Origin of the sequence: Pseudomonas sp. V98_8, from assembly GCF_029967975.1 — a bacterium.
GTDB lineage: Bacteria > Pseudomonadota > Gammaproteobacteria > Pseudomonadales > Pseudomonadaceae > Aquipseudomonas > Aquipseudomonas umsongensis.
In genome coordinates, this window is record NZ_JASCAE010000055.1 from 1 (window position 1) to 57,671 (window position 57,671).

The following is a 57,671-nucleotide window of genomic DNA, read 5'->3' on the forward strand; positions in this document are numbered from 1 at the left end:
GCGATCTTTTGATCTTGATCTTTTGGCGATCTCAAGTCTGCCGAAGATCAAAAGATCGCAGCCTGCGGCAGCTCCTACAGGGGAATTGCCGTGGTTTTATTGAAGGGACTTGATGTAGCTGATGATTTTCTGCCGCTTGGCCGGGTCGTCCTGCGAATAGACCATGGCACTGCCCGGCGCGACGCTCTGGGCATCGGTCAGCCAGGCGTCGAGCATCGGCTCGTCCCAGACCTTGCCGGCCATGGCTTTGGTGAAGCCGTCGCTGTAGGTGAAGTTGGTTTCGCTGGCCGCCTTGCGACCCAGCAGCCCGAACAGATTCGGGCCCTGCCCCGGCGGGCCGCCCTTGTCGAAGGTGTGGCAGACCGCGCAGTGGTTGGTCGCCAGTTTCTGCGCCAACGCCAGGTCATCGGCCAAAGCGCTGCCGGTCAAAGCAAAACTGGCCGCCATCGCCAACAGCGCCGGGGCTCGCAGGAAAAATTTCAAGTGCGTCATATCGTTGATCTCATGCAGTCACGGGGCTTGATTCAGCTTCGGCTCGGTTCCTTGTGCGCCTGGTTAGCGGCGCGATAGGCAAAGGCGATGATTGGGCCAAGCGTCGAACCACCGGCCCAGTAGGCACGCCCGGAGGCCGACGCCACGCAGTTGCCGACCCCGTACAAGCCCGGGATCGGTGCATTGGCGTTGTTCAATACCTGGCCGACCGAGTTGGTTTTCGGACCGCCCTTGGTGTCGAGGTTGCCGCCCGTGATCAACGCCGCGTAGTACGGCCCTTTCGCGGCCAGCGGGTACATCGTCAGGTTGCCGGTGCGGTCGGGTTTGACCGGCCCGGTGAACACGCCCTGGATCACCAGCTCGCCGCGATGGAAGTCCAGGTCCTTGCCCGTCTTGGCCAACTCGTTGAAGCGCTTGAGGGTGGCTTTCAAGTTGAGCGTGAAATCGGCGCTGAGCTTCATCCCGCCGATATCGGCGGCGTGTTTATCCAGGCGTTCGGCGATGTTCTTCGCCAGCTCTTCCAGGGTTTCTCCCTTGATGACATGGCGGTCGTTGCCGCCCTTGGGCACGATCGGTGAGCCGTATTCGTCGCTGCTGCAGTAGTCCTGGGCGCGCTGGTCCCAGATCGAGAACATCACCAGATTGGGGTATTCGGCTTTGTCGCCGTCCCACTGGAAGAAGGTCGGGACCAGTTCGTTGTAGACGGTCTTTTCGTTGACGACGCGCTTGCCGTACTTGTTCACCATCAGCATCGAATCGCCGTTCATGGTGAAAATGCCGGACATCGAACCGTCCTTGGCCAGGGCCTTTTCCAGCAGGATCGGGCACGACCAGGCGTAGTTCATGTTGCGCAATTGCACCCCCAGATCACTGGCGATGCGGATGAAATCGCCTTCGTTGGTAAGCGCCGCACAACCACCGTAGACCGGAGCGTTGAGGAAGTTGCGGCGCAATTCCGGATCGTGGGTAAAACCGCCCGTGGCGAAGATCACCGCTTTGCGCGCCTTGACCCGTTGCCGTGTGCCCTCTTCGGTTTCGACTTCGACACCGATCGCTTCGCCCGCGTCGTTGAGGATCACTTTCACCACCCGCTCGCCGGTACGAATCTGCACGCCGTCACGCTTGGCGGCGGCGGTCAACGTACGAATCGCCACGCGACCGCCGTCGGACATGCTGGGCCGGGCTTCCTTGGGCACCAGTACCCGGCCTTTCTTGGCTTTGTCTTCGGGCAATTCCGCCCAATAGTCCGGCACGTCCGGGCAATGGCGGTAAGGCAGCGCGTCGCGTTCGGCCAACAGTTCAGCGGCGGGCGAGGCGCTCTCGTAGATCGCTTCGCACATCTCGTATTCCCAGTCCGACAGGCCGAGCTTGGGCAACGAGGCGTCGTAGGATTGCGGGCGCGTCAGCCGGGCGACATAGCGCATGTAGTCGGCTTTTTCATCGACGATGCCAGCGTCACGCATCGGCTTGTTGTTCGGCACCCAGTACCAGAACGCCGCCTTGGCCGCGGTGCCGCCGGGGCTGCCGGCTTTTTCCAGGATGACCACGTCGTTGCCCAGCCAGCGGGAGAACAGCGCGGTCGGCAAACCACTGCCGCCACCGCCGACCACGACAATGTCGTGCTCTCGATCAAAGGGCAGCTCGTCGCTGGCCATCGCCCGTGCGGCCACACCCGACAAGGCGGCGACAGCCGTGCCGGCGGCACCGGCCTTGATGAAGTTGCGGCGTGACAGTGCAAGTTTCTGGTTTTCTTCGTTCACTTTTTATTCTCCGGAATGAGTAGCGGCGACACAGGCAGGCGTCGGTGATTCACCAGTAATGCCAGAGCTGCACAAACAGGCCATCGGTGACGGTGGTGTTGCGCCCTTCCACGCCTTTGGAATAGTGGATGGACACCTGATCCCACATTTTCTGGGCGAAGACCTTTTGCACGCCGGGCTTGAGCTGGAACAGCACGCCGGCGCCGAGCGCGGTTTCGTTGGATTCAGAGAATTCGATGTAATTGTTGTTGCGATCATCGGAGCCGAAGGTTTTCTGGTAATCGGCACTGAGGAAGGGCGTGACCTGGTAGGTCGGGCGATCGACGATGTTGTAGCCCAGGCGCAGGTTGGCGTGGCCGGTATCGCCCGGTTCGGTGTGGTGCGGGCCATCGCCGCGAAGGATCGCGCCGACCAGCAAGTCGATGTTCACCTTGCCCAGCCATTCGTTGTAGAACAGAGAAGGCCACAAGGCGTAGGTGTCGCTGCTGACCGAATCCGCGCCGGTCGGCAGTTGCACATAGGCTTGTGCACCGATGGTGCGCAGCGGCGTCGGGTTGTACCAGACCAAGCCACCAACCAACGGATCGCCCAGCCCGCTGACCCGCGTGCCGTTACCGCGCACCGCAATCTCCGGGAGGGTGATACTGGCGATGAAGCCGGTGTTGGGCAGGCCGTCCATCTTCCAGTAGTGCAACAACGACGTCAGGCCAACGTAGGTCTCGGTGTTGCTGCCGGTTACCTTGTTGCCGTGATCGTCAAAACGCTTGCGGTCGTCGTTGTACTCAAACTCCTGCCCTACCGAGTTGTAGGGCTCGGTGAAGTCCGAACTGAACTGAAAGCTTTGGGGACGGTTGCTGGCATAAGGAATGCCCGATGCCTGCGCCATCGCGGGAAACAAAATGCCAGCCCCCAGAACGGGAGCGAACAGGGTCGCAGCACAACCCCATGCACGAATACTCATACCTGCCTTCCTTATTTTTATTAGGCGCCAAACCCCCGAAGGGGCGTAAGGCCGAAAGCAAGGCAGGACGTCTTGATGAGCACTGGCTGGAGCTCCACCGGATCGTTGGCAAATCCCGGTGTTCGGCGAGATGGAGGCTACAAGCCGGCCACTGCACCAACAATTCCATTCTCGGCGACATCAGTGTTTGCGTATTCAGAACAATGGCAGGGGATTTGAACACGCGATCATCAAAACTGTGGGAGCGAGCCTGCTCGCGAAAGCGTCGGGTCAGTCAACTCTATGTTGAAGCTAATGGCCGCTTCGCGAGCAGGCTCGCTCCCAAAGGGGTCAAGCATTCACAGTTTCGGATCGATGCAGTGGATAGAGCTGTTCATCGAACTGCGACAGCTTGGGGAACACCAAGGGTTGATCATCGCTCAGCTGTTGCAGGCGCTGATCGTAATCCAGCAAAAACGCCTGCCGCGCCTCATCACTGACGTACGGCACATGCCACGCCACAAACGGTTCCAGCACATCAAACCCGACATACGCCAGCGTCCCGCGCAAAATCGGTCGAAGCATGTCCTGCAACGGACCATGGATAGCCTCTTCACCGAACATATGTTCACGCCCACCCAAGGTCACAGTGACCAATGCTTTTTTACCGGCCAAGCCGCCCTGATCGTAGAAGCGCTTGCCGCCATAACAGATACCGGACACCAGCACCCGGTCGATCCAGCCCTTGAGCATGGCCGGGGTGGAGAACCAGAAGATCGGGAAATTGAGGATCAGCAGGTCGGCCCACAGCAGTTTGTCCAGCTCGGATTGAATGTCCGCTGCCAGCGACTGGCTCTTCACGCCGAGGCGTTGTTCCAGCGCGTACACCAGGTACTCGGGATTTTCCCGCTTTGAGAAGTCATCGGCGCTGGCCACCGGGTTCCAGTTCATCTTGTACAGGTCGCTGACCTGCACTTCATGGCCCTGGGCTTCAAGGGTCGCGACGGCCTGGTCGCGCAGGGCGGCGGTGAAGGATTGTGGCTCGGGGTGAGCATGGACGATCAGTACTTTCATGGTGATTCCTTAGACTTTTTCCAGCGTAGGGTTTGAATTCGGCGTAGCGCGACTGGCCAGCAAGCGGTCGAGCCAGTCGGGGTCCATCTGGGGTTCGGAGGAAAACAGCAGCCCGGTATAGTCTTGATGCGGTGGGGTGAAAATAGCACTGCGCGAGCCATGATCCACCACCCTGCCCCGTTGCATCACCAGCACTTCGTCGGCAATCGCGCGCACGGTGGCGACGTCATGGGTAATGAACAGGTAGGCGACGCCGAGCTGTTGCTGAATGCGGTTGAGCAACTTGAGCACGCCTTCGGCCACCAGTTGGTCGAGGGCCGAGGTGACTTCGTCGCAGATGATCAGTTGCGGGTCGGCGGCCAGGGCTCGGGCGATGCAGATCCGCTGTTTCTGTCCGCCGGACAATTCCCGGGGCTGACGCTCCATGAACGTTGCCGGGTCCAGTTCGATCATCTCCAGCAGCTCGGCCACCCGCGCGCGCATGGCTTTGCCCTTGAGGCCCAGATAGAACGTCAGTGGCCGGCCGATGATGTCGACAATGCGCTGGCGCGGGTTCAGTGCCGTGTCCGGGATCTGGTAAATCATCTGCACGCGCCGCAGTTGTTCCTTGCTGCGCTGGCGAAAATCCGCGGGCAGCGGTTCGCCGTCATACAGTACTTGACCATGGGTCGGTGGCAGCAAGCCGGTGATCAGCCGCGCCGTGGAGCTTTTGCCGCTGCCGGATTCACCGATGACCGCCAGGGTCTGGCCACGGTACAGCTTCAAGGAAACGTCATGCAGCACCGGTTGCCGCCCGTAGCTGGCGCAGCTGTTGCGCAGTTCCAGCAGCGGTTTTTCCTGTTGCGGGCAGGGTTTGGGTTCGGTGCGGAAACTGCGCACCGCCCATAGCGACTTGGTGTAGTCCTCCTGCGGGTCACCGAGCATCTTGCAGGTCTCGGCCTCTTCCACCAGCTTGCCGTGGCGCAGCACCATGATGCGGTCGGCCATCTGCGCCACCACCGCGAGGTCGTGGCTGATGTAGATCGCCGCGCTGCCGTAGGTCTTCACCGCATCGCGAATCGCCGCCAGCACTTCGATCTGGGTGGTGACGTCCAGGGCGGTGGTCGGTTCGTCAAAGACGATCAAGTCCGGGTGGCAGGCCATCGCCATGGCGGTCATGACCCGTTGCAGCTGGCCACCGGAGACCTGGTGCGGGTAACGCTGGCCGATTTGTTCGGGGTTGGGCAAGCGCAGCACGCGATACAAGTCCACCGCTTCGCGCATCGCCTGTTCACGGCTGATGCCACCATTCTTCACCGCCGTTTCCACGTGCTGGTCGATCAAACGATGGGCCGGGTTGAACGAGGCTGCCGCACTCTGCGCGACGTAGGCGATGCGCAGGCCGCGCAATTTGCGCAAGGCTTCGGGTTTGGCCTTGAGCAGGTCGATGCCGTCGAAATGCACCGTGCCGCCGATGATCTTGCAGCCGTCGCGGGTATAGCCCATGGCAGACAAGCCGAGGGTCGATTTGCCCGCCCCGGATTCACCGATCAGCCCCAGCACCTCACCGCGTTGCAAGGTCAGGTCGATGCCCTTGATCAGCGGATGCCAGGCGTCCTCGTAGTGACCTTCGATGTGCAGGTTGCGGATTTCCAGCAAAGGTTTGGATGTCGTCATGTTCAGCATTCCTTGAGGCCGCTGGACTTGTGCAGCATCCAGTCGACGACGAAGTTGACGCTGACCGTGATCAAGGCCACGGCCAGGGCGGGCAGTAAAGGACTGATGTCGCCAAAGGTGATCAGCACCGCGTTGTCGCGCACCATGCTGCCCCAGTCGGCCGTCGGCGGCTGGATACCCAGGCCGAGGAACGACAGCGCACTGATGAACAGGAACACGAAGCAGAACCGCAGGCCGAATTCGGCAATCAGCGGCGCTGCGGCGTTGGGCAGTACCTCGCGGGTCACCAGCCAGCACAGGCCTTCACCGCGCAGGCGCGCGGCCTCGACGAAGTCCTGCACCACCACGTTCATCGCTACGGCGCGGGACAGGCGAAACACCCGGGTTGCATCCAGCAGCGCGATTACCAGCACCAGTGAGGTGGCCGTGGTGCCGACCACACTGAGAATCAGCAAGGCAAAGATCAATTGCGGAATGGCCATCAGGATGTCAACGACCCGCGACAGGCCCTGATCGACCCAACCACCCTTGATCGCCGCGATCAGGCCGCAGGTGCCACCGAGCAGGAACGCCAGCACCGTGGTCAGGAACGCGATGCCCAGTGTGTTGCGCGCACCAAAGACCAGGCGGCTGAACATGTCGCGCCCCAGGTTATCGGTGCCCAACAGGAACTGCCCGCCCCACGGCGCGAAGCCCTCGCCCACCACCTGGGTTTCGCCAAACGGCGCCAGCACCGGGGCAAACAGCGCCACCAGGATATACACGACGATCACCAGTAATCCGAACTTCGCACTCAGCGGCGCCCGGAGCAATTGTTTAAGCAGGCTCATGGTCTACCCCTTTGGATGCATCAGGCGTGGGTTGCTGGCAATCGACAGCACGTCGGCACTGGTATTGAGCAAGATGTAGGTGGCGGCAAAGATCAGGCTGCAAGCCTGGACCACCGGGATATCGCGCTTGGCCACCGAGTCCACCAGCAACTGGCCAAGGCCCGGATAGACAAACACCACCTCGACCACCACCACGCCAACCACCAGGTACGCCAGGTTCAGCGCCACCACGTTGACAATCGGCGCCAGGGCGTTGGGCAAGGCATGCCGGAAAATGATGCGCGACTGGCTGATGCCCTTGAGACGGGCCATTTCGATGTAGGGGCTGGCCAGCAGGTTGATCAAGGAGGCGCGGGTCATGCGCATCATCTGCGCGATCACCACCAGGCTCAGGGTCGCCACCGGCAGCACCGAGCGTTCCAGTACCTCACCCAGGCTGGCGTTTGGCGAGAGGTTGGAAATGCTCGGGAACCAATTGAGTTTCACCGCAAACACCAGGATCAGGATGTAGGCGACGAAGAACTCGGGGAACGACACCGCGCTTAGGGCCGAGGTGTTGAGCAGGCGGTCGAACCAGCTGTTGCGGTACAACGCCGCGAGCATGCCCAGCAACAACGCCAAAGGCACCGACACCAGCGCGGCCAACAGTGCCAGGCTGAAGGTGTTGCCCAGGCGACTGCCGACCAGTTCGGCTATAGGCCGCTGGTTGGCCAGCGATACGCCGAGATCACCGTGCAGCAATTGCCAGATCCACTGCCCGAAACGGGTCAGGGGTGGCAGGTCCAGGCCCAGTTGCGCGCGATAAGCCGCCACGGTTTCCGGGGTGGCGGACTGGCCGAGCATGGCCTGGGCGATATCGCCCGGGAGCAGGCCGACGGCGAGGAAGATGATGACTGACACCGCGAATAGCGATAACAGCCCTAATGCCAAACGCTGAAGTAGCAACTTAAAAATACTATTCACCGTGCGATTCCTTACGAAGACCACCATTTCCCCCTGTAGGAGCGAGCATGCTCGCGATGGACGTCAACGATGACGCGGGCAGTCTGAGTGCCCGCAGTGTCTGGACGTTTTTCGCGAGCATGCTCGCTCCTACAAGGGTTCTTCATTGGTTTGGCGAGCGCTTACGCCTGCCACCATCGCTCGATCACGCGCAAGCCGTCGAGCTCTCCGTATGGCGCGGTCTGCCCACCGTGGGCCACGCGGTTGGAACGCGCCGCCACGGAGCTGGCGAACAGCGGCACGATCGCCCCGCCGTCGTCCCGGCACAGCGCCTGCATTTCGTTGTACATCTCCCGGCGTAGCGGCTCGTTCATCTCGCCCCGGGCAGCGTTGAGCAACTGGTTGAAACGCGGGTTGTCCCAATGGGTTTCGTTCCACGCCGCGCCCTTGGCGTAGCCGATGCTGAACATGCGGTCGGCCGTCAGGCTGCTGTACCAGAACGAGGTGGTGAAGGGTTGCTTCATCCAGACGTTGGAGAAGAAACCGTCGGCGGGCTCGCGCACCACGTCGATGTCGATCCCGGCCGCACGGGCTTGCTCCTTGAACAGCACCGAGGCATCGACGGCGCCGGTGTACGCCGCGTCGGAGGCCTGCAGGCGCACCTTGAGCGAATCCAGACCGGCCTTTTTCAGGTGGAAACGCGACTTGTCCGGGTCATAGGTGCGCTGTTCCAGCGCGGTGTTGATGAAGCGGCTACCGGGCTGGATCGGGTGATCGTTGCCCACCAGGCCATAACCGTACAGTACTGAAGCCAGCAGGGTTTCGCGGTTGATTGCGTGCTTCATCGCCAGGCGCACGTCGTTGTTCTGGAACACCTGGCTGTCGGTGAGCATCGGGAAGGTGTAGTGCTGGGCGCCCTTGGTTTCCTCGATGACCAGGTTCGGGTTGCGCTTGAGCAACGCTACGGTCTTGAGGTCGACCTTGTTGATCACGTCCACTTGCCCGGTGACCAGCGCGTTGACCCGCGCTGCGCCGTCGGCGATGGCGATCAACTCGGCACTGGCGAAGTGCGCACGCCCGGCTTTCCAGTAATCGGGGTTGCGTTCCAGGGTCATGCGTACGCCCGGTTCGAAGTCCTTGAGGCGATAGCCACCGGTGCCGGCGCCAGCCTGCCAGTCCGCCACGCCGTCCTTGCTCGGCAGGATCGCCAGGTGATAATCGGCGACCACATAAGAGAAATCGGCGTTGCCCGAGTGCAGTTCGAACACCACGCTGTCGCTGCCATTGGCGCTGACCTTGGCCACATCGCCCAGCACGGTCTTGGCCGCCGAGGTAGATTTTTCGCCCAGGTGATGCTGGATCGACGCGACCACGTCATCGGCGGTCAGGCTCTTGCCGTTGTGGAAGGTCACGCCCTGGCGCAGCTTGAAGGTCCAGACGCGGGCATCAGGGGTTGAGGTCCAGCTCTCGGCCAGTTCCGGAATCGCGGTGCCGTCAACGGCGATTTCAGTCAGGGTGTTATAGACCGCCGAGAAACCGACGAAGGTAAAGGTATCCGCCCAGGAGCCCGGGTCTTTCGAGTCGGTGGTACTGCCGCCGGCAAGTCCCAGGCGCAATACACCGCCCGGCTTCGGCGTGGCTTCTGCAGCGAAGGCGCCTGACGGCAAGCCCATGGAGAACGCCCCAGCCACCGCCACGGCGGCGGCACTGTACTTCAGGAAGTCCCTGCGCGGGAAACTCAATTCATTGTTCGCTTGAGTAATCTTGTTTTTGTTATCGCTCATTGCATTGCCCCTGATAAAAGCTAATGAAATACCCGTGCAAAACCACGCAAGACACCGGGCCTGGGCCCGGTGCATACAGTCTTTGAGTCGTTGACGGTCACACCTGGATCGCCTTCACTTCGACGAATTCGCCCAGCCCCTCTTCCCCCCATTCACGCCCGTTACCGGATTGTTTGTAGCCGCCGAACGGCGCCTGATAGTTGAACGCCGCGCCATTGAGGAAGCATTGCCCGGCTCGCAGCTGCCGGCCCAGTTGCAAGGCACGCTCGGCACTGCCGGCCCAGACCCCGCTGGACAGGCCAAACGGCGAGTCGTTGGCGATCTGGATCGCCTGCACCTCATCCTCATAAGGGATCAGGCACAGCACCGGGCCGAAGATTTCTTCCTGGGCGATGCGCATGCGGTTGTTAACGTCGGCGAACAGCGTCGGGCTGACGTAGTAGCCACGCTCCAAGTCCGGCGCCGCGTCGCCGCCGCACAACAAGCGAGCGCCCTCTTCCTGGCCGATCCTGATGTAATCGAGCACGGTGCGACGTTGCCCGTCGGAGCACATCGGCCCAAGGAAGCTCTGCGGATCCTGCGGATCGCCCATCTTCAGGCTCAGGGTTTCCTCCAGGGCAATCTCCAGCGCCTGGGCATACCGACTGGCTGGCAACAGCATGCGGGTCAACGCGGTGCAGGTCTGCCCCGAATTGATCATCACGTCCTGAACGCCGTAGCGCACCGCCGCCTCCAGATCGGCGTCCTCGGCAATCAGCAACGCCGACTTGCCGCCCAACTCCAGGCACACGCGCTTGACCGAAGGCGCGGCGGCCTGTGAGACGCGAACGCCGGCGCCGGTGGAACCGGTGAACGACACCATGTCCACGTCCGGGTGTTTGGCCAAGGCTTCGCCGACCTTGGAGCCCGGTCCGCTGACCAGGTTGAACACCCCGGCCGGCAGGCCGATGTCCTCGATCATCTGTGCCAGCAAAAACGCGTGCAACGGGGTTTCCTGGCTTGGCTTGACCACCACCGTGCAACCCGCCGCGAGCGCCGGGGCGAGTTTGCCGATCAGCTGGTGCAGCGGGTAATTCCAGGGGTTGATGAACGCACAGACGCCCACCGCCTCGCGGTACACCCGCGAGTTGCCGACTTCGCGCACTTCGTCCATCAGGCCTGCGAGTTCCACGTATTGCTCAAGGCCAATGATCGGCCCATCCACCTGCACCGAACGGCACCATTGCACCGGCATCCCCAGTTCAGTGGTGATCACCGAGGCCATTTCATCGGCGCGGTTCTTCAGTTGTTCCGCCAACGCACGGATGTAACCGGCACGCACGCTCGACGGAGTGCGCGACCATGGACCAAAGGCCTTGCGCGCGGCGGCCACGGCGTTGTCGACATCGCGTTCATCGCCCAAGGGCACGCTGCCCGCCACTTCTTCGGTGGCCGGGTTGATCACTTGCGCGGTGCCCTGGCCCGACGGGACTTGCCAGCGTCCATCGATAAACAGCGCCTTGTGATTAAGCATGTAGCTGAGCCTCCATCAGTTCCTGGGCACAACGGGCGATACGCTGGCAGGCATCGCGCAAGGGTTCAGGGCCAACCACCAGGCCGAGGCGAATATGCCCGGCCGCGCTCGGGCCGAACGCTTCACCGGCGAGTACTGACACCCCGTGGCGATCGAGCAGGCGATCAGCGAACGCCTGGGCGCTGAGCCCGGTTTCACGGATATCGAGCATCACGAACATCCCGCCATCGGGCTTCAAGGCGCGCACGCCCGGGCAATCGACCAGGTGCTCGCACACCAGGTCACGACGCTCGCGATAGGCTTCGCGCATGGCATCCAGTTCCGGCAGCTCACTTTCCAATGCCACGACCGCCGCATCCTGAACGAAATCCGGCGAACCGTAGAGCATGCACAGCGCAAGGTTTTCCAGGTGCGCGGCCAGGGACGGCGGCGCCACCACCCAACCCACTCGCCACCCGGTCATGGCATGGGATTTCGACAGGCTGTTGAGGGTCGCGGTGCGCTCAGCCATGCCTGGCAAGCTCGCTGGGCTGACGTGTTCGCCTTCGAACAGCAGCTCGCTGTAGACCTCATCGGAAATCAGCCACAGGTCGTGGGCGATGCACAATTCGGCCAACGCTTGCCAGGTGCTGCGCGGCAGGCTTGCACCGGACGGGTTGTGCGGACTGTTCAGCGCCAGGGCACGGGTACGCGGGGTGATGCGCGCGGCGACGTCTTCGGGCAGCACGCGAAAGCCGTTCTCCGAGCGCACCGGCACCGGCACGACCTTGGCGCCGCAAGCGCCGAACACCGCTTCGTAGGTGACGTACATCGGCTCGGCGACGATCACTTCATCGCCCGGATTGAGCACGCACTGGGCCACGCTGAACAGCGCGCACTGGGCGCCGGCCAGCACGGTGACTTCGTCCGCGGTCACCCGCTGCCCGCTGCGTTGGTGGTGGCGCCTGGCGATGGCCTCCCTCAAGGCGCGCTTGCCGCGTACCTCGGCGTAGTGGGTGTTACCGGCCAACAGACTGTCGATGGCGCCCTGCACGATGGGTTGCGGCGTGTCGAAATCCGGGTCGCCCACGGACAACAGCAGGATGTCCTTGCCCTGCTCCAGCATGGCCAGTGCACGGTAATGAATATCCCAGGCGGCAGCGCCGTCACCGGCGATACGTTGAGTCAGATCGGAAAAGCGCATGGCTTCATCCCCTTGAAATACAGATCAGTGTGCGCAGGCATGCTTGAGTTCGATCAGGGTCACGCCGTTGCGCTTGAAGCCGTGGCGCAAGTCCGTTTGCAACTCGGCCAGGCTTTGCGGTTGGTTCACCGTGCAACCGAACGCGCGCCCAAGGGCGGCGAAGTCGGGGTTGCGCGGCAGCACGCCGATGGGCTCGATATCCAGGCCAAGCATGTCGTCACGGATCTGCCCCAGCGCATCGTTGTTCCACAGCAACACCACTAGCGGGCTGTCCAGTTCCTCGACAGCGGTCGCCAGTTCCTGCGCGGTGTAGAGGAACCCACCGTCGCCGACCAGTACCAGGCCCGGACGTTGCGGCGCACCGAACTTGGCGCCGATCCCGGCCGGCAGGCCGTAACCCAGGGTGCCGTAGCCAGTCGGGTGTAACCAGCTGCGGGTTGCGGCACTGTCGAACGCGTAATTGCCGGTGTAGGCCAGTTGAGTCATGTCGGTACTGATGAAGGCGTTTTGCGGCAGTTCTGCGGCAATGCGCTCAAGAATCGACTGATGAATCGATTGCAATGGACCATGGCTGGCCTTGATCGCTTCACGCAGTGCACTGACCGAGGCAATCGCAGCGCTGGCATCACGTACCTCGGACGGCAGTCGCCCGAGCAGGCCGCAGAGGGTTTGTTGCGCATCGCCATGCAAGGCCACGGCGCACGGGTAGAAGTCGTTGAACTTGCGCGGGTCGATGTCCACTCGCAGCAGCTCAGCGTTGAGCGGCAGGCGCTCACGCCAGAAGTCGGTGTCGGCCATTTCGGTGCCGACCGCCAGCACCACGTCGGCCTCGGCGATCAGGTTCCAGCCCGGCTCCACACACAGAGAAGAACCGGCGTTGAGCGGCGCATCCGGTGGTAACAAGCCCTTGCCCGCGACACTGGTGAACAGCGGCGCAGCCAGTCGGGTGCTGATTTCCTGCAGCTGCGAGACGGCATCAAGTGAACCGCCACCGGCAATGATCATGGGTCGTTTCGCACCGTTGAGCTTGGCCACGGCTTGATCGAGTGCAGTGGCGGATGCCGGACCGCGCCCCGGACGGCGCACCACGTCATTGCTCCAGTCACGGGCGATCGGCGCCGACAACACGTCCAGCGGCACCGAAATGTGCACCGGGCGCGGACGCTCGCTGTCGAACACCGCATAGGCGCGGGCGATCAACTGCGGCAAGTCTTCGGCAGTCAGCGCAACCGCCGAGAATGCAGTGATCGGTGCCGTCATTGCGCGCTGATCCTGGCACTCGTGCAGGATGCCCCAGCCCTTGCCCAGGCTGGCCGTGTGGTTGACGCTCGATATCACCAGCATCGGAATCGAATCGGCGTAGGCCTGGCCGATGCCGGTGGCGGCGTTGGTCACACCGGGACCAGTGATCACGAAGCACACGCCGGGTTTGCCGCTGACCCGGGCGTAGCCGTCGGCCATGAAACTGGCGCCTTGTTCGTGGCGCGTCAGCACGTGGCGAATGCCGCTGCCGGGCAGCCCGCGATACAGCTCGAGGGTGTGTACACCGGGAATGCCGAACACGGTATCGACGCCGTAATTGGCCAGCAGGCGCACCAGCGCCTGGCCTCCGGTCAAGGTTTTGTCTTGCATGTTCAGGTCCTCACGCATGGGCGATGCGAATCAACGCATCGACCGCGGTCGTGCCATCGGCACCGACCAACAATGGGTTCACATCGAGTTCCAGCAGTTGCGCGGCGTTTTCGCAGGCGTAGTCGGCCACGGCGCGGATCGCCGCTACCAGCGCGTCGAGATCCGCCGCCTGGCGACCGCGGAAACCTTGCAGCAACGGGGCGCTGCGCAGGCTCAGCAAGGCCTGACGGATCGCCCCGTCGGTGGTCGGCAGCAACAGGCTGCGGCTGTCCTTGAGCAACTCCACCAGAATCCCGCCGGCACCAATCACCAGCGCCAGGCCAAAATCGTTTTCGCGCTTGATGCCGACGATCAACTCGGCCAATGGCGGCTTGGCCATGGGTTCCAGCAGCAGTTGATCGAAGGCCACCTGCGGCGCGTACGCGTTGATGCTGGCGCGCATCCTGTCCAACGCGGCGCGCAAAGCGATGTCGTCCTTGAGATTCAGTGCCACTGCACCGGCTTCGGTCTTGTGCGGCAGTTGTGCGCTGACGGCTTTGACCACCAACGGATAGCCCAGCGCTGCGGCGTCCTTCAGCGCATTGTCCGGTGTGCTCAACACGCCGTCGGGCGTCGGCAGGCCAAATGCACGCAAGGCCTGCTTGGAATCCCATTCGTTGAGCAATTGCCCTTGGCCTGCCAGCGCTTGAGGGCACAGCGGCACCAGTGCCGACTCGCCCAGCGTCAACAATGCCTGGCGCTTGCGTGGGTAACCGGCGATGCGCCCCCACGCCGCCAAACCGTCTTCGACGCCCTGCAAGGCCGCCACACCCTGGGCATGCAAACGCTCACGGGCGTGAGGCGGCAACAGTTCCGGGAAAGCCGAGGTGACGAAACCGGCCTTGCCGTGACGTTGCAGCGCCTTGCAGTAGAGGTCGAGCAGCAGGTCGCACTCCTTGCGCTCGCCGGTAAATTGCGCCGGGTAGTCGAGCACCAGCATTGCCGCGTCGGCTGGCGTGCGCAGGGCGCTGTCGAGCATGCGGTCCAGGGCTTCGCTGTCGCCCCAGATGGCGGTGGTGAAATCCAGCGGATTGACCAGGTTGGCGTAGCTGGGCAGCACCTGCGCCAGTTCGCCGACTTGCCCGGCATCGAGCTTGGGCAAGGTCAAGTCGTTGCGTTCGGCGTAGTCGGCGATCAGGCCGGCATCGCCACCCGAGCAGGCTAGCGCGATCAAACTGTTGCCTGTCGGCAGGTTTCCACACGCCGCCGCTTTCAGGGTTTCGACGAAGCTCACCGGGCCGCTGACGCGGATGACGCCGAGGCGTTCGAACAACGCGTCGTACAGCGCATCGGAACCGGACAGCGAACTGGTGTGACTGAGGGCCAGTTCGGCACCGATCTGCGACACGCCGGTTTTCAAGGCGATGATTGGAATGCCCTTCTCCAGCGCCTTGTGCGCCGCGCGGGCAAAACCCGGGACGTTCTTCAGGCCTTCCAGATGCAGGCCGATAGCTGTGACGCGCGGCTCGTCGAGCAGCACGTCCATCAGTTCGGCCACCCCCAGTTGCGCCTGGTTGCCGACCGAGGCCATGTAGGCCACCGGCAGCGAGCGGTCGCTCATGGACAGGTTGTAGGCGAAATTGCCGCTTTGGGTCAGCACCGCCACGCCCTTCTCCACCGCTTTGCCACCATGGGCCACCGGCCACAGCGCGCTGCTGTGCAGATAGTCGAGCAGGCCGTAGCAGTTGGGACCGAGCAAGGCCATGTCGCCGGCGGCCTCGAGCAGCTGCTGTTGCAGGGCCTGGCCTTCGGCGCCGGTTTCGGCGAAACCCGAGGCGTAGCAGATCGCGCCGCCGGTGCCGATGGCGGCCAGTTCAGCAACGCAAGTCAGGGTCAGCTCGCGGTTGGTGGCGATGAACACTGCGTCCGGTCCGCACGGCAGGTCGGTAATGTTGCGCACGCAAGGCACGCCTTCGAGGCTGTCGTGTTGCGGGTTGACCAGCCACATTTGCCCTGGGTAGCCGCCCTCGGCGCAGCGCTTGAGGGCGCGGGCCATGCTGCGCCCGCCGACAAAGGCCACATGCCGTGGCGCGAGCATGCGCTTGAGGTTGTCACGAATAGTCTGGGACATGGCAATTCTCCGGGCGATCAGCGCAGCAGCGGCCGCAGCAGTTCGCGGGAAATGATGTGCCGCTGGATTTCCGAGGTGCCTTCCCAGATTCGTTCGATCCGCGCATTACGCCAGATACGTTCCACCGGACCTTCGTCCATCAGGCCCATGCCGCCAAATATCTGCACCGCCTCGTCGGCCGCGCGACCGAGCACTTCACTGGCGAACAGCTTGGCCATGCCAGCTTCGCCGTCGGTCATGGTGCCCTGGTCCATTTTCCAGGCGGTGTGCAGGGTCAGCAGTTCGGCGGCGCGGATTTGCGTGGCCATGTCCGCCAGCTTGAACGACACGCCTTGGTAGGTGCCGATCGGCTGCCCGAATTGCTTGCGGTCCGCCGCCCATTGCAGCGAGACGTCGAGTGCCCTTTGCGCCTGGCCGACGCAGTTGGCGGCGACCATCACCCGGCCGGCGGTCAGCCAGGCGTTGGCCACATCCCAGCCCTTGCCGACTTCACCCAGCACCTTGGAGGCCGGTACACGACAGTCGTCGAAGAACATTTCGAAGGTGTGGTAACCGCGGTTGCTCACGCACTTGGGCCCCCGGCGGATGGTCATGCCCGGGGTGTTGCGATCGACCAGGAACGAGGTCACGGCATTGCGCTTCTTGCCGTTATGCTCGTAGGTGTCGGTGACGGCAAAGACGATGGCGAAATCGGCGTGGCGGGCGTGACTGATAAAGTGCTTGCTGCCGTTGAGGACAAAGTCGTCGCCCTCACGCACGGCGCGGGTCTTGATCGCGTTGGCGTCGGAGCCGGCACCCGGTTCGGTCAGGGCGAAGCAGTCGATTTTCTCGCCCTGGATGCACGGCAACAGGTAGTCGTTGATCTGCTCGCCGGTGCAGGCCATGAGGATCTTCGACGGCCGCGCGACAAACACGTGCAGCGCCCAGGAGACCTTGGACAGCTCTCGTTCGATCAGTGCCTGGGACAGGTAATCGAGGCCACCACCGCCTACTTCCTCGGGCATGTTGAAGGCATAGAAACCGGCGGCGATCGCCTTGCCGCGGATCTGCGCGGCCAATTGCGGGGAAACTTCGTCGGCGCGGTCGACCTCGGTTTCATAGGGCAGCAGTTCCTTCTCGACGAAGCTGCGTACCGAGTCCACCAACATTTCTTGTTCTTGGGTCAGTTGGAAATTCATGGGTGCTACCTGTTGTTCGAGTGCTGTTAAAGGTTTACCGAGCGTCAGCGACCGATAAAACGCGCCGGGCGTTTTTCCGTGGCGGCGCGCAACGCTTCGTTGCCGTCTTCGCTGCGACCGCACAACAGGCCGGCAGCCAGTTCCGCTTGCAGTTGCTCGGCCAGGCTGCGATCGGCGCCTTCGCGCATGAGCTTTTTGGTCTGGGCGAAGGCAAAGGTTGGCCCGGCGGCCAGGCGTGCGGCGAGCTCGCCGGCGACGACGGGCAGTTGATCGTCGGCGCAGACTTCGCTGACCAGGCCGGCGTCCAGGGCCCGATCGGCACCCCACAGCTCATCGAGGAACAGCAGGCGCTTGGCTTGCTCGGTGCCGATCAGCCGTGGCAGGTGCCAACTGGCGCCGGCGTCCGGCGAGTAGGCCATGCTGGTGTAGCCAGCCTTGAACCGGGCCGACTGCCCGGCGATGCGCAGGTCGCAGCACAGGGTCAAGTCCATCCCTGCCCCGACGGCGGTGCCGTTGATGGCGGCGATGGTCGGTTTTTCCAGGCTGTGCAAACGGGTCATCAGGGCGTGGGCGGTTTCGGTCCAGCCGTAGGTTTCCAGTGCGCCACGTGCCTCGGCTTCGGCCCATTCAGCCAGGTCGGCGCCGGCGCAGAAACTGCGACCGCTGCCCGTCAATACCACCACGCGCACCGCAGGATCAGCGTTGAAGGCGTCGAGCAAGGCGTGCAGGTTTTTTAGCGTCGGAATGTCCAGCGCATTGCGCTGGGCGGTGCGATTGAGGGTGATCCAGGCAACGCCGGCTTCGACCTGACTGAGCAGAGAATCGTGGGTAGTCATGCGAATCCTCGAATTATTGTGATTGGTCTGAGGTGATGCGACTTGGGGCCATACTAAACGAGTGTTCAGTAAGGCGGCAATTACTCGTGAGATTGGCTGTAACAAACCGAGAACCGCGTAAGCATCTGTTTTATCTGGATTATTTATCTAGATTCAGCACTGCGCATTTGGCGCTGTTACAACTTCGAACAACTACCGACAGGCGGCTGTAGGAGCGAGCATGCTCCGGGCGGCGTTCCGACGATGGTCGTCAACGATTACGCGGGAAGCCTGGCGCCCCGCGGCGTTCTCGGGTTCATCGCGAGCATGCTCGCTCCTACAGAGAGGCCCGAAACAACTGTGGGAGCGGGCTTGCTCGCGAAGGCGGCACCCCATTCAACATTTCTGTTGACTGATGCACCGCTTTCGCGAGCAGGCTCGCTCCCACAGGAGGGGTGTTGAGACAGGGGTTTATGCGCTCGGCAGGCTTGGCGCCAACACCTCTTCACGCTTGCGATGGAACAGGAAATACGCGCCATAACACAGCGCAATAAATCCAAAGCCCCAATACAGTGATGGTCGCTGGGTTTCATCCAGTGCCAGGAACACGAACAGCGAGCAGCACAGCGTGATGCACATCAGCGGCAACACCGGGAACCACGGCGCGCGGTACTTGAGGTCGCTGAGCTTGCCGCCGTCGCGCAGGTAGGCCTTGCGGAACTTGTACTGCGCCAGGGCGATGACAATCCAGGTCACGGTGCCGGACATCCCGCTCACCGCCATCAACACCATGAACAAGGTATCGGCGGCAATAAAGCTGGTCATCAGCGACACCAGGGCGAAACACAAGGTGATGCTCAACGCACGCAATGGCACGCCACGCTTGCTCAACGGCGCCAGGCTTTTTGGCGCCATGCCGGTTTTCGACATGGCCCACAGGATGCGCGTCGAGGCATACAGGCCGGAGTTGCCCACCGACAGGATCGCCGTGAGGATCACGAAGTTCATCAGGTCGGCGGCGTAGGGAATGCCGACCATGTCGAACACTTGCACGAACGGACTTTCCATCAGCCCAGCCTGCTGCCACGGCACGATGGCCGACAGTACGACGATTGCCAGGACGTAGAAGATCAGCACGCGAAACACCACGTTGCGTACGGCGCGGGGAATGCTTTTTTCCGGCTGGTCGGTTTCGCCCGCCGCCACACCCATGATCTCGCAGCCCTGGAAGGCGTAGACCACAGTCATCATCACCGCGAATACCGCGGACATGCCGTTGGGGAACATCGAATCGCCGATCAGGTTGGTCATCATCGGCGCAGGCGCGCCACTGGTCAGCGGGATTGCGCCGAAGATCACCAGCACACCGACCACAATGAACCCGAGAATCGCCGCCACCTTGATCCCGGAAAACCAGTATTCCGCCTCACCGAAGGCACGGGTTGCCATCGCGTTGATGCCGAACAGCACCACCACGAACAACGCCGACCAATACCAGATCGGCACCGCCGGGAACCAGCGCGTCATCAACATACCAGCCGCCGTGAACTCAAGGCCTACGGTGGTGGCCCAGCTCATCCAGTACACCCAGCCGATCATGAAGCCGGTGGCCGGGCCGATGAACTTGGTCGCGTGGGTCTGGAACGAACCGGACACCGGCATCTGCACCGACAGTTCGCCCAGGCAGACCATCACCAGGTACATCAGGAAACCGGCGACCAGATAAGCCAGGATCGCCCCCACCGGCCCGCCCTGGTTGATGGTCACGCCGGAGCCCATGAACAGCCCGGTGCCGATCACGCCGCCCAGGGACAACATGAAAATGTGCCGACTCTTCAGGGCCCGAGTCAGCTGGATGCCTTTACGATCGGTGTTTTCGCTCATGCCCGGCACCCCGACTCGCTGAGGCGGGCAGCGCATGACCGGAAGTCAGGCAGGGAGGAAGCAGCTTTACGGCAATTCATTATTATTATCTCCAATAAGCTTCGAAGACCGCGCTGCGGCGGTTGCGTCGATTATTGGAAAGCCATGTAAGGCCCTGTTGTACGTAAAGATCGAAGTTGTAGAAAGTCGTAACAAATTTGTACGTCAGCTCTGCAACAGGCCTTTGAGCGTGTGCAGCGACCCTTGCAGTTGCGCTTCGACCAAGGGCACCAACGATCGAATCGCGGGTTGGTCATTGCCCAGCGCCGCGATTTCCAGACTCCGTAATGCCTCGGCCAAGGCACGAAACCCCAGGGAATCGCCGCTGCCGGCCAGGCGGTGCGCCAGTTGTGCGACTTCGGTGCAATCATCGGCCTCAATGGCTTCGCCCAGTGCCTCACGGTGTTGCACGATTGAGTCGCGCAATACGGTCAGCAGGCCCTGTACTTTCTGTTCGCCAAGCAAACTGCGATGGGTGCGCAGTAACGGCCAGTCCATCGCTGCGTCGTCAACCTCGGACAGGCCGGTAGTTGCCCGCCCCGCCAGCACCTGTCGCAGGTTGTCCAGCTTCAGGGGTTTGGCCAGGATGCCATCCATGCCTGCATCCAGATAACCGCGCACCAACGCCGGTTGCACGCTGGCGGTCAAGGCAAAGATGCGGGTTTCACGGTTCAGTCCGTCGTTGTCACGGATCTGTTTGCACAACTGGACGCCGCTCATGCCCGGCAGGTGCACATCCAGCAAGATCAGATCGAAGCTGCGCGCCGAGCATTGCGCCCATGCCTGTTCAGCGTCGTTGGCCAGCCACACTTGATGCCCGTCCCGTTGCAACAGGCCCTCGGCCACTTCGCGGTTGAGCGCTACGTCCTCGACCACCAGGATGTCCAGCGCCGGACCCGCCGCATAGGTGGGCGTCGAGGCAATGGCCTCGATGGCCGGCTGCAACGTCAACTCGAACCAGAAGCAACTGCCGCGCTCGACTTCGCTGCTGACGCCGATGCAGCCCCCCATCTTTTCCACCAGATGCTTACAGATAGCCAGCCCCAGTCCCGTGCCGCCATAACGCTGTGCGACCTCTTCACTGGCCTGGGTGAATCGCTCGAAAATCTTCGCCTGCATTGCCGGGGCGATACCGATGCCGTTGTCGGTCACACTTACCCGCAGACGCTGTCCGCCCTGATCTGGCGGCAATGCGAGCAATGCCACTTCGACACAGACGTCACCGCTTGCTGTGAACTTGATCGCGTTGGCCAACAGGTTACTCAACACCTGGCGCAGGTATTGCTCGGCGCCGTGGTGAAGCTCGGCCACCGCTTGATCGACCCGGCAATGCAGGATCGTGTCGTTGTCCAGCGCCTTGGGTTCCAGTAGCGTGAGGACTTCATCGAGCAGTTGGCGCATCGAGAAATTTACCGGTTCCGGGGGGCTGGTACCCTCCTCCAGCTTGGCGAAATACAGCACTTCATTAAGGATCGTCAGCAGCCCCTCGCCCGCTTTGTGCAACGCATCCAGGCGCCTGCTGTCCTGCGGGTCGAGACGGGCACCGCTCAGCAGCTCGGCCATGCCTAGGATGCCATTGAGTGGCGTGCGCAGTTCGTGGCTCATGGTGGCCAAAAACCGTGACTTGGCGAGGTTGGCCGCTTCGGCGTCGTCCTTGGCGCGCATCAGGCTGGCCGTGCGCCGCTCGACCCTGCGCAGTAATTCGTCGCGGTTGTCCTGCAGGGCCAGGCGGTCGGTTTCCCGGCGGTCGATGTCGCTGAGGATCGCCCTGCGCATGTCATCGAGGGCATGGGCCACGGTGTCGATTTCGTCGTTTTGCGCGCCAGGACGCTTGTCCAGGCGCAGCGGCTCGTGCCATTGCCCTGCGGCAATGCGCCGGGCAAATTCAGCCATGACTTTCAGATGCCGGGTCACCAGGCGATAAAACAGCCCCGACAGCGCCACCGCCAGTCCGCAGAAAAACACCGCCATCCACAGCAGGTTGGTCAAGCCGGTGGCATACAGGCGTTGATACACCGCCCCCAGGTCGGTGCTGACTTCCAGCTCGCCGAGATGGCGCAAGGGACCTGCAGGTGGTTGGTAATCCAGGGCAAAGCGCTCGATGCGCAACGGCCCTGCCGGCGCGGGATTGCCTTGCACCAGGTCGAAATCGGGACCGGTCAAATGCACCCTGGCGACGTCGGAGAAATCCACCAGGCCGCGCAGCTGCACATTCAACTGCTCTTGGTTCAGATCCCAGAGACTGCGCTCCAGGCTGGCCAGGTAACCGGCGCGGATCAGCTCCATGCGCGAGTCGATCTCGCGCATTTCCCGGCGATACTCGATATACAACTGCACGCTGCTGGCCAGCACGGTAAAACACAGGCTGAACAGCAGGATGAACCACAGCAGGCGCCGCAGCAGTCCACCGGCACGTGCGCGGATCATTGTGCGTTCGCCGGCAGGTTGATCATGTCGCGATAGATGACCTCGCTTTCATTGAGAAGGCGTTGGATATCACCGGCATCCACCATGCGCTGCAACTGCGCATCAATCTGCGGCATGTGGGCGGACAACGGCGAACGGCGGGAAACGGCGACCCGCAAATAGTCCACGCTCAGGGCCTTGGGCAAGGCCACGATGTCCTGGGCGCCGGGCAGGGTTTCCACGTACAGCTCACCGGTGCGGCGCTCCTGGGTGATGAAATCGATGCGCCCGCGAATCAGCTTGCCGAAATTCTGGCGGCTGCTGGCGACCCATTCGATGTTGTTGTGTTGCGCGACCATGCGATCGAACGCCACGCCGTAGCTTTCACCGAACAGCAAGCCGCCACGGTAGTGGGCCAGGTCCTGCAATTGTTCGAACTTCACCGGGTGCTGGCGATTGATGAACAACGCCACTTCTTCGCGCAGCACCGCAACGGTGGAGAACAGCATGCTCTGTTCCCGTTGCGCGGTACTGTAGGCCAGCACCACATCGACCCGGCCTTCGGCGACGTCCAGCAGACAGCGTTTCCAGTTACCCAGTACCACAATTTCGACCTCATAGCCGAGTTGGCCGAACAACTGCCGGACCACACTGGGCGCCAGGCCACGCACCTGTTTGCCATCGCTCCAGGAAATCGGCGGATACACCGGGTAATCGCAATAGCGGATCTTGTCCGCCGCCTGCACGTTGCTCGCCAACAACATCAGTAGCGCCCAGAGCAACCGTCCCACCGTCGTCACGCCGCCAGGCTGGCAGTGAACAGGTAGCCGGCGCCATGGATGGTAATGATCAGTTGCGGTTCGGCGGGATCGTCATGCAGTTTGCGGCGCAAGCGCCCGACCAGCACGTCAATCGAACGGTCGTTGGGCACCCATTCGCGGTTGCGGATCTGGTCCATCAATTGATCGCGGCTAAGGGTGTGGCCGCTGTTGCGCAAAAATACACTGAGCAGCTGGTACTCGCCGTGGGTCAGCAAGGTCTCGCTGCCGTCCGGATCGATCAAGCGCCGGCGGTCGGTGTCCAGCGCCCAGTCGGCGAACTGCTTGACCGGTTTGGCGACAGCGGCAACCGGCTGTGGCGCCTGTGCATGGCGTACCCGGCGTATCAGGTTTTTTGCCCGCGACACCAGTTCCCGTGGATTGAGGGGTTTGATCACGTAGTCATCGGCGCCGCATTCGAGGCCGACGATTCGGTCGATTTCGTCATTGCGCCCGGTGATCAGGATGATCCCGACTTCCGAGCGCACCCGCAGTTCGCGGGTCAGGGTCAGGCCGTCCTTGCCCGGCAGGCGGATATCGAGCATGACCAGGTCGACGGCCTGGCTGGCCAGGAAGGTTTCCGCCAGTTCCGCCGTGGCGGCGCAGTGCACGTCGTAGCCTTCCTGTGACAGGTAGGCATGCAACAGTTCGCGAATCAGCGGATCGTCATCGACGATCAGTACCCGAGGAGTCATTGCTGGGTGTCCTGCTTGTTTCTTATTAGAGGGCTTGCATCAGCGGAAGAGAGTAGCCACTGCTGAACGGGTGATCAACAGCTACTCGTCTGCACGCAAAACCGCTGCCGGCCGCCGGCCTGCAAACCGTCGACCCAGGCTTCGCAAATCTGGATGCCCTGCTCGGGGGTAAAGGTCCCGGGATTGAGCCCGGACTCCAGCCACAGGCCATCGAGCAACGCACTGAGGCTGATCGCGGCCAGGTCGGCGTCGAAGTGCTCCCAGCCCTCCTCTTGCGCCAACTCCCTGAGCACCTTGCCCAGGATCGCGCGGTACTCGCCATAGGAATGCTCGTGGGCCTGGTTGATCGCCTCGGCGGTTTTCACCGCGCCCCAGAAGGCGAGCCAGGCGTCGATCAGTTGCGGGTCGAGCAATTCGGCGCAGAAGGAGGCGCGAAAGAACGCCGACAAACGCTCCCGAGCCGTGGGTGCCGCTTGCTCCATGGCGTCGCGCAACAGCGTCATGACGCGCCCGGTGATCGCCATGTAGGCCTCGGCCACCAGTTCGTCCTTGCCCGAATAGTGATGGCTGATCAGCCCGACCGATACGCCCGCCTCAGCGGAAATCTTGCGGATCGACGCCCCCTGGAAACCATGGCGCTTGAGGCACACCAGCGTCGCCTCGATCAGATTGGCCTTGCGCAACTCCGGTTCCATGCGGGAAAAACGGGCTTCCTGATTCATGGGCGACTGCTCCTGGTTTGTCGATCGTTGAGGCTCGCGTTATGGCTTGCGAGTTGAACGAATGTACAGCAAGAGTATGCCCGCCTGAAAGATCGCCTTCGCGAGCAAGCCCGCTCCCACATTAGATTTGCGTCGAACACAGAGTTTGTGGCAACCCGTATCAACTGTGGGAGCGGGCTTGCTCGCGAAGAGGCCAGCCCAGGCGATCGAGGACCTGGATCACTCCCGATAATCTGGCGCAACCCTTTCCAGCAATCTCAGCAACGCCGCCCAGGCCAGTTGCATGGCATCTGGATCATTGAGCTCACCCTCTTCCAGCGCCCGTCCCGGCTCATTGAACTGCCGCTCGGTATGCGCGCAAACCTCGGGCGACGGCAACACCAGCTCCCCGGCAGCCATGGCTGCCAACTGAATGTCGCAGGCCTTTTCCAGGTAATACATGCGCATGAACGCCTGCCCTACCGTCTCGCCCACCGTCAGCAAACCGTGGTTGCGCAGCATCAGCACCGGCTTGTCGCCCATGTCGGCCACCAGTCGCTGTTGCTCGCTCAGGTCCAGGGCCACGCCTTCGTAGTCGTGGTAGGCCACCCGGCCGTAGAACTCCATGGAAATCTGGTTCACCGGCAACAACCCGCACTTCAACGCCGCCACTGCACAACCGGATTTCGTGTGGGTATGCAGCACGCATTGCGCATCTTCGCGGGCACCGTGGATGGCGCTGTGGATCACGAAACCGGCCGGATTCACCGGGTACGGCGACGGTTCCACCGCGTTGCCATCGAGGTCGATCTTCACCAGGTTGGACGCGGTGATCTCATCGAACATCAGCCCGTAGGGGTTGATCAGGAAGTGATGCTCCGGCCCTGGAATACGCACCGAGATGTGGGTGAAGATCAGGTCGGTCATGCGATAGTGTGCAATCAGGCGATAACAGGCCGCCAGCTCTTCTCGCAGGCGCTGTTCGGTCGCGCTGCGTTCAGGGGCGGTCAGGGCGGTTGCGATGTTATTCATCGTTCGGGGTCTCCAGGGGGGTCGGTTGGGCAGACAGTACGGCTGGACGCTTCGACAGGTCCAGCCATCCCCTGTACTTATTTGCTGGCCCAGGCGTTGAAACGTTCTTCCAGTTCTTCGCCATGGTCGACCCAGAAGCCGACATTCATCGACAACGCGCCCTTGAGGTTCTGCGGCGCCGTGGGCACCCATTGCGCCAGTTTGTCATCGAGGCGCGCGGCGGCCTGGATATTGGTCGGACCGTAGGGGATTTGCTCGACGTATTTCACCTGTGCATCCGGCTGGTTGGCAAAGGCAATGAAGCGCTTGGCCTGGTCGACGTGCCTGGAGCCCTTGATGATTGCCCAGTAGTCCATGCCATACAGGCTGCCGGGCCAGACCAGGCCCAGGTGGCTGCCTTTCTGCGCGGCGTCGGCGATGCGCCCACTGTAGGTCGAGGTCATCACCACGTCGCCAGCGGTCAGCCATTGCGGCGGTTGCGCCCCGGCTTCCCACCACTGGATGTAAGGCTTTAGCTCAGTGAGCTTGGCGAATGCCCGGTCCACGCCTTGCGGGGTACCGAGCACCTTGTAGACGTCTTCGGTTTTCACGCCGTCCGCCAGCAGGGCGAACTCCAGGTTGTACACCGCACGCTTGCGCAGCCCGCGCTTGCCGGGGATTTTCTGTACGTCCCAGAAATCTGCCCATGACGTCGGGGCCTGGGCCAGTTTGTCGCGATCGTAGGCAATCGCCACGCTCCACACCAACGCGGCGGACCCGCACTCTTGCGCCGCCTCGGGGATCAACTCTTCGCTGCGACCCAGGCGAGTCCAGTCCAGTCGCTCATACATGCCCTCTTCGCAGCCACGCATCAGGTCCGGACCTTCGATCTGCACCACGTCCCAGTCGACGTTGCCGGTGTCGACCATCACTTTGATCCTGGCCATTTCACCGTTGTATTCGCTCTGGATCACCTTGCTTTGATCCACGGCGGCAAAAGGCTGGAAGAACGCCACGTCCTGGGCTTTTTGACCGGCGCCGCCATAACCGACCACCACCATCTCCGATGCTGCCTGTGCGCTGCCAAGGCCCATCGCCAGGGTCAGCGCCAAGGGATAAAAACCGTGCTTGAGCGTATTCGATTTCATCAGTGGTTCCTCGTGCAGGTGCCAGGCGCCCAAGGTCGGCATGGCCCTTTTTTATTGTTGGTGAGGTTCGCCCCAGGAGCGGGCTCGACACGAAGCTAATCAAGGCCAAGTAAAAAAACAAGTTGATTTTTTACTGCAGGTAAATTTTTATAGACCAACAAAAACAACGAGAATCTGCTGCCTCTGTAGGAGCGAGCATGCTCGCTCCTACAGGTCAGCCCGCCCGGAGTATGCGCACCATGTCGAGCCCGACCCCAGCTTTTGCTCACCTGTTCGAACCCTTGCAGATCCGTGGCAAGCGCCTGAAAAATCGCATCATGTCCAGCGGTCACGACACCTCCATGCCCACTGACAACCTGGTCAACGAGCAGCTGATTGCCTATCACCGGGCACGTGCCGAAGGCGGCGTCGGGCTGATCGTGCTGCAGGTGGCCGGGGTGCATGACAGTGCGCGGTACACCTCCCACGTTCTGATGGCCACCGACGATGAATGCATCGAGGGCTACCGCAAGCTGGCGCAAACCTGCCACGCCCACGGCACGGTGGTGTTGTCGCAGGTGTTCCACCCGGGACGGGAAATCATGGAATCCAGCGACGGCCTGCTGACCGTGGCTTACTCGGCATCGGCGGTGCCGAACGAGCGTTTCCGGGTCATGCCACGGGCGCTGGACCAGGCAATGATCGACGAGATTGTCGACGGTTACGCGGCGGCGGCCCGACGCCTGCACCAGGCCGGCATCGACGGCGTGGAAGTGGTCGCCAGTCACGGTTACCTGCCGGCGCAGTTCATCAATCCGCGCGTCAACCGGCGCACCGACGGCTACAACGGCGAGCTGGAGCAGCGCCTGCGTTTCCTGCGTGAAGTCATCGCTGCGATTCGGGCTGCGACCGATGAGCACTTCATCATCGGCCTGCGCATCTCTGCCGATGAACGCGACCCCGAGGGGCTGACCGAAGACGAGTCCCTGGCTGCCGTGCAATCGCTGCAACCTCAGCTGGACTACGTTCACATTGTCGCCGGCACCTCGGCATCGCTCGGGGGGGCCGTGCACATCGTGCCGCCGATGGCGATCGAAGCGGCCTACCTGGCCAAGGAGGCTGGGACCTTCAAGGCTGGCTTGAGCATTCCTTTGTTCGTCACCGGACGCATCAACCAGCCCCAGGAAGCCGAGCTGATTCTGGCGCGCGGCCAGGCCGACGTGTGCGGCATGACCCGGGCGTTGATCTGCGATCCGCAAATGCCCAACAAGACCGTCGACGGCCGCGTGGAAGATGTGCGCGCGTGCATTGCCTGCAATCAGGCGTGCATCGGGCACTTCCACAAGGGCTTGCCGATTTCCTGCATCCAGCACCCGGAAACCGGTCGTGAATTGATATTTGGCCAGCGTCAAGCGACTGTAAAACGCAAACGCATCATGGTCGTCGGCGGTGGGCCGGCCGGGATGAAAGCCGCTGCAGTGGCTGCCCAGCGCGGGCATGAGGTGACCCTGTACGAAGCCAGCGCGCAACTGGGCGGCCAGGTGTTGCTCGCGCAACTTCTGCCAAGGCGTAGTGAATTCGGGGGTGCCAGCACCAACCTGCAGCGGGAAATGCAATTGGCCGGGGTGCGTGTGGTGCGCAATACCCAGGTCGACCGCGCTCTGGTGGAGCAGGAAAAGCCGGACATGGTGATCGTCGCCACGGGTGCCGAACCCTATTGGCCGCCCTTCGAGCGCGGTGGCGAACTGCAGGTGGTGGATGCCTGGCAAGTGCTGCGTGAGGAGGTAAAAATCGGCCGTTCGGTGGTGGTGGTCGATTGGCGCTGCGACTGGATCGGCCCCGGTATCGCCGAGCGCCTGACCCGTGCCGGACATCAAGTGCAACTGGCGGTCAACGGCACCCATTGCGGGGAAAACCTGCCGCTGTACGTGCGCGATCAATTGGCTGGCGAGCTGCACAAGCTCGCCATTCCCGTCATCCCTTACGCCCGGTTGTACGGTTGTGACGACAACACGGTCTACCTGCAACACACCGCCAGCGGCGAACCGATGCTGATGGAGAACGTCGATACGCTGGTGCTTTGCCAGGGCCATCAGCCGGTGGATACCTTGGGCGCGCAACTGCAAGGCCTGGTGGAATTTCGGCGTATCGGCGACTGCCTGGCGCCGCGTACCGCCGAAGAAGCGATTTATGAGGGACTTAAAGTCGCGTGGGAGCTTTAAGCCTGTTTATACTCCGGGGCTTTAGCGCCAACCTTTGTAGGAGCTGCCGTAGGCTGCGATCTTTTGACCTGCTTTCAAAATACAAGATCAAAAGATCGCAGCCTGCGGCAGCTCCTACAGTGGGCCGTAGCTTACCGGTTTGGAACTCAGTATGAGCAATGACAGCAAGACCCAGGCCGAACCGCATTTTCTCGGCACGCGGATTCGCGGCCTGCGTAAACGCCGGGGCATGACCCTGGCGGAACTGGCGCAACAGAGCGAGCTGACCGCTGGCTACATCAGCCAACTGGAACGCAATCTCGCCTATCCCTCGATCCCGGCGCTGTTCAACATTGCCCGCAGTCTCGGCGTGACCATCCAATGGTTTTTCGCCAGCGAGGCGGTCACCGATCCTGAAGACGACGGCATTGTCGTGCGCAAGCACAGCCGCCTGAATGTCCATTACGAAGACGGCATCGTCGACCAGTTGCTGACCCCGCAAGCCAACCGTCAGCTGGAAATGCTCCACTCGCGTTTCCCGCCCGGCACCTACAGCCAGCAAAGCTACAGCCACGACGGCGAAGAAGCCGGCTATCTGCTGTCAGGCAGCTTTGAGTTGTGGGTCGGCGAGCGCCACTTTCAACTCAATGAAGGTGACAGCTTCAGTTTCTCCAGCCAGGAACCGCATCGTTATGGCAATCCCGGCGTCGTGGATGCCGTGGTGATCTGGGTGATTACCCCGCCGACTTTCTAGCGCCGGCCACGCCCGACGGCCTGGACCACGCTTGCACGCTTGAGGGTGTCACTCGGCAGTTCCTTGAACAACGCGCGATAGCTGCTGGAAAACCGCCCCAGGTGCCAGAACGACCAGTGCATCGCCACTTCGGCCACGGTGGTTTGTGCCGGCGTGCGGCTGAGCAGTTCGCGGCGGGCGCTGTTCAGACGGCGCAGGCGCAGCCATTGGGTCGGCGCCATGCCGGTGAAGGTCTTGAAGGCGTGCTGCAACTGGCGCAGCGAAACCCCCGCGACCTTGGACAAAGCCAGCAGGTCGAGGTGTTCCTCGGGGCTATCCGCCGCCCATTCCCCTACCCGCTTCATGATCGCCCGCTCCCCTGCCCGGCGCTGCAATGCACCCGGATCGAGGCAGGTACAGGCGTTGTCGAGTATGAACAGGCAATCCTCCAGCAGCTGCTGGGTCAAGGCTTCTCGGCTTGGCGGGTCGTAGGTCTGCGACAGCTGGGTCAGGGTTGCGCTGAGCCAACGACTGAACAATGCATTTTGCTGCGAATTGAGCGGCGCCATGAACAACCCCTCCAGCCGCGCGACATCCAGGGCGTGACGCTGGACAAACTCGGGCCCGAACACCACGGCGATTTCCTGGTAGTTCTCCGGGGTGATCCAGATGTTGCGGCTTTCGCCGTTCAACACGTACAGCGCGTTGTCGCTACGGTCGAAACAAAACGCCAGCGCGCCTTGTGGCGCGCTGAAATTCTGCTCGACCCGGGTGTTCATGTGCTCTTCGTAAATCTCTACGCCCTGTAGATCCAGATAGCGCACCCTGCCGGCAAAATGCCCCGGCGACATCTGTTGGTAATGCTGGACCCAGCCCGGTGTGGCTCGGATTTGCTCGGCGATATCACAGGTATTGAACGCTTGAACGTGTAGTGAATTGCAGACTGTCATTGGGCGACCTTACGCACTCTTTTGGTGCGCTTTGACCTGCTTAAAGTGGATAGATGGAACCGCAAGGCTCGCCCAAGATAGACGTCAACGCGCTACAGGGGAAGTGTCCGGCGGATGAAACCGGCCTCTCCTGGCGTTAATAAAACCAATAACGAGGTCTTTATGAATGTCCCTTTCGATCAGCTGTTCACTTGGCTGAAAGATCACAAGATTACCGAAGTCGAGTGCGTCGTCAGCGACCTGACCGGCATTGCACGCGGCAAAATCGCACCCACCAACAAGTTCCTGCATGAGCGAGGCATGCGCCTGCCGGAAAGTGTGCTGTTGCAAACGGTAACCGGGGACTTTGTCGACGACGACATCTACTACGACCTGCTTGACCCGGCGGATATCGACATGGTCTGCAAACCGGTATCCGATGCAGTGTATGTCGTGCCTTGGGCGATCGAGCCGACCGCCATCGTGATTCACGACACCTTCGACAAGTTCGGCAACCCGATCGAACTGTCGCCGCGCAACGTGCTCAAGAAAGTCCTGCAGCTGTACACCGATAAAGGCTGGCGGCCGATTGTCGCGCCGGAGATGGAGTTCTACCTGACCCAGCGTTGCGAAGATCCGGACTTGCCACTCAAGGCCCCGATGGGCCGCTCCGGGCGCGCCGAAAGCGGTCGCCAGTCGTTCTCCATCGACGCCGCCAACGAATTCGACCCACTGTTCGAAGACGTCTACGACTGGTGCGAACTCCAGGGCCTGGACCTCGACACACTGATCCACGAAGACGGCCCGGCGCAGATGGAAATCAACTTCCGCCACGGCGACGCCCTGGACCTGGCCGACCAGATCACGGTGTTCAAGCGCACCATGCGCGAGGCGGCACTCAAGCACAATGTCGCGGCGACGTTCATGGCCAAGCCGGTCGGCGATGAGCCGGGCAGCGCCATGCATATCCACCAGAGCGTGGTGGACATTGCCACCGGCCAGCCAATCTTCGCCGACGCCGACGGCAACATGAGCGAGTTGTTCCTGCACCACATCGGTGGCTTGCAGAAGTACATCCCCAAAGTCCTGCCGATGTTCGCGCCGAACGTCAACTCGTTCCGCCGCTTCCTGCCGGACACTTCGGCACCGGTGAACGTCGAATGGGGCGAAGAAAACCGCACCGTCGGCCTGCGCGTACCGACCTCGAGCCCCGACGCCATGCGTGTGGAAAACCGCTTGCCCGGGGCCGATGCCAACCCTTACCTGGCCATCGCCGCCAGCCTGCTGTGCGGTTTCCTGGGCATGGTCGAGCGCATTGAACCGAGCGCCGCGGTGCAGGGCCGGGCCTATGAGCGGCGCAACCTGCGCCTGCCGATCACCATCGAAGACGCGCTGACGCAGATGGAAGAATGCGCCACCGTCAGCCGTTACCTGGGCGACAAGTTCGTGCGTGGCTACGTCGCGGTCAAGCGCGCCGAGCATGAGAACTTCAAGCGCGTGATCAGCTCTTGGGAGCGCGAGTTCCTGTTGCTGAGCGTCTAACCCTCCCCTGAATGATCGTTCCCATGCTCCGCGTGGGAATGCAGCCTGGGACGCTCTGCGTCCCATTGGAACGCAGAGCGTCCCTTGAGGCATTCCCACGCAGAGCGTGGGAACGATCATCACCTGAAAAAACCAATAATTCCAAGAGGTGTCGATATGCGTCTATTGAAATCCATGGTTCCGCTCGCGCTGACTGTCCTGTTCAGCGCCGTCGCCCAGGCTCAGCCTCAGGTCAGTGTCTATAACTGGACCGACTACATCGGCGAGACCACCCTCGCCGACTTCCAGGCAAAAACCTCGATCAAAGTGATCTACGACGTTTTCGACTCCAATGAAACCCTGGAAGGCAAGTTGCTCGCCGGGCGTACCGGGTACGACGTGGTCGTGCCCTCCAACCACTTCCTCGCCCGTCAGGTAAAGGCCGGCGCGTTCCTCAAGCTGGACCGCGAGCAACTGCCGAACTTCAAGAACCTGGACCCGAAGCTGCTGGCCTTGCTGGAGAAAAACGATCCGGGCAACGCGCACTCGATGCCGTACCTGTGGGGCACCAACGGCATCGGCTACAACGTTGACAAGGTCAAGCAGGTGCTGGGCATCGACCACATCGATTCCTGGGCCGTGCTGTTCGAGCCGGAAAACATCAAGAAGCTCAGCCAGTGCGGCGTATCGATGATGGACTCGGCCGATGAAGTGTTCCCCGCAGTCCTCAACTACATGGGCATGGACCCGCGCAGCGAGAACCCCGAAGACTTCAAGAAAGCCGAAGCCAAACTGCTGGGCATCCGTCCGTACATCACCTATTTCCATTCCTCCAAGTACGTCTCGGACCTGGCCAATGGCGACATCTGCGTGGCATTCGGTTACTCCGGCGATGTGTTCCAGGCCGCCAACCGGGCCAAGGAAGCCAATAACGGCGTGAACATCGCCTACGCCATTCCCAAGGAAGGCAGCAACCTGTGGTTCGACCTGCTGGCCATTCCCGCCGACGCCAGCAACCCTAAAGAGGCACACGCGTTCATCAATAACCTGCTCGATCCGCAAGTGATCGCCAAGGTCAGTGCCTCGGTCGGCTATGCCAACCCCAATCCGGCGGCAAAGCAGTACATGGACCCTGAATTGGTGAACAACCCCGAGGTTTACCCGCCGCAGGAAGTGCTCGACAAGCTCTATATCTCCACCACCCCGCCGCAGTCGATCATGCGCCTGATGACCCGTTCGTGGAGCAAAGTGAAGTCCAACCAATGAACCAGTACACACAGGAACATGCTCGCTCGTATTACGCCGCGTCGGCCCATGGCATGGCGCAATTTCCCGGGTTGACAGCGGACCTTGAGGCCGATGTCTGCGTGATTGGCGGTGGTTTCACCGGCATCAACACGGCCATCGAACTGGCCCAGCGCGGGCTCTCGGTGATCCTGCTGGAAGGCCGGCGGATCGGCTGGGGTGCCAGCGGGCGCAACGGCGGACAACTGATACGCGGCATTGGTCATGACGTCAGTGGTTTCGCCAGGCATATCGGGGCCGAAGGCGTGCGCTATCTGGAGCGCGCCGGTATCGAATCGGTCGAGCTGGTGGGCCGGCGAATCCGCGAACACGGCATCGATTGTGACCTGCGCTGGGGCTTTTGCGAATTGGCTAACACCCCGGCGCAGTTTGCCGGACTTACATCTGAATACGCAGCGCTCAAGGAATCGGGGTACGCCCACGAAACTCGCCTGGTCGAGCCCGGACAGATTCGCACGCACGTGGTCAATTCAGGCGTATATGCCGGTGGTCTGGTCGACATGGGGTCCGGTCACCTGCACCCCTTGAACCTGGTCCTGGGCGAAGCGCGGCTTGCGTCATCCCTTGGCGTGCAGATCTTCGAGCAGAGTCCGGTGCTGGAGTTGATCCACGGTGACACCGTAAAGGTTCGTTGTGCGGGCGGCACGGTTCGCGCGGGAAGCCTGGTGCTCGCCTGTAACGCCCACCTGGAAGAACTCGAACCGAAACTCAGCGGCAAGGTGCTCCCGGCCGGCAGCTACATCATTGCCACCGAACCCTTGTCGGCCGAGGTTGCCGCGCAGCTGATCCCGCATAACCTGGCGCTGTGCGACCAGAAAGTCGGCCTGGACTATTACCGGCTCTCGGCAGACCGGCGCCTGTTGTTCGGCGGTGCCTGCCATTATTCCGGGCGCGATCCACGGGACATCACGGCCTACATGCGCCCACAAATGCTCAAGGTCTTCCCGCAGTTGGCGAATGTGCGCATAGACTATCAATGGGGCGGAAAGATCGGCATCACGGCCAATCGATTCCCCCAGGTCGGGCGCCTGCGCCAGCACCCGAACGTGTTCTACGCCCAGGGTTACTCAGGCCATGGCCTCAACGTGACCCACTGGTGCGCAAAACTGCTGGGCGAAGCGATCCAGGCCGGACACAGCAAAGGCTTCGATGTGTTCAGCGCCGTTCCGCACATGACCTTCCCGGGCGGCCGCGCCCTGCGCTCGCCGCTGCTGGCGCTCGGCATGCTGTGGTACCGGATGCGCGAAGTGCTCGGTTAACCCCTGTGCCCCTTGCGGCACCCGGCGGTCTCTGTAGGAGCGAGCATGCTCGCGAAAAACCTGAGAGCACCGCGGGGTGCCAGGCTCCCCTCGTCATCGTTGACGACCATCGCCAGCATGCTCGCTCCTACAGTAAATCGGGTGCATCTGGTCGACTGCCAGGCCCATGCGCCAACCCCATAACCTTTATTTCGATTTGCTCAATCGCGAGTCACTTCTATATTGAGGGGGTGCTCTGAACTTCGTGCCTCCTGTTGAGCCTGGCCCATGGCAACTACTGATCAACTGATCATCTGCGAGCACTGCGACTGCGTGTATCAAAAAGTCACACTCGCCAAACATCAGAAAACCCTGTGTACGCGCTGCGGCGGTGTACTTCAGCGCTATAACGGCCTGACCGTGGAGCAGCGCCTGGCATTGACCTTCACGGCATTGGTGCTGTGGATTTTCGCCAACTTCTATCCGGTCATGAGCATCAGCCTCAAAGGCTTGAAAAACAGCGCGACCCTTTGGGATTCGGTACTGGCGCTGAGCCTTGGGCCGATCACGTTCATTGCGTTGGTGGCGGCAATCGCCATGATCATCGCGCCGATTTTCCAGTTGCTGCTGCTGATCTGGGTGCTGAGCTACGCCCTCACCTCGCGGCGCGCCCCCGGCTTCAGGTTTTGCATGCGCTGGCTGGAAACCCTCAGGCCGTGGAGCATGCTGGAAGTCTGCCTGCTGGGAGCAATGGTCGCCGTGATCAAGCTCGCCGGGTTACTGGATGTGCTGCCCGGCATCGGTCTGTTCGCCTTGGCTATCCTCAGCCTGATGATGATCCGCATTGCCGGCCGCGATATCCGTGAACTGTGGGACATCGTATGACAACACCTCCTGTCGCCAGCGATCTCAACCTGTGCCTTTGCCACAGCTGCGGCCTGGCCTGTGACATGACGTTCGAACCCCATGAATGCGAGCGCTGTGGCGCCCCCCTGCATCGACGTAAAACCAACTCGTTGACCCGGACCTGGGCGTATATGTTCACCGCCCTGGTGTTTTACATCCCGGCCAATCTGTTGCCGGTGATGAACACCAAGATGGTCGGCAATGGCGCCGACAGCACGATCATGAGCGGCGTGATCGAGTTCTGGCAGCACGGCGCCTGGGACATTGCCCTGATCATCTTCATCGCCAGCATCGCGGTGCCAGGCGTCAAGTTCGTCGCACTGACGCTGCTGCTGGTGACCGTTCAGCGCGATAGCCAGTGGGCACTGCGCGAGCGCTCGCAGATGTACCGTTTTGTCGAGCTCATCGGTTATTGGTCGATGCTTGACGTCATCGTGGTGGCCCTGGTGGCCTCCCTGGTCAAGTTCCAGGCCCTGGCCGATATCGAACCGCGGCCGGGGATTTTGTTCTTTGGCCTGGTGGTGGTGTTCACCATGCTCTCCGCGATGAGTTTCGATCCGCGACTGATCTGGGATAAAGAGCGGCAAAAACCATTAAATGAGGAGGTCACGGATGAAGTCACAAGCCACTGACGGGCCGCTGGTCCCGGGGCAAGCTCCGATCAAGACCCGCCGCTTCAGCTTTTCGCTCGTGTGGATCGTACCGATCGTTGCGGTGCTGGTAGGGATATCGCTGGTGGTTCACAGCATCTTGCAGGAGGGGCCGACCATCACGGTCAAGTTCAAGACCGGTGACGGCCTGACCGCCAACAAGACCGAAGTCAAATACCGCAACGTGGTGATCGGCCATGTCTCGGACGTGGAACTGGCCAACGACCAGAAGAGCGTGAATGCCACCATCAAACTGGCCAAACAGGCCGAAAGCTTTACCCGCAAAGACTCGCAGTTTTGGGTGGTCAGGCCGCGGATCGGCGCTGGCGGGGTGTCGGGTATCGATACGCTGTTGTCCGGGGACTACATCGGCGCCGATATCGGCCAGGACAATGCACGCGCCAAGAACTTCAAAGGTCTGGAAAACCCGCCAGCCATCACCTATGGCGAGCCGGGCAAGCGTTTCACCCTGCACACCCAGGACCTGGGGTCACTGGATATTGGCTCGCCGGTCTACTACCGCAAGATTCCGGTCGGCCAGGTCGTGGCCTACGCCCTGGATCCCGATGGCAAAGGGGTGAACATCGAACTATTCATCCACGCCCCCAATGATCAGTACGTCACTGAGAACACCCGATTCTGGAACGCCAGCGGTGTGGACGTGAGCGTCGGTGCCAACGGTTTTGCGGTCAAGACCGAGTCCCTGTCTTCCTTGCTGGTGGGTGGGATTGCGTTCCGTGCGCCGGAATACAGCCCCGACGACAAACCGGCCCCGGAAGAATATGCCTACGAACTGTTCGAGGACCAGCAAACAGCCCTCGCCCCGCCCTACGGCAAGGCGCAATACCTGAGTTTACGTTTCGATCAGGCGCTGCGCGGGCTCAAGGTCGATGCACCGGTGGAATTCCTGGGTGTCGAATTCGGGCGAGTTGTCTCGATCAATCTGGATTTCGACGCGAAGAAACGCACGTTCCCGGTCAATGTCGGCATCGTGATTTATCCGCAGCGACTCGGCCAGGCCCACGCAAAAATGCTCAAGGCCTTGAATCATGACCCCAATGACGAAGCCGCGGGCGTCCGCCTGATGGGCTCTTTCGTCGAAAACGGCCTGCGTGCGCAGGCCCGTAGCGGCAATCTATTGACCGGCCAGCTATACATTGCACTCGATTTTTACCCCAAGGCGGAGAAAGTCGTTTTCGATCCCACCGCCCGCCCCGTTTCCATTCCAACGATTCCGGGCAGCCTCGAACAATTGCAGGAAAAGCTCGAGGCCATGGTCACCAAGATCAATCAACTGCCCATCGAACGGATCGCCGGCAATCTGGACAGCAACCTCATCGAATTGCGCAAGGGTTTGTCGCAATTCAATGCCAAGACTTTGCCTAGCGTACAAAGCACGCTGGGGGACGTGAGCAAGACCCTGCAATCGGCCAGCACCACCTTGCAATCGGCCAATTCGACGCTTGCCGATGACTCGCCGCAACGGGAAAAACTCGGCCAGACCCTGGACGAACTCGGACGCACCTCGCGCGCCTTGCGTGATCTGGCCGATTATCTGGGCCGGCATCCGGAATCGTTGATACGCGGCCGTCCAAACAATGCCGCGCCGATCGATATGCAAGGGCCGCCGAGCAAATGACCACAGGAGCAACATTCATGGCTTTTTCGCTGAAAATCACCTTGTTCGCCGCGTTGTCGTTGCTCGCCGCCTGCCGCAGCGATCCAATCCAGTTTCACACCCTGACCCCAGCCCAACTGACGAGTACTTCACGCAATGGCGCGCAAATCGAGATTGAATTGCTTAGCGTCCCGCCGCAGGTCGATCGCCCGCAGATTGTCGTACGCCAGGGCAATACCGGCATGGCGATCCTGGAAACCGACTGGTGGGGTGCCAGCCTGGTGGATGAGTTGCGCAGTGCCTTGCTCGACCAGATGATCAACAATAATCCGCAACGCAAGCTGTCGGTGCGCCTGGAGGTACAGCGCTTCGATTCGATTCCTGGCCAGTATGGATTGCTCGACGTGAGATGGCGCCTGCGCAGCAGCAATGGCCATGAGGACGTCATCGGCAATTGCCGCAGCACCCTGCAGACGCCATCAGGCCCCTCGATCGAGGAGCTGGTAGCCGCGCAGCAGAACAACGTCAGGCGCCTGGCCGCGCTGATCAGCCAGGCAGCGGCTGGCACGCAAAAAGGTTGTCCCTCCACAAATGCCAACCAATGATGCAATCCCCTCGCCACAAAGGTTCGCCCACAGGATTTGACGATTTTTTCTCATTTGGGGCTTTACATTAGCGCGCCTTGAATCTGCAAATGATTCGTATTGATCTAGAATAATTGACGTCGTTCTTTTTCTCGATTGAATCAGTTTGCACGACCCAAAAAAAAACAGGAGCCGGCGCCGCATGAAGTCCCCTATCCCTTCGTTCCTCAAAAAGGCCCTGCTGGCCACCGCTTTGCTGAGCGTTGGTCACGCGTACGCCGCCGATACCGCTGGTATCGTGGTCTACAACGCACAGCATGAAAGCCTGACCAAATCCTGGGTCGAAGGTTTTACGCAGCAAACCGGTATTCCGGTGACCTTGCGCAACGGCGATGATACCGAAATGGGCAACCAGATCGTGCAGGAAGGCGCCGACTCGCCGGCCGATGTATTCCTCACCGAGAACTCCCCGGCGATGGTGCTGGTCGACAACGCCGGTTTGTTCGCGCCCGTGGACAAAACCACCCTGGAGCAGGTCGATTCAGCCTACCGCCCGGCCCACGGCAAATGGCTGGGCATCGCTGCACGTTCCACGGTGTTCGTCTACAACCCGAGCAAATTGCCGCAAGACCAGTTGCCCAAATCGATCATGGACCTTGCCGCGCCGAACTGGAAAGGCCGCTGGGGCGCATCCCCGGGTGGCGCCGACTTCCAGGCGATCGTTGCCGCCATGCTCGAACAAAAAGGCGAAGCCGCCACCCTGGAGTGGCTCAAGGCGATGAAAACCAACTTCAGCGCGTACCGGGGCAACAGTTCGGTGCTCAAGGCGGTGAATGCCGGGCAGATCGACAGCGGCGTGATCTACCACTATTACAGCTTCGTCGATCAGGCCAAGACCGGCGAGAACAGCAAGAACACTGCCTTGCACTACTTCAAACACAAGGACCCGGGCGCGTTTGTCAGCATTTCCGGAGGTGGCGTCCTGGCCTCCAGCAAACACAAGGAACAAGCCCAGGCGTTCCTCAAGTGGATCACTGGCAAGGATGGCCAGGCCATCCTCAAGGACGGCAAGTCGTTTGAATATGCCGTGGGCAAGAACGCCGAATCCAACCCTAAACTGGTGCCTTTGCAGCAGCTCGACGCGCCGTCCGTGGACGCCTCGAAACTCGACAGTAAAAAAGCCGTGGAGCTGATGACTCAGGCAGGACTGCTCTAATTGATGCCTGAAATCCTGCCGGTGGGTACCGCCCAAGCGCTACCCGCCAATTTACGTAGACGGTCACGCGGCGTGTTCGCGAGCCGCGGTGGCGCGTGGGTGGTCGGGTTGTCGGTGCTGGTGTCGTTACTGGCACTGCTGCCGATTGCCTACGTCATCGGCGTGTCCCTGCAAACCGGCTGGTCCACGGTGGTGACCTTGGTGTTCCGCCCGCGGGTGGGCGAGTTGCTGACCAACACCGTGTTGCTGGTGGTGCTGACCATTCCCCTCTGCGTGGCGCTGGGTGTGGCACTGGCCTGGCTGACCGAACGCACGGATCTGCCGGGGCGGCGCTGGTGGTCGTTACTGGCCACGGCGCCCCTGGCGGTGCCAGCCTTTGTCCACAGCTATGCCTGGGTCAGCCTGGTGCCGCCGATCCACGGCTTGTTGGCCGGGGTGCTGGTGTCGGTCATTGCCTACTTCCCGTTTCTCTACCTGCCGATTGCGGCAACGCTGCGGCGCCTCGACCCGGCCATTGAAGATGTCGCCGAATCCCTTGGACTCAAGCCGTGGGCTGTATTTTTTCGCGTCGTGCTCCCGCAGTTGCGCCTGGCCATTTGCGGTGGCGCATTGCTGGTCGGCCTGCATCTGCTGGCCGAGTATGGCCTGTACGCGATGATCCGCTTCGACACGTTCACCACCGCGATCTTCGATCAGTTCAAGTCCACCTTCAACGGGCCTGCCGCCCACATGCTGGCCAGCGTGCTTGCCTTGTGTTGCCTGGTGATGCTGACCGTGGAATCCGCCGCTCGGGGCCATGCGCGCTACGCCCGCGTGGGCTCCGGTAGCGCCCGTGAGCAACGGGTGGTGCGCCTGAAAACCCCGGCCAGGGTGCTCGCATTGACCTTGCAGGGCGTCACATGTGCCCTGGCGCTGGGTGTGCCCCTGATCACCCTTGGCGGATGGTTGATCGCCGGCGGCGTGCAAGCCTGGGACCTGGATGAGCTCCTGCCGGCCCTGCAACAGACCCTGCTGCTGGGTGTCGCGGGCGCGGCCCTGACCACCTGCGCGGCCATTCCCATCGCCTGGCTGTCAATCCGCTATCCCGGACGGCTGCAACGGATACTGGAAAGCTGCAACTACATCACCAGCTCATTGCCGGGCATCGTCGTGGCGCTGGCCCTGGTGACCGTGACCATTCACTTTGCCCGGCCGATCTACCAGACCACCATCACCGTGCTCCTGGCTTATCTGCTGATGTTCTTGCCCCGGGCCCTGGTGAGCTTGCGCGCCGGCATCGCCCAGGCCCCCGTGGAACTGGAAAACATCGCCCGCAGCCTGGGCCGCTCCCCTGCCCGCGCGTTGTGGCTGATCACCCTGCGCCTGGCCGCTCCGGGGGCGGCCGCCGGCGCGGCGCTGGTGTTCCTGGCGATCACCAATGAACTGACCGCCACCCTGTTGCTCGCGCCGAACGGCACGCGGACCCTCGCTACCGGGTTCTGGGCCATGACCAGCGAAATCGACTATGTCGCGGCAGCGCCCTATGCCCTGCTGATGATCCTGTTGTCGCTGCCGCTGACCGGGCTCCTTTATCACCAATCGAAAAAAACGGCTGGCCGATGAACACTCTTGAACTGCATTCACTGAACAAGTCCTACGGCGCCCATAAAGCCCTGGATAACGTCAGCCTGTCGGTACCCAGCGGCAGCCGTACGGTCATTGTCGGCCCCTCGGGCTCGGGCAAGACCACCTTGCTGCGCATGATTGCCGGCTTCGAATTCCCTGACTCCGGCCGCTTGTCGCTCGATGGTCAAACCCTGGTCGACAGCACCCATGAAGTACCGGCACACCAGCGCCTGATTGGCTATGTCCCGCAGGACGGCGCTTTGTTTCCGCACATGACCGTGGCCGCCAACATCGGCTTCGGCTTGTCGATCAAAGGCCACCAAAAGCACGAGCGTGTCGCCCAGTTGATGGACAGCGTAGCCCTCGATTCTTCCATGGCCGCGCGCTGGCCCCACGAGTTGTCCGGCGGCCAGCAGCAGCGTGTTGCGCTGGCACGGGCACTGGCGCAGCGGCCGCGCCTGATGTTGCTGGACGAGCCGTTTTCGGCACTCGATACCGGTTTACGCGCGGTCATGCGCAAGATGGTCGCCCGCCTGCTTGAAGACGCAGGGATCACCACCATCCTGGTCACCCACGACCAGAGCGAAGCCTTGTCCTTCGCCGATCAACTGGCCGTGATGCGCCATGGCCGGCTGGTGCAGTCAGGCCATCCGCTGGACCTCTACCGCTACCCCGAAGACGAACAGACCGCGCTGTTCCTTGGCGACGCCGTGGTCATGCCGGCCCGGATCGAGGCGGGCTGGGCGCATTGCGACCTGGGCCGGATTCCGGTCAACAATCATCGCAACAACCACTCGGCGCAGATCATGCTCCGCCCCGAACAATTGCAACTGGCCAGCATCTTGCCCGACGACACCAGTGTCGCTGGCTGCCGGGCAAAGGTCATCGACCGCGACTTCAGCGGCAACACCTGCACCTTGACCGTGGAGTTGCAGCCTCGCGCCCCCGACCAGCCTATCGGCCGATCCTTGCTGGTGCGCAGCTCCGGCATGTATGCGCCGCCGGCGGGCAGCGCCGTCCAGGTCTCGACGATCGGCCACGCGCACGTGCTGAGCGAACCTTGAGCCAAGGCCGTCAAAGGTCGAAGCGATCTACCGCCCGACGCCGCTCGTTGTCGTCGCGCACATCGTAGTTGGCCGTGGTCTGGATATTGCTGTGATGCGCCAGCTTTTGCGCGATGGACAGATCGTGTTCTTCAATTACCCGGGTGATGAACGACCGGCGAAAATCATGCGGCATGATTTTCACCCCCACCTGCGTACCCCGCTGGCGCGCAATGTAGTAGATCGCGTGCTTGGTAATGCGCTCACGGGTGATGTGACTGCCACGCCGGATACGGTTGAACAGGAACGTATCGTCCTCTTCGCCTTCCTTTAGCATCGAGCGGCGCAGTTCCAGCCAGGCATCGAGCTTGGCGAAAGCCCACGCCGGGGCGTACTTGATCAACTGTTTGTTGCCCTTGGCCGTGACGCGCAGGCTGCGTTCATTGAAGTCGACCTGATTGAGGTCGAGGTTCACCGACTCCGATTTGCGCATGCCAGAACCGTACAGGATCGCAATGATGGCGGCGTCGCGCAGGCCTTGTGGCCGAGGATCGGCGGCGCAGACCTCCATCAATTCCTGGATCAATGAGCGCCGCAGGTTGCGCCCCTGGGACAGGCGCGTGCCGGCGATACCCTTGACCGAGCGCATTTTCAACAAGTGTTCCTGGCTGATCAGGCTCATGCGCCACGCTTCGTTCATCACTCCGCGCACCGCATTGACGTACAGCGACGACGTGTTGGGCGCATAACCGTCGGTGCGCAAGGTCGCGACCAGGGCGATGACGTCTTCAGGTTGCAGGTCGTGCCAGGCAATCTCCTCGACATTCATGTCTTCGAAGCCCAGGCGGTCGGCGGCGTCCTGCAAGACGTATCGCATGGTCAATTGGCTGGAGGGGGCCAGTCGGGCCAGATACAAGGTCAGGGGATTGGGTTTGGCGGCTTTTGGATCAGCAGCAGGTAAGTCAGTCAAACGAAACGGCCTTGAATAAAGAGGAAGCAGAAAAACGCTGTAAGACAGGGATGGCCGCTACGCTGCCGGTCGTGGCCTTGAAAGTCAAATACTCTGCCGGCAACCACCGTTCTGGCCGACGAACCGATAGACGAACTGAAACATGGCAGTGCTAAACCTTGGTCGGACTCGATCGGGGCAGGAGCAGGCCATGAGAATCAGTGTTTTGGGTAGCGGCTACGTTGGCCTGGTGCAAGCGGCCGTCCTGGCTGAAGTGGGCCATGACGTGGTCTGCATGGACGTCGACGAGAAAAAAGTCGAGTTGTTGCAACAGGGCCACGTGAGCATTTTCGAACCGGGGCTGGCCAGCCTGGTGCGCGAAGGCCTGGACGCCCGTCGTTTGCAATTCACAAGCGATGAAAAACTCGCGGTGCAACATGGCCAGGTGCTGTTTATTGCTGTCGGTACGCCGTCGCGTGACGATGGTTCGGCAGACCTGAGTCAGGTGATGGCAGTCGGCGAGGCAGTGGCGCGGCACCGGGAACAACCGCTGATCCTCGTGGAAAAGTCCACTGTGCCGGTGGGAACTGGCGATGCGTTGCGGGCGCATATCGACAAGTGCCTGATCAAGGTCGGGCGCCTGTTGCAGTTCGATATCGTGTCCAATCCCGAATTTCTCAAGGAAGGCTCGGCCGTGTCCGATTGCCGGCGCCCGGATCGTATCGTCATTGGCTGCGAACGCGAAGACGTGCGCGAGGTGATGCGTGACCTGTACGCACCCTTCAACCGCAACCATGAACGCATCATGTTCATGGACCTGCGCAGTGCCGAACTGACCAAGTACGCCGCCAACTGCATGCTGGCGACCAAGATCAGCTTCATCAACCAGATCGCCGAACTGGCCGAACACCTGGGTGCCGATATCGAATCGGTGCGCCTGGGCATCGGCGCCGATTCGCGCATCGGCTACCACTTCATCTACCCCGGTTGCGGTTATGGTGGCTCGTGCTTCCCCAAGGACATGCGTGCCCTGATCCACAGCGCCGAAGAGGCCAATTGCACAAGCGACCTGCTGCAAGCGGTGGAAGCCATCAACCAGCGCCAGAAACACAAGCTGTTCGAGCGCCTCAAGGCCTTCTACAAAGGCGATCTGCGCGGTAAGACCTTCGCCGTCTGGGGCCTGGCATTCAAACCCAACACCGACGACATGCGCGATGCGCCGAGCCGGCCATTGCTGGAGTCGCTGTGGGCCGCTGGCGCCAATGTCCGCGCATTCGACCCCGAAGCCATGCAGCAAACCCAGCAACTGTACCCCGATGAAAGCAGGCTGATGCTGATGGGCACCCCGGAATCGGTACTCAACGGTGCGGACGCGCTGATCATCTGCACCGAATGGCAACAATTCAAGGCACCGGATTTTGATCTGATCCGCCAGCGCCTCAATGCACCGGTGATCTTCGACGGCCGCAACCTGTACGATGCCGAGCGCCTGGCGCGCAATGGTTTCCTGTACTTCCCGATGGGCCGCGGCGAGTCGCGCAAGTTGCCCATTCCCTACCAGCAATGGCCGGCGGCTCAAGTGGTCGCATAACACCCGTCGCGATGGTCGCCAACGATGACTTGGGCAGCCTGATACCCCGCGGCGCCGGGAAATCCATCGCGAGCATGCTCGCTCCTACAGAAAACGTGCGAAGAAACAGCCATTAGCCAGACACAAGCAGAGCCCCATGGCGGTGCTGGCCATGGCGCTGGACATCCAATGGAAATGCGATTCCCGATACATCAGAAATTATGAACTGAAGCTTCATTAATATGAATTTGTCAGCATCGGAAAGGCGCGGCACACTGTCGCCGTTCCTCCCCCAACAGTTGGAACACCTTCAAGGGCTTTCCGGGTTTCCCAGGCAAGCCCTTTTTTTTCCTCGGTTTTTAACGGAACGATGTTCATCATGCTTGCTCGCTGGTTGCCCGCCGCTATCAACACCCGCCCTTCGGAATGGAGTCGCGCTGCCATCGGCATGGCGCTGGGAACAATGTTCAGCGTCTGGCTGTGCGCTCAGGTATTCGGCATGCAAGTGGCGCAGCACCTGGTCGGTCCGCTGGGTGCCTCGGCGGTGTTGCTGTTTGCCGTGTCGTCCGGCGCGCTCGCGCAACCCTGGTCGATTCTCGGCGGCTACTTGAGTGCCGCGGTGGTAGCGCTGCTGGTGGCCCACGTGCTGGGGCGGACCCTGGGCAGCGCGTGCCTGGCGGCGGGCATGGCGCTGATCCTGATGTGCTGGCTGCGTTGCCTGCACCCGCCGGCCGGGGCACTGGCATTGCTGTTGGTGCTGGCCGACCCCGCGACCATTGCCATGGACTGGAAAGCCCTGGGCCCGGTGATGCTCGCCGCATCGACCATGCTGTTCAGCGCCTTGGCCTACAACAACTTGACGCGCATCCGTTACCCGAAACGCGCCAGCGAACCGGTGGTCGTCGTTCCCGCCGACCACCCTCCCGTCGACAGCCAGGCGATCACGGCCCAGGACCTGAAACTGGCCCTTGCGCAAATGGAAGCCTTCATTGACGTCACCCCCGAAGACCTTGAACAGCTGATCCACGCCACCGAGTTGCAGGCCAGGCGGCGCAGTATTGGCGAGGTGTTGTCCCGTACGACGTCCGACTAGTGGTCGTATTTCACCTTGCCCTGAACTGTTCAGCGGCTAAAGTACAACCCGTACCGCACAGAGTTGTCTGCCTTTCACTACGAAGTCTGGCTCGCCGTAAAAGTCCAGTAGCGATGACACAGGAAGTCTGGCTATGGAGAAAAACTCAACGTTGTTGGGTGGCGATGCTGGCTTTGCGCTTTGACAGAACCGCGCCGCCTTGTGAAACACCGCGAATTCCTCGCGCACGCAGCCATGGGCAAGAAAAATAGCCACTGCTGCTACAGCTGGCGATTGCGCGTGCTTCAAGTTCCGCCAGCTCTCTGACTCTGGTGGTTTCGAAACTGTTTTTTCGAAATCTACGAGAGGAACATCCGATGAGCATTTCACTCCGGGAACGGCTGGTCACCCCGCTGTTCGACCCCAAAAAACGCCACCAGCTGCCGCTGCGCGACTACATGGACCTGACGATCGAACGCATGCGCACGATTGTGCGCGATGGCCTGATCACCAATGACATGTGGTTGGGACAGGCCCGCCAGTCAGATTTTCGCCAGATGTACGAACGCACGGGGCTGATTGGCGCCTACGACTACGCGCTGTTCTCCTCGGTCGTCGACCACATGATCGCCGGCAACGCCCTGTTCGCCCAGGCAAGCGCGTTGCAAGTGGCGCGCTACCGCCAGGAAGTGATCGAAATGGGCGCGGTTTATGCCTTTGGCTGCACCGAGATCAACAGCGGCTCGGATGTGCGCAACCTGCAAACTCGCGTCACCTTTGAACCGCAGAGCCAGTGCCTGATCCTGCATACGCCTTCCCCGGCGGCTTGCAAGTACTGGATCGGCAATGCCTTGCACGCCGCTCAAGTGGTCATGGTGCTGGCGCGCTTGATCGTCGACGGCGAGGACGAAGGGCCGCACTGGTTTCGGGTACAAATCCGCCAACAGGAAAATGGCCCGTTGTTGCCTGGCGTCAAGGTCGTGGCCTGCGATCCCAAGGGTGGAATCCACGCCAACCAGGTGGCCGGCATTTGCTTCGACCAGATGAAACTGGCGCCGGATGCATTGATGCAACGGCACGCACACTTCACCAGGGACGGCACGTTCAGCAGCGATGTCCCCCGTAGCGAACGCCTGACCTGCGCCATGGAAACGTTCATTCAAGAGCGTTTGTTGCTCCTGGCCGCAGCAAGCAGTGGAGCCAGCCTGTGCACCCACCTGGCTTACCGTTTCACCGGCCATCGCCAGCTACGAACCGGCAACACCTGCGAGCCCCTGTTGGTCAAACCGGTGATCCGCCAACGGCTATACACCGAACAACTGAAGGCGCTCGCCCTGAAGCTGTTGGAACAGGCGATCGTGGCGAAATTCGAAGCGCACTGGGACCTACCGCACAAGCGCAAGGAACTGCACATCCTCGCCGCCGTCGCCAAAAGCGTCGGCACCTGGATCGCGCTGGATGTCATGGGCATGTGCCGGGAAATCTGTGGCTCCCAGGGATTCCACCATTACAACCAGATCGTCACCTTGCGCATGGACTGCGAGATCAGCGTGACGTTTGCAGGGGACAACAGCGTCATGGCCTACCAGGTAGCCAGGGACGCAATCACCCGGCCCCGTTTTGCCTCACGTCCTACCGCCAACGTTGCGCAGCGAACTGAAAAGACCCTGGTCGAACGCTGTCGAAATCCGGGCGAAGTCTCCCACCGCCAGGCCGTGGCCCTGACCTACGCGCGCGCCCTTGACCTGATTATCGAGGAAGTCGAGAACAACCATCTGGTGTCGTCGCAAACACTGCAAGACCTGATCGAAGTGTTTGCTGCGCCGTTGAGCGAAGGCGGATTGGTCGCCAACGGCAGCGAACTGGACAGCCATGCCAGCGAACACCAACTGGCCACGCTGGCGGCGTTGCTAGCGCCGCCGAGCGAACTGGTCAGTGCGCCTATCGATAAACCGGACTACATCCACCAGTTCACCGCGGCACTGTATGGGGAGTCATGACCATGGACGTTCAAGCGCTGCTCGACTTCACCGATCGCGACACGGTTCGCACACCCTACCCGGCTTACCGCTACCTGCGCGAGCATCATCCGGCCTATTGGTGCCCCCACTTCAAGGCGTGGTTCCTGACCCGCTACAGCGATGTCTTCGCCGCCCAGGGCGATACCAGGCGCTATTCCTCGAACCGCATGCAACAACTGGTCGATGCGCAGGTGCCCGAGGAAAAACGGGCGCAACTGGCAGGGTTCGTCAAACTCGCCTCGGACTGGATGTACTCCCAGGACGGTGCAGCACACAAGGCCAGCCGCCAACTGTTGAGCAGGGCCTTTACACCCCGCGCCATCGAGACCTTGCGGCAAACCATCGAGGTCATTACCGACGAGGAACTGTCCTGCCTCGAACCCCAAACCGACTTGATGGCCAACCTCTTCAACCGCATACCGGCGCTGATCCTCGCCAAACTCTACGGCATTGCCCGCGAGGACGCACTGAAGCTGCGGCGCTGGACCGATGACATCCTGATTTTTCTGGTCGGCAGTCTCGACCCCGACTATGGACCGGCCCAAGCGCTCAAGGGTGTGGAGGAAATGTACGCCTACTTTACCGACATCATTGAACAGCGCCGAAAACAGCCTGAGGACGACCTGGTCAGCCGGGTGCTGGAGGCCGCCAAAGACAGCGCATCAAGCATGGCAGAGGTGCTGGCACAGATCGTTTTTATCCTCGTGGCGGGCTACACCACCAGCGCCGATCAGCTGTGCATTGGTTTACTGCACTTGCTTGAACATCCGCATCAGCACCAGGCCTTGAAGGCCGACCTGACACTGGTCAAACCGGCCATCGAGGAAATGCTGCGCTTCGATTCCGCCGGGTCCTTCAGTCATCGCGTACTCAACGAAGATGTGCAAATCCACGGCGTCACGATGAAACAAGGCGACTTGGTCTACTTGATGCGCGCCGCTGCCAATCGTGATCCGGCAAAGTTCGAAAACCCTGACTGCTTCGACATCCTGCGCAAGCCCAACGATCACCTGGCATTTGGCCGGGGTGAGCACTTCTGCATGGGCACCGCGTTGTTCCGACTGGAAGCGGAAGTGGTGTTCACCTCGTTGTTCAAGCGGTTTCCAGAGCTTTCACTGATCGCGCAAAAGCCCGCGGTGTGGCGGACCAATAACCTGCAGTTTCGTGGATTGAAATCACTGCCCATCGACCTGGGCAAAGGAGCGACACAATGAAGATCCAACGGGTTTTTTCGCAAGCTCCATGGGAAAAAATCGCCGGATACTGCCGGGCAATTCGGGTCGGTGAGCGGATTTTGATGGGCGGCACCGTGGCGTTCGATAAAAAAGGCAAACCCTTCAAGCCGGGTAATGCGTACAAGCAGACCCTGCGTTGCCTGGAGATTATCGAAGACTCCATCCATCAGCTTGGCGTCGACCGACGAAGCATCATCGGTATCCGCATCTACACCACCAGCATGAAGTTCTGGCCGGACATCGCCAAGGCGCACAAGAAATTTTTCAAGGGGCATCCACCGACATTGATGTGCCTGGCGGTCAGCGATTTGATCAGTAAGGAATATGTGGTCGAACTCACCACCGAGGCCACGGCCTGCGAGATCGAGCTATGACAGCCCCACAGCGAGACTCAAGACCGGACGTTGAAACCGTCAGGGCTGCACTGCGCGAGTCGATGGTCGTCAGGGTTCGCGACCTGATCATCGACAATCAGGGACGAACACTGCCGCTGCGGCTCTATACACCCGCTGGCTCAGGCCCCTTCCCCGTACTGATGTTTTTCCATGGGGGTGGATGGGTTACCGGCGATCTCGATACCCACGATGGCTTTTGCCGGCACATGTGTGAGTGGGCAGGTTGCGCCGTTGTGGCCGTGGACTATGCCCGTCCTCCGGAACATCTGTTCCCTGCGGCGGTGGACGATTGCTGTGCCGCAACACAATGGGTGATTGCAGAAGGCGCAGGTCTGGGCCTGGCTCCATCGCGCATGGCCGTGGCAGGCGGCGGTTCCGGGGGCGGGTTGGCGGCGGCCGTCAGTCAGTGGGCCCTCGCACGGGGTTCGCCACGGATGGCGTTTCAACTGCTGCTCTATCCCTTGCTCGATTGCCTGGCGAACAACCCCTCACATGACGAGTTCGCCAAAGGACCTGGGCTGACCGGTGAAATGCTCGAGTGGTACATCGAGCATTACATACCGCAAAGCGTGTCCCGTGCAGACCCCAGGCTCTCGCCGGTTTACGCTGAAAACCTGCGAGGCCTGCCACCGGCGTTGATCATCACCTGCGGTCTTGATGTATTGCGGGACGAGGGACGGCAGTACGCGCGTCGGCTCAAGAGGGCAGATGTCCGGGTCCAACACAAGGAGTACATCGACATGCCTCACGGGTTCATCAACTATCCGGCTCGCTACGATGTGGCAAAAAAAGCCCTGCTCTTGTGCGCACAAGTCCTGCAAGAGCACTTGCATCGTTGACGGGTCAATAAAGCCGGGACAGCGCGCCCCGGCTTTTCCTACCATGCATAAATGCAGAGACGACCTGCATCATTTCGCCTTGTACATGGCAAATTTGCACTGTTACGATCCTGCATCGCTCGCGCGCGAGCTTGTCTATAAAGAACAATAAAAGCAGGGAGTTAGTGATGACTGCTGAGGTTTTATCGAAGGGGACTTCGTCCATGGTTGCCACGCAAAATGAAGTGCTGGCCGAGGTCCGCAACCACATCGGTCACCTGACCCTCAACCGCCCCGCCGGTCTTAACGCCATTACCCTGGAAATGGTGCGCGAGCTGCAGCGTCAGCTCGACGCCTGGGCACAGGATGAACAGGTGCATGCGGTGGTGCTGCGCGGCGCCGGCGAAAAAGCCTTCTGTGCCGGTGGCGACATTCGTTCGCTCTACGACAGTTTCAAGAGCGGCGACACCCTGCACCAAGACTTCTTCGTCGAGGAATACGCCCTCGACCTCGCGATTCACCATTACCGCAAACCGGTGCTGGCCTTGATGGACGGCTTCGTGCTGGGCGGCGGCATGGGCCTGGTGCAAGGCGCCGACCTGCGGGTGGTCACCGAGAAAAGTCGACTGGCGATGCCTGAAGTCGGCATCGGTTACTTCCCGGACGTCGGCGGCAGTTACTTCCTGCCGCGCATCCCCGGGGAACTGGGGATTTACCTGGGCGTCAGCGGCGTGCAGATCCGCGCTGCCGATGCGCTGTACTGCGGTCTGGCCGATTGGTATCTGGACAGCAGCAAGCTGGCCACGCTGGATGACAGACTCGATCAACTGCAATGGCACGACACGCCATTGAAGGACCTTCAGGGCCTGCTGGCGAAGCTCGGGGTGCAACAGTTGCCCGATGCGCCGCTGGCCGCCTTGCGCCCGGCTATCGACCACTTCTTCGCCTTGCCCGATGTGCCGAGTATTGTGGAGCAAATGCGTGAGGTAACGGTCGCCGACAGCCATGAGTGGGCGACGACCACCGCCGACCTGCTGCAGACCCGCTCGCCCCTGGCGATGGGCGTGACCCTGGAAATGCTCCGGCGCGGCCGGCACCTGAGCCTTGAACAGTGCTTCGCCCTTGAGCTGCACCTGGACCGCCAGTGGTTCGAGCGCGGCGACCTGATCGAAGGCGTGCGCGCCCTGCTGATCGACAAAGACAAGAATCCGCGCTGGAACCCACCGACCCTGCAGGCGCTGGACGCCGAACACGTAGCGAGTTTCTTCAACGGTTTCGATGAGAGCGGGAGCTGAATCATGCACGACCTCGAATTGACTGAAGAACAAGTCATGATCCGCGACATGGCCCGGGACTTTGCCCGGGGCGAAATCGCGCCCCACGCCCAGGCCTGGGAAAAAGCCGGCTGGATCGACGATGCCCTGGTGGCGAAAATGGGTGAGTTGGGCCTATTGGGCATGGTGGTGCCCGAGGAATGGGGCGGCACCTATGTCGACTATGTTGCCTACGCCTTGGCGGTGGAAGAAATCTCTGCTGGCGATGGCGCCACCGGCGCGTTCATGAGCATCCACAACTCGGTGGGCTGCGGGCCGGTGCTCAACTATGGCAGCGAAGAGCAGAAACAGACCTGGCTGGCCGATCTTGCCAGCGGCCAGGTCATTGGATGCTTCTGCCTGACCGAACCACAGGCCGGTTCCGAGGCGCACAACCTGCGCACCCGCGCCGAATTGCGCGATGGCCAATGGGTGCTCAATGGCGCCAAGCAGTTTGTCAGCAACGGCAAACGGGCCAAGTTGGCCATCGTGTTTGCCGTGACCGACCCGGAGCTTGGCAAGCGCGGCATTTCGGCATTCCTGGTACCTACCGATACCCCTGGCTTTATCGTCGACCGCACCGAACACAAAATGGGCATCCGCGCCTCCGATACCTGTGCGGTCACACTGAACAACTGCACCATTGCCGAGGCCAATCTGCTGGGTGAACGCGGCAAGGGCCTGGCCATTGCCCTGTCCAACCTCGAAGGCGGTCGCATCGGCATCGCCGCCCAGGCGCTGGGCATTGCCCGTGCGGCATTCGAAGCGGCGCTGACCTATTCCCGCGAGCGAGTGCAGTTCGGCAAAACGATCAATGAACACCAGAGTATCGCCAACCTGCTGGCCGACATGCACATGCAACTGAACGCGGCGCGGCTGATGATCCTGCACGCGGCACGCCTGCGCACGGCCGGCAAGCCATGCCTGTCAGAGGCCTCGCAGGCCAAGCTGTTTGCTTCGGAAATGGCCGAGAAAGTCTGCTCGTCAGCGATTCAGATTCATGGCGGGTATGGGTATCTGGAAGATTACCCGGTCGAGAAGTATTACCGGGATGCGCGGATCACGCAGATCTATGAGGGGTCGAGCGAGATTCAGCGGATGGTGATTGCCCGCGAACTGAAGAACTATCTGGTGTAAAACCTTAAAATGCTTCGCTGGCAAGCCAGCTCCTACAGGGATTGCGTAAACCCTGTAGGAGCTGGCTTGCCAGCGAAGGCCTCAGCGGGAGCGCCGCATTACTTTCCGGTGAACTCAGCCTCACGCTTGGCAATAAACGCCGCCATCCCTTCCTTCTGATCCTGCGTGGCAAACGCCGCATGGAACACCCGACGTTCAAAGCGCACGCCTTCGGACAGGCTCACTTCAAAGGCACGGTTCACGCTTTCCTTGACCATCATCGCAATCGGCAGCGACTTCTTGGCAATCAACGCCGCGACTTTCAGCGCTTCATCCAGCAATTCATCGCTCGGCACGATGCGCGCCACGATGCCGCAACGCTCCGCTTCCACGGCATCGATCAAGCGCCCGCTCAGGCACATTTCCATGGCCTTGGCCTTGCCCACGGCGCGGGTCAGGCGCTGGGTGCCGCCCATGCCCGGCAATACGCCGAGGTTGATTTCCGGCTGGCCGAATTTGGCGTTGTCGCCGGCCAAAATGAAATCGCACATCAGGGCCAGCTCACAGCCACCACCCAGGGCGAAGCCGTTGACCGCGGCGATGATCGGCTTGCGGCGGTTGGCCACTCGGTCGCTGTCGCTGAACAAGTCGTCGATATAGATCTGCGGATAGGTCAGCTCGGCCATTTCCTTAATGTCGGCACCGGCGGCAAAGGCCTTTTTCGAACCGGTCAGGACGATGCAACCGATGTTCGAGTCGGCCTCGAAGCCGTCGAGGGCCTGGTTCAGTTCGCTGACGATCTGCGCGTTCAACGCGTTCAGCGCCTGCGGGCGGTTGAGGGTAATCAGGCCGACCCGGCCATGGGTTTCCAGCAAAATCGTTTCGTAGTTCATTCATTGACTCCTGCTAAGCACTCGGTCCCTGTAGGAGCGAGCATGCTCGCGATGAACCAGAGAACGCTGTGGGGTATCAGGCACCCAGCGTCATCGTTGACGACCATCGCGAGCATGCTCGCTCCTACAGGGGTTCCTTTTCAAAGATTGCGTGAAATGACCATGCGTTGAATATCGCTGGTGCCTTCGTAGATCTGGCAGACCCGCACGTCGCGGTAGATCCGCTCCAGCGGGAAGTCGTTCAAGTAGCCGTAGCCACCTAATGTTTGCAGCGCCGACGAGCATACCTTCTCGGCCATTTCGGATGCGAACAGCTTGGCCATCGAGGCTTCCACCAACGCTGGCTTGCCGCTGTCGCGCAGCGCCGCCGCGTAATGCACCATCTGCCGCGCCACGGCGATCTGGGTCGCCATGTCCGCCAGGCGGAAGGCCACGGCCTGGTGCTCGATGATTGGCTTGCCGAAGCTCTCGCGCTCACGGGCATAGTCGCGGGCCGCTTCGAACGCGGCGCGGGCCATGCCCACCGATTGCGAGGCAATGCCGACACGCCCGCCTTCGAGGTTGGCCAGGGCGATCCGGTAGCCTTCGCCCTCTTCACCCAGGCGATTGGCGACCGGCACTTTTACCTCCTCGAACAGAATCTGGCAGGTGTCCGAGGCATGCTGGCCGAGCTTGTCCTCGACCCGGGCAACTGTGTAGCCCGGCGAATCGGTGGGCACGATGAATGCCGTGATGCCGCGTTTGCCGGCCGACGGGTCGGTCACGGCGAACACGATGACCACCCCGGCGTTCTGCCCGGAGGTGATGAACTGTTTGCAGCCGTTGAGCACGTAGTGATCGCCTTCCAGGCGCGCGCGGGTTTTCAGGCCGCTGGCGTCGGAGCCGGCCTGGGGTTCGGTCAGGGCAAAAGCCCCGAGCATCGCGCCGCTGGCCAGGGGTTTGAGGAAGCGCTCTTTCTGATCGTCGTTGCCGTAGTTGAGGATCGGCACGCACCCTACCGAGTTGTGCACGCTCATGATGGTCGAGCAGGCACCGTCGCCCGCGGCGATTTCCTCCAGGGCCATGGCGTAGGCCAGGTAACCGGTATCGCAACCGCCCCACTGCTCCGGCACCAGCATGCCGAAGAAGCCCAGCTCGCCCATCTCGGTGATGGCTTCCTTGGGAAAGCGGTGTTCACGGTCCCACTCGGCGGCGAACGGTTTCAGCCGTTCCTGTGCAAAGTCCCGGGCCGCGTCGCGTATTTGCTGTTGTTCGTCATTAGGGATCATGACCATTCCTTGAAAATGTAATCGCCCCCTGTGTAGGAGCTGACGAGTGAAACGAGGCTGCGATCTTTTGATGTTGCTTTTAAAGATCAAGATCAAAAGATCGCAGCCTGCGGCAGCTCCTACAGGGATCGTGTTAGTAGAGGCATTCCACGGCCATGGCCGTCGCTTCGCCGCCACCGATGCAAATCGCTGCAACGCCGCGCTTCAGGCCTTTCTGGCGCAGGGCCGAGAGCAAGGTCACCAGGATCCGTGCGCCAGAGGCGCCGATCGGGTGGCCGAGGGCACAGGCGCCGCCATGCACGTTGAGTTTTTCGTGAGGGATTTCCAGCTTGGTCATGGTCACCAGGCTGACCACGGCGAAGGCTTCGTTGACTTCCACCAGGTCCACGTCGCTCAGCGACCAGCCGGTTTTCTTCATCAATTTCTCGATCGCGCCCACCGGTGCCACCGGGAACAGGCTCGGCGTATCGGCGAATGCCGCATGACCGTGGATCACCGCCAGTGGCTTGAGGCCACGCTTGTCGGCCTCGGACCGGCGCATCATCACCAGTGCCGCCGCACCGTCGGAGATGGAGCTGGAGTTGGCCGCCGTTACGGTACCGCCATCGCGAAACGCCGGTTTCAGCGAGGCAATCTTGTCCAGTCGGGCTTTCGGTGGCTGCTCGTCGTTGCTGATCGTCACCTGTTCCTTGCCGACGGTGACGGTCAACGGCACGATCTCGTCCTTGAAGCTGCCGTCCTTGATGGCCTGCTGGGCGCGGGTGGTCGAGGCCACCGCAAACGCATCCTGGGCTTCGCGGCTGAAACCATTGGTTTCGGCGCAGTCTTCGGCGAAGGTACCCATCAGGCGTCCCTTGTCGTAGGCGTCTTCCAGGCCGTCGAGGAACATTGAATCCAGCACCCGCCCATGCCCCATGCGATAGCCACTGCGTGCACGGTCCAACAGGTACGGCGCGTTGGACATGCTTTCCATGCCACCGGCGACTACCACCTCGGCGCTGCCGGCCACCAGCATGTCATGGGCCAGAATGGCCGCTTCCATGCCCGAGCCGCACATCTTGTTGAGGGTGGTGCAACGGGTCGATTTATCCAGGCCGGCGCCCAGTGCCGCCTGACGCGCAGGCGCCTGGCCCTGGCCGGCAGGCAATACGCAGCCGAACAGCACTTCGTCGACGGCATCGCTGGCAACGCCGGCACGTTCCACCGCGGCCTTGATGGCGGCGGCACCGAGTTGCGGCGCCGTGAGGCTTTTCAGTTCGCCCTGGAAGCCGCCCATCGGGGTGCGCACGGCGCTGACGATAACAATTGGATCGTTGGCAATAGTCATGACAAATCCTCCTTATTTGGCCGCCATGCGCAAGGCACCGTCGAGACGGATCACCTCGCCATTGAGCATGCTGTTTTCAATGATATGCCGGACCAGCGAAGCATACTCGGCGGGTTTGCCCAGGCGCGGTGGAAACGGCACGCCGGCGGCCAGGGAGTCGCGCACTTCCTGGGTCATGCCGGCCATCATTGGTGTTTCGAAAATGCCTGGGGCGATGGTCATTACGCGGATACCGAAGCGCGCCAGTTCACGGGCGGCCGGCAAGGTCAGGCTGACGATCGCCCCCTTGGACGCCGAGTACGCCGCCTGGCCGATCTGGCCGTCGTAAGCCGCCGCAGAGGCGGTGTTGATGATCACGCCGCGCTCGCCATCGGCGTCCGCTTCGGTTTCGGCAATCGCCGCCGAGGCCAGGCGCAACATGTTGAAGCTGCCGATCAGGTTGACGTTGATCACCTGGCTGAAGCTTGCCAGCGCATGCGGACCGTTCTTGCCCAGGATCTTTTCGCCACGCACGATGCCGGCACAATTGACCAGGCCATTGAGGCCACCGAAGGCCTTGACCGTTACCTGCACCGCGGCCTCGGCCGCTGCTTCGTTGCTGATGTCCGCCAACACGCTTTGCGCGCCCAGGCGCTGGGCCTGCGCCGCGACAGCCTCGGCATTCATGTCCACCAGCATCACCTTGGCGCCAGCCGCGACCAGCATTTCAGCGGTGGCCGCACCAAGGCCGGAAGCACCGCCGGTGACGAGAAAAACCTTGTTTTCGATCTGCATGATTGTTTCCTTGGATTCAAGCTGGAACGTTCTTCGCGGCGGCCTCTTGAGCCTTGGCGACTTCCTGGTTGCGCAAGATAAAGCGCTGCAATTTGCCGCTTGGGGTTTTCGGCAACTCGCTGACAAATTCGATTTCGCGGGGATACGAGTGCGCCGCCAGGCGCTTGCGCACGTATTGGCGCAACTCTTCGGCCAGCTCCGGGGTGGCGCGGTATTGCGAGCAGATCACGACGAAGGCCTTGACCAGCTCGGTGCGCTCCGGATCGGGCTTGCCGACCACTGCGGCTTCCACCACCGCCGGGTGCTCGATCAATGCGCTTTCCACATCGAACGGGCCGACGCGGTAGCCGGAGGTGGTGATCACGTCGTCGCTACGGCCAACGAAGCTGATGCTGCCGTCCGGGTTCCACTCGACCGTGTCGCCGCTCAAGTAGTAATTGCCGACGAAGGCCTTGGTCGGCGCGCCTTCGTAGCCAGCGAACCAGCACATCGGCGACTGGGTACGGTCGATGGCCAGAATCCCCGGCTGGCCGACGCCCAGTTCCCGGTAGTCGTCGTCCAGCACCACGATGCGGTGGCCGGGCGAGGCAAAACCGGCGGCGCCCATATGGATCGGGTGCTCCAGGCCATGGTGGTTACACAGCACCATGCCCAGTTCGGTCTGGCCGTAATGGTCATGGATGACCACGTCCAGGTTATCGGCGAACCAGCGGATCACTTCCGGGTTCAGCGGCTCGCCGGCGCTGCTGACAATGCGCAGCTTGCCTTTGATCGACCTGGC

The 57,671-nt window shown here is 61.6% G+C and carries 49 protein-coding genes and 1 pseudogene (1 of these 50 running past the window's edge); 20 read left to right on the forward strand and 30 right to left on the reverse strand.

Translation table 11 applies throughout. The annotated features are described in order from the left end of the window. Positions 1-96: 96 nt before the first annotated feature. The 21 genes from QLG10_RS18865 to QLG10_RS18965 all read right to left on the reverse strand — a co-directional run bounded on the left by QLG10_RS18865 (position 97) and on the right by QLG10_RS18965 (position 26,611). A complete protein-coding gene (locus QLG10_RS18865) occupies positions 97-492 on the reverse strand; it encodes a c-type cytochrome (RefSeq protein ID WP_020799492.1) in 396 nt (131 codons plus the stop codon). A gap of 32 nt (positions 493-524) precedes the next feature. Continuing rightward, positions 525-2,252 (reverse strand): FAD-dependent oxidoreductase, encoded by a 1,728-nt coding sequence (locus tag QLG10_RS18870; protein WP_110747248.1) that lies wholly within the window; start codon positions 2,250-2,252, stop codon positions 525-527. Between the two features lie 49 nt (positions 2,253-2,301). Next, positions 2,302-3,213, reverse strand: a complete 912-nt coding sequence (locus QLG10_RS18875) for a transporter (protein WP_282487822.1) — start codon at positions 3,211-3,213, stop codon at positions 2,302-2,304. 330 nt (positions 3,214-3,543) lie between these two features. After that, complete coding sequence (locus QLG10_RS18880; protein ID WP_282487823.1) at positions 3,544-4,266, reverse strand: NAD(P)H-dependent oxidoreductase; 723 nt, start codon at positions 4,264-4,266, stop codon at positions 3,544-3,546. Between the two features lie 9 nt (positions 4,267-4,275). Beyond that, positions 4,276-5,922: an ABC transporter ATP-binding protein gene (locus QLG10_RS18885; RefSeq protein ID WP_282487824.1), complete on the reverse strand. Its 1,647-nt coding sequence runs from the start codon at positions 5,920-5,922 to the stop codon at positions 4,276-4,278. Positions 5,923-5,924: 2 nt separating this feature from the next. Continuing rightward, on the reverse strand, positions 5,925-6,752 hold the full coding sequence (locus tag QLG10_RS18890) for an ABC transporter permease (RefSeq protein ID WP_179054842.1): 828 nt from the start codon (positions 6,750-6,752) through the stop codon (positions 5,925-5,927). Between the two features lie 3 nt (positions 6,753-6,755). Beyond that, on the reverse strand, positions 6,756-7,715 hold the full coding sequence (locus tag QLG10_RS18895; RefSeq protein WP_188263927.1) for an ABC transporter permease: 960 nt from the start codon (positions 7,713-7,715) through the stop codon (positions 6,756-6,758). Positions 7,716-7,876: 161 nt separating this feature from the next. Further along, positions 7,877-9,478, reverse strand: coding sequence for an ABC transporter substrate-binding protein (locus QLG10_RS18900; RefSeq protein WP_188263928.1), 1,602 nt, complete (start codon positions 9,476-9,478; stop codon positions 7,877-7,879). Positions 9,479-9,575: 97 nt separating this feature from the next. Next, positions 9,576-10,991 (reverse strand): aldehyde dehydrogenase family protein, encoded by a 1,416-nt coding sequence (locus QLG10_RS18905; protein ID WP_188263929.1) that lies wholly within the window; start codon positions 10,989-10,991, stop codon positions 9,576-9,578. Further along, on the reverse strand, positions 10,984-12,174 hold the full coding sequence (locus tag QLG10_RS18910) for an aminotransferase class I/II-fold pyridoxal phosphate-dependent enzyme (protein WP_188263930.1): 1,191 nt from the start codon (positions 12,172-12,174) through the stop codon (positions 10,984-10,986). The genes QLG10_RS18905 and QLG10_RS18910 overlap by 8 nt, the downstream gene beginning before the upstream one ends. Before the next feature lie 24 nt (positions 12,175-12,198). After that, positions 12,199-13,806: a 5-guanidino-2-oxopentanoate decarboxylase gene (locus QLG10_RS18915; RefSeq protein ID WP_282487825.1), complete on the reverse strand. Its 1,608-nt coding sequence runs from the start codon at positions 13,804-13,806 to the stop codon at positions 12,199-12,201. A gap of 10 nt (positions 13,807-13,816) precedes the next feature. Then, positions 13,817-15,916, reverse strand: coding sequence for an acetate--CoA ligase family protein (locus QLG10_RS18920; RefSeq protein ID WP_282487826.1), 2,100 nt, complete (start codon positions 15,914-15,916; stop codon positions 13,817-13,819). 17 nt (positions 15,917-15,933) lie between these two features. Next, positions 15,934-17,094, reverse strand: coding sequence for an acyl-CoA dehydrogenase family protein (locus tag QLG10_RS18925; protein WP_282487827.1), 1,161 nt, complete (start codon positions 17,092-17,094; stop codon positions 15,934-15,936). 44 nt (positions 17,095-17,138) lie between these two features. Beyond that, entirely contained in the window at positions 17,139-17,930 is a 792-nt protein-coding gene (locus QLG10_RS18930) for an enoyl-CoA hydratase-related protein (RefSeq protein WP_282487828.1), read from the reverse strand. A 450-nt stretch (positions 17,931-18,380) separates the two neighbouring features. After that, complete coding sequence (locus QLG10_RS18935) at positions 18,381-19,793, reverse strand: amino acid permease (RefSeq protein WP_282487829.1); 1,413 nt, start codon at positions 19,791-19,793, stop codon at positions 18,381-18,383. A gap of 204 nt (positions 19,794-19,997) precedes the next feature. Further along, positions 19,998-22,259 carry an ATP-binding protein gene (locus QLG10_RS18940; protein ID WP_282487830.1) on the reverse strand — a complete coding sequence of 754 codons (2,262 nt, stop codon included), beginning with the start codon at positions 22,257-22,259 and terminating at the stop codon, positions 19,998-20,000. Continuing rightward, complete coding sequence (locus tag QLG10_RS18945) at positions 22,256-23,002, reverse strand: transporter substrate-binding domain-containing protein (protein ID WP_282487862.1); 747 nt, start codon at positions 23,000-23,002, stop codon at positions 22,256-22,258. Before QLG10_RS18945 ends, QLG10_RS18940 begins: the two co-directional genes overlap by 4 nt. A gap of 32 nt (positions 23,003-23,034) precedes the next feature. Then, positions 23,035-23,751, reverse strand: coding sequence for a response regulator (locus QLG10_RS18950; RefSeq protein WP_020800504.1), 717 nt, complete (start codon positions 23,749-23,751; stop codon positions 23,035-23,037). Positions 23,752-23,825: 74 nt separating this feature from the next. Further along, on the reverse strand, positions 23,826-24,473 hold the full coding sequence (locus QLG10_RS18955) for a TetR family transcriptional regulator C-terminal domain-containing protein (RefSeq protein ID WP_110747288.1): 648 nt from the start codon (positions 24,471-24,473) through the stop codon (positions 23,826-23,828). A 219-nt stretch (positions 24,474-24,692) separates the two neighbouring features. Further along, complete coding sequence (locus QLG10_RS18960) at positions 24,693-25,484, reverse strand: class II aldolase/adducin family protein (RefSeq protein ID WP_248677632.1); 792 nt, start codon at positions 25,482-25,484, stop codon at positions 24,693-24,695. Positions 25,485-25,561: 77 nt separating this feature from the next. Beyond that, on the reverse strand, positions 25,562-26,611 hold the full coding sequence (locus QLG10_RS18965) for an ABC transporter substrate-binding protein (protein WP_248677631.1): 1,050 nt from the start codon (positions 26,609-26,611) through the stop codon (positions 25,562-25,564). A gap of 239 nt (positions 26,612-26,850) precedes the next feature. Here QLG10_RS18965 and QLG10_RS18970 point away from each other — a divergent pair, with 239 nt between their 5' ends. Together QLG10_RS18970 and QLG10_RS18975 are read left to right on the forward strand one after the other, a co-directional pair. After that, positions 26,851-28,812 carry an FAD-dependent oxidoreductase gene (locus tag QLG10_RS18970; protein ID WP_282487831.1) on the forward strand — a complete coding sequence of 654 codons (1,962 nt, stop codon included), beginning with the start codon at positions 26,851-26,853 and terminating at the stop codon, positions 28,810-28,812. 151 nt (positions 28,813-28,963) lie between these two features. Beyond that, positions 28,964-29,545, forward strand: a complete 582-nt coding sequence (locus tag QLG10_RS18975) for a cupin domain-containing protein (protein ID WP_110747300.1) — start codon at positions 28,964-28,966, stop codon at positions 29,543-29,545. Here the strand turns inward: QLG10_RS18975 and QLG10_RS18980 are convergent. Continuing rightward, complete coding sequence (locus tag QLG10_RS18980; RefSeq protein WP_188263936.1) at positions 29,542-30,474, reverse strand: helix-turn-helix domain-containing protein; 933 nt, start codon at positions 30,472-30,474, stop codon at positions 29,542-29,544. The two genes, QLG10_RS18975 and QLG10_RS18980, sit on opposite strands and share 4 nt — an antisense overlap. A 162-nt stretch (positions 30,475-30,636) precedes the next feature. Here QLG10_RS18980 and QLG10_RS18985 point away from each other — a divergent pair, with 162 nt between their 5' ends. The 3 genes from QLG10_RS18985 (at position 30,637) to QLG10_RS18995 (ending at position 34,538) form a co-directional block, all read left to right on the forward strand. Then, positions 30,637-31,995 (forward strand): glutamine synthetase family protein, encoded by a 1,359-nt coding sequence (locus QLG10_RS18985; RefSeq protein WP_033045488.1) that lies wholly within the window; start codon positions 30,637-30,639, stop codon positions 31,993-31,995. A gap of 156 nt (positions 31,996-32,151) precedes the next feature. Then, a complete protein-coding gene (locus QLG10_RS18990; protein WP_188263937.1) occupies positions 32,152-33,240 on the forward strand; it encodes a polyamine ABC transporter substrate-binding protein in 1,089 nt (362 codons plus the stop codon). Further along, a complete protein-coding gene (locus QLG10_RS18995) occupies positions 33,237-34,538 on the forward strand; it encodes an FAD-binding oxidoreductase (protein ID WP_110747308.1) in 1,302 nt (433 codons plus the stop codon). The genes QLG10_RS18990 and QLG10_RS18995 overlap by 4 nt, the downstream gene beginning before the upstream one ends. Positions 34,539-34,570: 32 nt before the next feature. Here QLG10_RS18995 and QLG10_RS19000 read toward each other — a convergent pair. Next, positions 34,571-34,657 (reverse strand): annotated as a pseudogene (locus tag QLG10_RS19000) (outer membrane lipoprotein carrier protein LolA); the annotation flags it as partial. Between the two features lie 148 nt (positions 34,658-34,805). Between QLG10_RS19000 and QLG10_RS19005 the strand changes: the two are divergent. The 7 genes from QLG10_RS19005 (at position 34,806) to QLG10_RS19035 (ending at position 42,160) form a co-directional block, all read left to right on the forward strand. Beyond that, positions 34,806-35,402 carry a paraquat-inducible protein A gene (locus tag QLG10_RS19005; RefSeq protein ID WP_110747312.1) on the forward strand — a complete coding sequence of 199 codons (597 nt, stop codon included), beginning with the start codon at positions 34,806-34,808 and terminating at the stop codon, positions 35,400-35,402. Further along, positions 35,399-36,055, forward strand: coding sequence for a paraquat-inducible protein A (locus tag QLG10_RS19010; RefSeq protein ID WP_110747315.1), 657 nt, complete (start codon positions 35,399-35,401; stop codon positions 36,053-36,055). Before QLG10_RS19005 ends, QLG10_RS19010 begins: the two co-directional genes overlap by 4 nt. Continuing rightward, entirely contained in the window at positions 36,036-37,712 is a 1,677-nt protein-coding gene (locus tag QLG10_RS19015) for an MlaD family protein (protein WP_110747318.1), read from the forward strand. The genes QLG10_RS19010 and QLG10_RS19015 overlap by 20 nt, the downstream gene beginning before the upstream one ends. A 17-nt stretch (positions 37,713-37,729) precedes the next feature. Continuing rightward, positions 37,730-38,296 (forward strand): PqiC family protein, encoded by a 567-nt coding sequence (locus tag QLG10_RS19020; RefSeq protein ID WP_110747321.1) that lies wholly within the window; start codon positions 37,730-37,732, stop codon positions 38,294-38,296. Positions 38,297-38,477: 181 nt separating this feature from the next. Then, positions 38,478-39,491, forward strand: coding sequence for an iron ABC transporter substrate-binding protein (locus QLG10_RS19025; protein ID WP_110747324.1), 1,014 nt, complete (start codon positions 38,478-38,480; stop codon positions 39,489-39,491). 3 nt (positions 39,492-39,494) lie between these two features. Further along, positions 39,495-41,093, forward strand: a complete 1,599-nt coding sequence (locus QLG10_RS19030) for an iron ABC transporter permease (RefSeq protein ID WP_110747841.1) — start codon at positions 39,495-39,497, stop codon at positions 41,091-41,093. Then, on the forward strand, positions 41,090-42,160 hold the full coding sequence (locus QLG10_RS19035; protein WP_110747327.1) for an ABC transporter ATP-binding protein: 1,071 nt from the start codon (positions 41,090-41,092) through the stop codon (positions 42,158-42,160). Before QLG10_RS19030 ends, QLG10_RS19035 begins: the two co-directional genes overlap by 4 nt. A 10-nt stretch (positions 42,161-42,170) precedes the next feature. Here QLG10_RS19035 and QLG10_RS19040 read toward each other — a convergent pair whose 3' ends face one another. Beyond that, positions 42,171-43,016, reverse strand: a complete 846-nt coding sequence (locus QLG10_RS19040) for a tyrosine-type recombinase/integrase (protein ID WP_223194071.1) — start codon at positions 43,014-43,016, stop codon at positions 42,171-42,173. Between the two features lie 283 nt (positions 43,017-43,299). Here QLG10_RS19040 and QLG10_RS19045 point away from each other — a divergent pair, with 283 nt between their 5' ends. Then, on the forward strand, positions 43,300-44,679 hold the full coding sequence (locus QLG10_RS19045; RefSeq protein WP_110747328.1) for a UDP-glucose/GDP-mannose dehydrogenase family protein: 1,380 nt from the start codon (positions 43,300-43,302) through the stop codon (positions 44,677-44,679). 216 nt (positions 44,680-44,895) lie between these two features. On the opposite strand, the gene QLG10_RS19050 is transcribed toward QLG10_RS19045, so the two are convergent. After that, entirely contained in the window at positions 44,896-45,039 is a 144-nt protein-coding gene (locus QLG10_RS19050) for a hypothetical protein (protein ID WP_158539227.1), read from the reverse strand. On the opposite strand from QLG10_RS19050, the gene QLG10_RS19055 reads away from it, so the two are divergent. The 7 genes from QLG10_RS19055 to QLG10_RS19085 all read left to right on the forward strand — a co-directional run bounded on the left by QLG10_RS19055 (position 45,038) and on the right by QLG10_RS19085 (position 52,649). Continuing rightward, complete coding sequence (locus QLG10_RS19055) at positions 45,038-45,751, forward strand: HPP family protein (protein ID WP_282487833.1); 714 nt, start codon at positions 45,038-45,040, stop codon at positions 45,749-45,751. The genes QLG10_RS19050 and QLG10_RS19055 overlap by 2 nt on opposite strands. 356 nt (positions 45,752-46,107) lie before the next feature. Next, complete coding sequence (locus tag QLG10_RS19060; protein WP_282487834.1) at positions 46,108-47,730, forward strand: acyl-CoA dehydrogenase family protein; 1,623 nt, start codon at positions 46,108-46,110, stop codon at positions 47,728-47,730. 2 nt (positions 47,731-47,732) lie between these two features. Beyond that, entirely contained in the window at positions 47,733-48,965 is a 1,233-nt protein-coding gene (locus QLG10_RS19065) for a cytochrome P450 (RefSeq protein WP_282487835.1), read from the forward strand. Continuing rightward, positions 48,962-49,360, forward strand: coding sequence for a Rid family hydrolase (locus tag QLG10_RS19070; RefSeq protein ID WP_110747337.1), 399 nt, complete (start codon positions 48,962-48,964; stop codon positions 49,358-49,360). The genes QLG10_RS19065 and QLG10_RS19070 overlap by 4 nt, the downstream gene beginning before the upstream one ends. Then, the gene (locus tag QLG10_RS19075) at positions 49,357-50,220 is read left to right on the forward strand and encodes an alpha/beta hydrolase (protein ID WP_282487836.1); all 864 of its coding nucleotides are present in this window, start codon (positions 49,357-49,359) and stop codon (positions 50,218-50,220) included. Before QLG10_RS19070 ends, QLG10_RS19075 begins: the two co-directional genes overlap by 4 nt. Positions 50,221-50,387: 167 nt before the next feature. Further along, positions 50,388-51,494, forward strand: a complete 1,107-nt coding sequence (locus QLG10_RS19080) for an enoyl-CoA hydratase/isomerase family protein (RefSeq protein ID WP_282487837.1) — start codon at positions 50,388-50,390, stop codon at positions 51,492-51,494. A gap of 3 nt (positions 51,495-51,497) precedes the next feature. Further along, entirely contained in the window at positions 51,498-52,649 is a 1,152-nt protein-coding gene (locus QLG10_RS19085; protein ID WP_110747346.1) for an acyl-CoA dehydrogenase family protein, read from the forward strand. Positions 52,650-52,747: 98 nt separating this feature from the next. On the opposite strand, the gene QLG10_RS19090 is transcribed toward QLG10_RS19085, so the two are convergent. From QLG10_RS19090 to QLG10_RS19110, 5 genes are all read right to left on the reverse strand, one after another. After that, positions 52,748-53,521, reverse strand: coding sequence for an enoyl-CoA hydratase (locus QLG10_RS19090; RefSeq protein WP_282487838.1), 774 nt, complete (start codon positions 53,519-53,521; stop codon positions 52,748-52,750). Between the two features lie 140 nt (positions 53,522-53,661). Next, positions 53,662-54,789: an acyl-CoA dehydrogenase gene (locus tag QLG10_RS19095; RefSeq protein WP_110747352.1), complete on the reverse strand. Its 1,128-nt coding sequence runs from the start codon at positions 54,787-54,789 to the stop codon at positions 53,662-53,664. 133 nt (positions 54,790-54,922) lie between these two features. Next, the gene (locus QLG10_RS19100; RefSeq protein ID WP_110747355.1) at positions 54,923-56,116 is read right to left on the reverse strand and encodes an acetyl-CoA C-acyltransferase; all 1,194 of its coding nucleotides are present in this window, start codon (positions 56,114-56,116) and stop codon (positions 54,923-54,925) included. Between the two features lie 12 nt (positions 56,117-56,128). After that, a complete protein-coding gene (locus QLG10_RS19105; protein WP_282487839.1) occupies positions 56,129-56,890 on the reverse strand; it encodes an SDR family NAD(P)-dependent oxidoreductase in 762 nt (253 codons plus the stop codon). Positions 56,891-56,906: 16 nt separating this feature from the next. After that, positions 56,907-57,671, reverse strand: the final stretch of a protein-coding gene (locus tag QLG10_RS19110; RefSeq protein ID WP_110747361.1) for an AMP-binding protein. The gene runs 900 nt beyond the window's last position; the window shows 765 of its 1,665 coding nt (coding positions 901-1,665); its start codon lies off the right edge, out of view; the stop codon is at positions 56,907-56,909.

What these genes read in the sequence shown, in the direction of transcription:
- QLG10_RS18905 (WP_188263929.1), bottom strand. Translation starts at nt 10,991, where the DNA reads ATGCTTAATCACAAGGCGCTGTTTATCGATGGACGCTGGCAAGTCCCG.
- QLG10_RS18980 (WP_188263936.1), bottom strand. Translation starts at nt 30,474, where the DNA reads ATGACAGTCTGCAATTCACTACACGTTCAAGCGTTCAATACCTGTGAT.
- QLG10_RS18925 (WP_282487827.1), bottom strand. Translation starts at nt 17,094, where the DNA reads ATGAATTTCCAACTGACCCAAGAACAAGAAATGTTGGTGGACTCGGTA.
- QLG10_RS18880 (WP_282487823.1), bottom strand. Translation starts at nt 4,266, where the DNA reads ATGAAAGTACTGATCGTCCATGCTCACCCCGAGCCACAATCCTTCACC.
- QLG10_RS18995 (WP_110747308.1), top strand. Translation starts at nt 33,237, where the DNA reads ATGAACCAGTACACACAGGAACATGCTCGCTCGTATTACGCCGCGTCG.
- QLG10_RS19095 (WP_110747352.1), bottom strand. Translation starts at nt 54,789, where the DNA reads ATGATCCCTAATGACGAACAACAGCAAATACGCGACGCGGCCCGGGAC.
- QLG10_RS18865 (WP_020799492.1), bottom strand. Translation starts at nt 492, where the DNA reads ATGACGCACTTGAAATTTTTCCTGCGAGCCCCGGCGCTGTTGGCGATG.
- QLG10_RS18935 (WP_282487829.1), bottom strand. Translation starts at nt 19,793, where the DNA reads ATGAGCGAAAACACCGATCGTAAAGGCATCCAGCTGACTCGGGCCCTG.
- QLG10_RS18970 (WP_282487831.1), top strand. Translation starts at nt 26,851, where the DNA reads ATGTCGAGCCCGACCCCAGCTTTTGCTCACCTGTTCGAACCCTTGCAG.
- QLG10_RS19050 (WP_158539227.1), bottom strand. Translation starts at nt 45,039, where the DNA reads ATGATGAACATCGTTCCGTTAAAAACCGAGGAAAAAAAAGGGCTTGCC.
- QLG10_RS19035 (WP_110747327.1), top strand. Translation starts at nt 41,090, where the DNA reads ATGAACACTCTTGAACTGCATTCACTGAACAAGTCCTACGGCGCCCAT.
- QLG10_RS18965 (WP_248677631.1), bottom strand. Translation starts at nt 26,611, where the DNA reads ATGAAATCGAATACGCTCAAGCACGGTTTTTATCCCTTGGCGCTGACC.
- QLG10_RS19100 (WP_110747355.1), bottom strand. Translation starts at nt 56,116, where the DNA reads ATGACTATTGCCAACGATCCAATTGTTATCGTCAGCGCCGTGCGCACC.
- QLG10_RS18920 (WP_282487826.1), bottom strand. Translation starts at nt 15,916, where the DNA reads ATGTCCCAGACTATTCGTGACAACCTCAAGCGCATGCTCGCGCCACGG.
- QLG10_RS19075 (WP_282487836.1), top strand. Translation starts at nt 49,357, where the DNA reads ATGACAGCCCCACAGCGAGACTCAAGACCGGACGTTGAAACCGTCAGG.
- QLG10_RS18960 (WP_248677632.1), bottom strand. Translation starts at nt 25,484, where the DNA reads ATGAATAACATCGCAACCGCCCTGACCGCCCCTGAACGCAGCGCGACC.
- QLG10_RS19015 (WP_110747318.1), top strand. Translation starts at nt 36,036, where the DNA reads ATGAAGTCACAAGCCACTGACGGGCCGCTGGTCCCGGGGCAAGCTCCG.
- QLG10_RS19080 (WP_282487837.1), top strand. Translation starts at nt 50,388, where the DNA reads ATGACTGCTGAGGTTTTATCGAAGGGGACTTCGTCCATGGTTGCCACG.
- QLG10_RS18945 (WP_282487862.1), bottom strand. Translation starts at nt 23,002, where the DNA reads ATGTTGTTGGCGAGCAACGTGCAGGCGGCGGACAAGATCCGCTATTGC.
- QLG10_RS18885 (WP_282487824.1), bottom strand. Translation starts at nt 5,922, where the DNA reads ATGACGACATCCAAACCTTTGCTGGAAATCCGCAACCTGCACATCGAA.
- QLG10_RS19105 (WP_282487839.1), bottom strand. Translation starts at nt 56,890, where the DNA reads ATGCAGATCGAAAACAAGGTTTTTCTCGTCACCGGCGGTGCTTCCGGC.
- QLG10_RS18900 (WP_188263928.1), bottom strand. Translation starts at nt 9,478, where the DNA reads ATGAGCGATAACAAAAACAAGATTACTCAAGCGAACAATGAATTGAGT.
- QLG10_RS19070 (WP_110747337.1), top strand. Translation starts at nt 48,962, where the DNA reads ATGAAGATCCAACGGGTTTTTTCGCAAGCTCCATGGGAAAAAATCGCC.
- QLG10_RS18940 (WP_282487830.1), bottom strand. Translation starts at nt 22,259, where the DNA reads ATGATCCGCGCACGTGCCGGTGGACTGCTGCGGCGCCTGCTGTGGTTC.
- QLG10_RS18955 (WP_110747288.1), bottom strand. Translation starts at nt 24,473, where the DNA reads ATGAATCAGGAAGCCCGTTTTTCCCGCATGGAACCGGAGTTGCGCAAG.
- QLG10_RS18875 (WP_282487822.1), bottom strand. Translation starts at nt 3,213, where the DNA reads ATGAGTATTCGTGCATGGGGTTGTGCTGCGACCCTGTTCGCTCCCGTT.
- QLG10_RS19045 (WP_110747328.1), top strand. Translation starts at nt 43,300, where the DNA reads ATGAGAATCAGTGTTTTGGGTAGCGGCTACGTTGGCCTGGTGCAAGCG.
- QLG10_RS19090 (WP_282487838.1), bottom strand. Translation starts at nt 53,521, where the DNA reads ATGAACTACGAAACGATTTTGCTGGAAACCCATGGCCGGGTCGGCCTG.
- QLG10_RS19055 (WP_282487833.1), top strand. Translation starts at nt 45,038, where the DNA reads ATGCTTGCTCGCTGGTTGCCCGCCGCTATCAACACCCGCCCTTCGGAA.
- QLG10_RS18985 (WP_033045488.1), top strand. Translation starts at nt 30,637, where the DNA reads ATGAATGTCCCTTTCGATCAGCTGTTCACTTGGCTGAAAGATCACAAG.
- QLG10_RS18910 (WP_188263930.1), bottom strand. Translation starts at nt 12,174, where the DNA reads ATGCGCTTTTCCGATCTGACTCAACGTATCGCCGGTGACGGCGCTGCC.
- QLG10_RS18975 (WP_110747300.1), top strand. Translation starts at nt 28,964, where the DNA reads ATGAGCAATGACAGCAAGACCCAGGCCGAACCGCATTTTCTCGGCACG.
- QLG10_RS19010 (WP_110747315.1), top strand. Translation starts at nt 35,399, where the DNA reads ATGACAACACCTCCTGTCGCCAGCGATCTCAACCTGTGCCTTTGCCAC.
- QLG10_RS19005 (WP_110747312.1), top strand. Translation starts at nt 34,806, where the DNA reads ATGGCAACTACTGATCAACTGATCATCTGCGAGCACTGCGACTGCGTG.
- QLG10_RS19030 (WP_110747841.1), top strand. Translation starts at nt 39,495, where the DNA reads ATGCCTGAAATCCTGCCGGTGGGTACCGCCCAAGCGCTACCCGCCAAT.
- QLG10_RS18915 (WP_282487825.1), bottom strand. Translation starts at nt 13,806, where the DNA reads ATGCAAGACAAAACCTTGACCGGAGGCCAGGCGCTGGTGCGCCTGCTG.
- QLG10_RS18930 (WP_282487828.1), bottom strand. Translation starts at nt 17,930, where the DNA reads ATGACTACCCACGATTCTCTGCTCAGTCAGGTCGAAGCCGGCGTTGCC.
- QLG10_RS19025 (WP_110747324.1), top strand. Translation starts at nt 38,478, where the DNA reads ATGAAGTCCCCTATCCCTTCGTTCCTCAAAAAGGCCCTGCTGGCCACC.
- QLG10_RS18890 (WP_179054842.1), bottom strand. Translation starts at nt 6,752, where the DNA reads ATGAGCCTGCTTAAACAATTGCTCCGGGCGCCGCTGAGTGCGAAGTTC.
- QLG10_RS19020 (WP_110747321.1), top strand. Translation starts at nt 37,730, where the DNA reads ATGGCTTTTTCGCTGAAAATCACCTTGTTCGCCGCGTTGTCGTTGCTC.
- QLG10_RS18950 (WP_020800504.1), bottom strand. Translation starts at nt 23,751, where the DNA reads ATGACTCCTCGGGTACTGATCGTCGATGACGATCCGCTGATTCGCGAA.
- QLG10_RS19040 (WP_223194071.1), bottom strand. Translation starts at nt 43,016, where the DNA reads ATGCGATACGTCTTGCAGGACGCCGCCGACCGCCTGGGCTTCGAAGAC.
- QLG10_RS19065 (WP_282487835.1), top strand. Translation starts at nt 47,733, where the DNA reads ATGGACGTTCAAGCGCTGCTCGACTTCACCGATCGCGACACGGTTCGC.
- QLG10_RS19060 (WP_282487834.1), top strand. Translation starts at nt 46,108, where the DNA reads ATGAGCATTTCACTCCGGGAACGGCTGGTCACCCCGCTGTTCGACCCC.
- QLG10_RS19085 (WP_110747346.1), top strand. Translation starts at nt 51,498, where the DNA reads ATGCACGACCTCGAATTGACTGAAGAACAAGTCATGATCCGCGACATG.
- QLG10_RS18990 (WP_188263937.1), top strand. Translation starts at nt 32,152, where the DNA reads ATGCGTCTATTGAAATCCATGGTTCCGCTCGCGCTGACTGTCCTGTTC.